General features: G+C 66.2%; 56 protein-coding genes and 3 tRNA genes (1 of these 59 running past the window's edge). 28 read left to right on the forward strand and 31 right to left on the reverse strand.

Annotation, left to right across the window (positions count from 1 at the left end):
• The 5 genes from VBO01S_RS09260 to VBO01S_RS09280 all read left to right on the forward strand — a co-directional run.
• Positions 1-1,450 (forward strand): ATP-dependent acyl-CoA ligase (locus tag VBO01S_RS09260; protein ID WP_062473279.1); only part of this gene is annotated, 1,450 nt, incomplete at its 5' end.
• Positions 1,447-2,196 carry an SDR family NAD(P)-dependent oxidoreductase gene (locus tag VBO01S_RS09265; RefSeq protein ID WP_062473281.1) on the forward strand — a complete coding sequence of 250 codons (750 nt, stop codon included), beginning with the start codon at positions 1,447-1,449 and terminating at the stop codon, positions 2,194-2,196. The genes VBO01S_RS09260 and VBO01S_RS09265, both read left to right, overlap by 4 nt.
• A gap of 53 nt (positions 2,197-2,249) precedes the next feature.
• Positions 2,250-3,026, forward strand: a complete 777-nt coding sequence (locus tag VBO01S_RS09270; RefSeq protein ID WP_062473283.1) for an SDR family NAD(P)-dependent oxidoreductase — start codon at positions 2,250-2,252, stop codon at positions 3,024-3,026.
• Positions 3,023-3,556 (forward strand): MarR family winged helix-turn-helix transcriptional regulator, encoded by a 534-nt coding sequence (locus VBO01S_RS09275; RefSeq protein WP_062473285.1) that lies wholly within the window; start codon positions 3,023-3,025, stop codon positions 3,554-3,556. Before VBO01S_RS09270 ends, VBO01S_RS09275 begins: the two co-directional genes overlap by 4 nt.
• Positions 3,553-4,020 carry an acyl-CoA thioesterase gene (locus tag VBO01S_RS09280; protein ID WP_062473287.1) on the forward strand — a complete coding sequence of 156 codons (468 nt, stop codon included), beginning with the start codon at positions 3,553-3,555 and terminating at the stop codon, positions 4,018-4,020. Before VBO01S_RS09275 ends, VBO01S_RS09280 begins: the two co-directional genes overlap by 4 nt.
• Before the next feature lie 14 nt (positions 4,021-4,034).
• Here the strand turns inward: VBO01S_RS09280 and VBO01S_RS09285 are convergent, their stop codons facing one another.
• Positions 4,035-4,451, reverse strand: a complete 417-nt coding sequence (locus VBO01S_RS09285; RefSeq protein ID WP_062473289.1) for a hypothetical protein — start codon at positions 4,449-4,451, stop codon at positions 4,035-4,037.
• Positions 4,452-4,454: 3 nt separating this feature from the next.
• Positions 4,455-4,787 carry a hypothetical protein gene (locus tag VBO01S_RS32330; RefSeq protein WP_157627324.1) on the reverse strand — a complete coding sequence of 111 codons (333 nt, stop codon included), beginning with the start codon at positions 4,785-4,787 and terminating at the stop codon, positions 4,455-4,457.
• Positions 4,788-5,072: 285 nt separating this feature from the next.
• On the opposite strand from VBO01S_RS32330, the gene VBO01S_RS09290 reads away from it, so the two are divergent.
• The 4 genes from VBO01S_RS09290 to VBO01S_RS09305 all read left to right on the forward strand — a co-directional run bounded on the left by VBO01S_RS09290 (position 5,073) and on the right by VBO01S_RS09305 (position 6,219).
• A tRNA-Pro gene (locus VBO01S_RS09290) sits at positions 5,073-5,149 on the forward strand.
• A gap of 141 nt (positions 5,150-5,290) precedes the next feature.
• Positions 5,291-5,503, forward strand: coding sequence for a hypothetical protein (locus VBO01S_RS09295; RefSeq protein WP_062473292.1), 213 nt, complete (start codon positions 5,291-5,293; stop codon positions 5,501-5,503).
• Between the two features lie 35 nt (positions 5,504-5,538).
• Positions 5,539-5,612, forward strand: a tRNA-His gene (locus VBO01S_RS09300).
• A gap of 43 nt (positions 5,613-5,655) precedes the next feature.
• Complete coding sequence (locus VBO01S_RS09305; RefSeq protein WP_062473294.1) at positions 5,656-6,219, forward strand: HNH endonuclease; 564 nt, start codon at positions 5,656-5,658, stop codon at positions 6,217-6,219.
• Positions 6,220-6,349: 130 nt separating this feature from the next.
• Here VBO01S_RS09305 and VBO01S_RS32335 read toward each other — a convergent pair whose 3' ends face one another.
• Positions 6,350-6,526, reverse strand: coding sequence for a hypothetical protein (locus tag VBO01S_RS32335; protein ID WP_157627325.1), 177 nt, complete (start codon positions 6,524-6,526; stop codon positions 6,350-6,352).
• 109 nt (positions 6,527-6,635) lie between these two features.
• Here VBO01S_RS32335 and VBO01S_RS09310 point away from each other — a divergent pair, with 109 nt between their 5' ends.
• The 3 genes from VBO01S_RS09310 (at position 6,636) to VBO01S_RS09320 (ending at position 9,324) form a co-directional block, all read left to right on the forward strand.
• Positions 6,636-7,049 (forward strand): hypothetical protein, encoded by a 414-nt coding sequence (locus VBO01S_RS09310; RefSeq protein ID WP_062473295.1) that lies wholly within the window; start codon positions 6,636-6,638, stop codon positions 7,047-7,049.
• 259 nt (positions 7,050-7,308) lie between these two features.
• Positions 7,309-7,590, forward strand: a complete 282-nt coding sequence (locus tag VBO01S_RS09315) for a hypothetical protein (protein ID WP_062473297.1) — start codon at positions 7,309-7,311, stop codon at positions 7,588-7,590.
• A gap of 120 nt (positions 7,591-7,710) precedes the next feature.
• Positions 7,711-9,324 (forward strand): DNA cytosine methyltransferase, encoded by a 1,614-nt coding sequence (locus VBO01S_RS09320; RefSeq protein ID WP_062473299.1) that lies wholly within the window; start codon positions 7,711-7,713, stop codon positions 9,322-9,324.
• 254 nt (positions 9,325-9,578) lie between these two features.
• Here VBO01S_RS09320 and VBO01S_RS09325 read toward each other — a convergent pair whose 3' ends face one another.
• The 13 genes from VBO01S_RS09325 to VBO01S_RS32340 all read right to left on the reverse strand — a co-directional run bounded on the left by VBO01S_RS09325 (position 9,579) and on the right by VBO01S_RS32340 (position 26,833).
• Positions 9,579-10,037, reverse strand: a complete 459-nt coding sequence (locus tag VBO01S_RS09325) for a very short patch repair endonuclease (protein WP_062473301.1) — start codon at positions 10,035-10,037, stop codon at positions 9,579-9,581.
• 54 nt (positions 10,038-10,091) lie between these two features.
• Positions 10,092-11,861 carry an AIPR family protein gene (locus VBO01S_RS09330; RefSeq protein WP_062473303.1) on the reverse strand — a complete coding sequence of 590 codons (1,770 nt, stop codon included), beginning with the start codon at positions 11,859-11,861 and terminating at the stop codon, positions 10,092-10,094.
• A 2-nt stretch (positions 11,862-11,863) separates the two neighbouring features.
• A complete protein-coding gene (locus VBO01S_RS09335; RefSeq protein ID WP_062473305.1) occupies positions 11,864-12,874 on the reverse strand; it encodes a PD-(D/E)XK motif protein in 1,011 nt (336 codons plus the stop codon).
• On the reverse strand, positions 12,858-15,782 hold the full coding sequence (locus VBO01S_RS09340) for a Z1 domain-containing protein (protein ID WP_062473307.1): 2,925 nt from the start codon (positions 15,780-15,782) through the stop codon (positions 12,858-12,860). Before VBO01S_RS09340 ends, VBO01S_RS09335 begins: the two co-directional genes overlap by 17 nt.
• Positions 15,779-17,236, reverse strand: a complete 1,458-nt coding sequence (locus tag VBO01S_RS09345) for an ATP-binding protein (protein ID WP_255221085.1) — start codon at positions 17,234-17,236, stop codon at positions 15,779-15,781. Before VBO01S_RS09345 ends, VBO01S_RS09340 begins: the two co-directional genes overlap by 4 nt.
• A gap of 32 nt (positions 17,237-17,268) precedes the next feature.
• Complete coding sequence (locus VBO01S_RS09350; protein ID WP_062473308.1) at positions 17,269-19,653, reverse strand: sigma-70 family RNA polymerase sigma factor; 2,385 nt, start codon at positions 19,651-19,653, stop codon at positions 17,269-17,271.
• 373 nt (positions 19,654-20,026) lie between these two features.
• A tRNA-Thr gene (locus VBO01S_RS09355) sits at positions 20,027-20,102 on the reverse strand.
• Positions 20,103-20,127: 25 nt separating this feature from the next.
• The gene (locus tag VBO01S_RS09360) at positions 20,128-21,141 is read right to left on the reverse strand and encodes a class 1 fructose-bisphosphatase (RefSeq protein WP_056571748.1); all 1,014 of its coding nucleotides are present in this window, start codon (positions 21,139-21,141) and stop codon (positions 20,128-20,130) included.
• Between the two features lie 23 nt (positions 21,142-21,164).
• The gene (gene pepN, locus VBO01S_RS09365; RefSeq protein WP_062473310.1) at positions 21,165-23,864 is read right to left on the reverse strand and encodes an aminopeptidase N; all 2,700 of its coding nucleotides are present in this window, start codon (positions 23,862-23,864) and stop codon (positions 21,165-21,167) included.
• Entirely contained in the window at positions 23,848-24,537 is a 690-nt protein-coding gene (locus tag VBO01S_RS09370; protein ID WP_062473311.1) for an HAD family hydrolase, read from the reverse strand. Before VBO01S_RS09370 ends, pepN begins: the two co-directional genes overlap by 17 nt.
• A gap of 3 nt (positions 24,538-24,540) precedes the next feature.
• Positions 24,541-25,645 (reverse strand): peptide chain release factor 2 gene (prfB, locus tag VBO01S_RS09375; RefSeq protein WP_095950518.1). Its coding sequence is split into 2 segments (ribosomal slippage): positions 24,541-25,563 and positions 25,565-25,645, totalling 1,104 coding nucleotides; the frame shifts between segments, so codons are not numbered across the junction.
• Between the two features lie 126 nt (positions 25,646-25,771).
• Complete coding sequence (locus VBO01S_RS09380) at positions 25,772-26,596, reverse strand: MetQ/NlpA family ABC transporter substrate-binding protein (protein ID WP_062473315.1); 825 nt, start codon at positions 26,594-26,596, stop codon at positions 25,772-25,774.
• 72 nt (positions 26,597-26,668) lie between these two features.
• Positions 26,669-26,833, reverse strand: coding sequence for a hypothetical protein (locus VBO01S_RS32340; protein WP_157627326.1), 165 nt, complete (start codon positions 26,831-26,833; stop codon positions 26,669-26,671).
• Here VBO01S_RS32340 and VBO01S_RS09385 point away from each other — a divergent pair.
• The 4 genes from VBO01S_RS09385 to VBO01S_RS09400 are packed head-to-tail and all read left to right on the forward strand — an operon-like array spanning position 26,832 to position 29,603.
• Complete coding sequence (locus VBO01S_RS09385; protein WP_062473317.1) at positions 26,832-27,701, forward strand: methionine ABC transporter ATP-binding protein; 870 nt, start codon at positions 26,832-26,834, stop codon at positions 27,699-27,701. The two genes, VBO01S_RS32340 and VBO01S_RS09385, sit on opposite strands and share 2 nt — an antisense overlap.
• Positions 27,694-28,356, forward strand: coding sequence for a methionine ABC transporter permease (locus tag VBO01S_RS09390; protein ID WP_062473319.1), 663 nt, complete (start codon positions 27,694-27,696; stop codon positions 28,354-28,356). Before VBO01S_RS09385 ends, VBO01S_RS09390 begins: the two co-directional genes overlap by 8 nt.
• Before the next feature lie 43 nt (positions 28,357-28,399).
• Complete coding sequence (locus VBO01S_RS09395; RefSeq protein ID WP_062473320.1) at positions 28,400-29,224, forward strand: MetQ/NlpA family ABC transporter substrate-binding protein; 825 nt, start codon at positions 28,400-28,402, stop codon at positions 29,222-29,224.
• Positions 29,225-29,252: 28 nt separating this feature from the next.
• Positions 29,253-29,603, forward strand: coding sequence for a hypothetical protein (locus VBO01S_RS09400; RefSeq protein WP_062473322.1), 351 nt, complete (start codon positions 29,253-29,255; stop codon positions 29,601-29,603).
• 43 nt (positions 29,604-29,646) lie between these two features.
• Here the strand turns inward: VBO01S_RS09400 and VBO01S_RS09405 are convergent, their stop codons facing one another.
• Positions 29,647-30,948 carry a D-amino acid dehydrogenase gene (locus VBO01S_RS09405; RefSeq protein WP_062473324.1) on the reverse strand — a complete coding sequence of 434 codons (1,302 nt, stop codon included), beginning with the start codon at positions 30,946-30,948 and terminating at the stop codon, positions 29,647-29,649.
• Positions 30,949-31,076: 128 nt separating this feature from the next.
• Here VBO01S_RS09405 and VBO01S_RS09410 point away from each other — a divergent pair, with 128 nt between their 5' ends.
• The 3 genes from VBO01S_RS09410 to VBO01S_RS09420 are packed head-to-tail and all read left to right on the forward strand — an operon-like array spanning position 31,077 to position 32,453.
• Positions 31,077-31,544: an Lrp/AsnC ligand binding domain-containing protein gene (locus VBO01S_RS09410; RefSeq protein WP_062473326.1), complete on the forward strand. Its 468-nt coding sequence runs from the start codon at positions 31,077-31,079 to the stop codon at positions 31,542-31,544.
• Positions 31,541-32,020, forward strand: a complete 480-nt coding sequence (locus tag VBO01S_RS09415; protein WP_062473327.1) for a GNAT family N-acetyltransferase — start codon at positions 31,541-31,543, stop codon at positions 32,018-32,020. The genes VBO01S_RS09410 and VBO01S_RS09415 overlap by 4 nt, the downstream gene beginning before the upstream one ends.
• A 31-nt stretch (positions 32,021-32,051) precedes the next feature.
• Positions 32,052-32,453 carry an OsmC family protein gene (locus VBO01S_RS09420; protein WP_062473329.1) on the forward strand — a complete coding sequence of 134 codons (402 nt, stop codon included), beginning with the start codon at positions 32,052-32,054 and terminating at the stop codon, positions 32,451-32,453.
• 131 nt (positions 32,454-32,584) lie between these two features.
• Here the strand turns inward: VBO01S_RS09420 and VBO01S_RS09425 are convergent, their stop codons facing one another.
• A complete protein-coding gene (locus VBO01S_RS09425) occupies positions 32,585-32,938 on the reverse strand; it encodes a winged helix-turn-helix transcriptional regulator (RefSeq protein ID WP_062473331.1) in 354 nt (117 codons plus the stop codon).
• A gap of 127 nt (positions 32,939-33,065) precedes the next feature.
• Here VBO01S_RS09425 and VBO01S_RS09430 point away from each other — a divergent pair, with 127 nt between their 5' ends.
• Entirely contained in the window at positions 33,066-33,923 is an 858-nt protein-coding gene (locus VBO01S_RS09430) for an NAD(P)-dependent oxidoreductase (protein ID WP_062473333.1), read from the forward strand.
• 3 nt (positions 33,924-33,926) lie between these two features.
• On the opposite strand, the gene VBO01S_RS09435 is transcribed toward VBO01S_RS09430, so the two are convergent.
• Positions 33,927-35,069: an alpha/beta hydrolase gene (locus tag VBO01S_RS09435; RefSeq protein ID WP_062473335.1), complete on the reverse strand. Its 1,143-nt coding sequence runs from the start codon at positions 35,067-35,069 to the stop codon at positions 33,927-33,929.
• 166 nt (positions 35,070-35,235) lie between these two features.
• Between VBO01S_RS09435 and VBO01S_RS09440 the strand changes: the two genes are divergently transcribed.
• The 3 genes from VBO01S_RS09440 to lpxO all read left to right on the forward strand — a co-directional run bounded on the left by VBO01S_RS09440 (position 35,236) and on the right by lpxO (position 38,335).
• Positions 35,236-35,919 (forward strand): response regulator, encoded by a 684-nt coding sequence (locus VBO01S_RS09440; RefSeq protein ID WP_062473337.1) that lies wholly within the window; start codon positions 35,236-35,238, stop codon positions 35,917-35,919.
• Positions 35,916-37,346, forward strand: a complete 1,431-nt coding sequence (locus VBO01S_RS09445) for a sensor histidine kinase (RefSeq protein ID WP_062473339.1) — start codon at positions 35,916-35,918, stop codon at positions 37,344-37,346. Before VBO01S_RS09440 ends, VBO01S_RS09445 begins: the two co-directional genes overlap by 4 nt.
• A 92-nt stretch (positions 37,347-37,438) precedes the next feature.
• Complete coding sequence (lpxO, locus tag VBO01S_RS09450; RefSeq protein ID WP_062473341.1) at positions 37,439-38,335, forward strand: lipid A hydroxylase LpxO; 897 nt, start codon at positions 37,439-37,441, stop codon at positions 38,333-38,335.
• A 127-nt stretch (positions 38,336-38,462) separates the two neighbouring features.
• Here lpxO and VBO01S_RS09455 read toward each other — a convergent pair whose 3' ends face one another.
• Entirely contained in the window at positions 38,463-39,155 is a 693-nt protein-coding gene (locus VBO01S_RS09455; protein WP_062473343.1) for a phosphatase PAP2 family protein, read from the reverse strand.
• Between the two features lie 121 nt (positions 39,156-39,276).
• On the opposite strand from VBO01S_RS09455, the gene VBO01S_RS09460 reads away from it, so the two are divergent.
• Genes VBO01S_RS09460 through VBO01S_RS09470 form a run of 3 tightly spaced genes read left to right on the forward strand, consistent with a single transcriptional unit; the run spans position 39,277 to position 41,544 of the window.
• Positions 39,277-39,957 (forward strand): response regulator, encoded by a 681-nt coding sequence (locus tag VBO01S_RS09460; RefSeq protein WP_062473345.1) that lies wholly within the window; start codon positions 39,277-39,279, stop codon positions 39,955-39,957.
• The gene (locus VBO01S_RS09465; protein ID WP_062473387.1) at positions 39,954-41,306 is read left to right on the forward strand and encodes a sensor histidine kinase; all 1,353 of its coding nucleotides are present in this window, start codon (positions 39,954-39,956) and stop codon (positions 41,304-41,306) included. Before VBO01S_RS09460 ends, VBO01S_RS09465 begins: the two co-directional genes overlap by 4 nt.
• Before the next feature lie 16 nt (positions 41,307-41,322).
• Positions 41,323-41,544, forward strand: coding sequence for an oxidoreductase-like domain-containing protein (locus VBO01S_RS09470; RefSeq protein WP_062473346.1), 222 nt, complete (start codon positions 41,323-41,325; stop codon positions 41,542-41,544).
• Here the strand turns inward: VBO01S_RS09470 and VBO01S_RS09475 are convergent.
• From VBO01S_RS09475 to VBO01S_RS09525, 11 genes are all read right to left on the reverse strand, one after another.
• Positions 41,541-42,974, reverse strand: a complete 1,434-nt coding sequence (locus VBO01S_RS09475; protein WP_157627328.1) for a hypothetical protein — start codon at positions 42,972-42,974, stop codon at positions 41,541-41,543. The genes VBO01S_RS09470 and VBO01S_RS09475 overlap by 4 nt on opposite strands.
• A 10-nt stretch (positions 42,975-42,984) precedes the next feature.
• Entirely contained in the window at positions 42,985-43,788 is an 804-nt protein-coding gene (locus VBO01S_RS09480) for an aminoglycoside phosphotransferase family protein (RefSeq protein ID WP_082818055.1), read from the reverse strand.
• Between the two features lie 14 nt (positions 43,789-43,802).
• Complete coding sequence (locus tag VBO01S_RS09485) at positions 43,803-44,279, reverse strand: nucleoside deaminase (RefSeq protein WP_062473350.1); 477 nt, start codon at positions 44,277-44,279, stop codon at positions 43,803-43,805.
• Between the two features lie 11 nt (positions 44,280-44,290).
• Positions 44,291-45,061, reverse strand: a complete 771-nt coding sequence (locus VBO01S_RS09490; protein WP_062473352.1) for an ABC transporter permease — start codon at positions 45,059-45,061, stop codon at positions 44,291-44,293.
• Positions 45,062-45,071: 10 nt separating this feature from the next.
• Entirely contained in the window at positions 45,072-45,935 is an 864-nt protein-coding gene (locus VBO01S_RS09495) for an ABC transporter ATP-binding protein (protein WP_062473353.1), read from the reverse strand.
• Positions 45,935-46,969 (reverse strand): ABC transporter substrate-binding protein, encoded by a 1,035-nt coding sequence (locus VBO01S_RS09500; RefSeq protein WP_062473355.1) that lies wholly within the window; start codon positions 46,967-46,969, stop codon positions 45,935-45,937. Before VBO01S_RS09500 ends, VBO01S_RS09495 begins: the two co-directional genes overlap by 1 nt.
• Positions 46,970-47,124: 155 nt before the next feature.
• Complete coding sequence (locus tag VBO01S_RS09505) at positions 47,125-48,123, reverse strand: TRAP transporter substrate-binding protein (RefSeq protein ID WP_062473356.1); 999 nt, start codon at positions 48,121-48,123, stop codon at positions 47,125-47,127.
• 55 nt (positions 48,124-48,178) lie between these two features.
• Complete coding sequence (locus tag VBO01S_RS09510; protein ID WP_062473357.1) at positions 48,179-49,444, reverse strand: TRAP transporter large permease; 1,266 nt, start codon at positions 49,442-49,444, stop codon at positions 48,179-48,181.
• Between the two features lies 1 nt (position 49,445).
• Positions 49,446-50,063 carry a TRAP transporter small permease gene (locus tag VBO01S_RS09515; protein WP_062473359.1) on the reverse strand — a complete coding sequence of 206 codons (618 nt, stop codon included), beginning with the start codon at positions 50,061-50,063 and terminating at the stop codon, positions 49,446-49,448.
• A gap of 38 nt (positions 50,064-50,101) precedes the next feature.
• The gene (locus VBO01S_RS09520; RefSeq protein ID WP_062473360.1) at positions 50,102-51,016 is read right to left on the reverse strand and encodes a dihydrodipicolinate synthase family protein; all 915 of its coding nucleotides are present in this window, start codon (positions 51,014-51,016) and stop codon (positions 50,102-50,104) included.
• Between the two features lie 298 nt (positions 51,017-51,314).
• Positions 51,315-52,094 (reverse strand): IclR family transcriptional regulator, encoded by a 780-nt coding sequence (locus tag VBO01S_RS09525; protein WP_062473361.1) that lies wholly within the window; start codon positions 52,092-52,094, stop codon positions 51,315-51,317.
• A gap of 159 nt (positions 52,095-52,253) precedes the next feature.
• On the opposite strand from VBO01S_RS09525, the gene VBO01S_RS09530 reads away from it, so the two are divergent.
• Together VBO01S_RS09530 and VBO01S_RS09535 are read left to right on the forward strand one after the other, a co-directional pair.
• Positions 52,254-53,915 (forward strand): OPT/YSL family transporter, encoded by a 1,662-nt coding sequence (locus VBO01S_RS09530; RefSeq protein ID WP_082818056.1) that lies wholly within the window; start codon positions 52,254-52,256, stop codon positions 53,913-53,915.
• Between the two features lie 42 nt (positions 53,916-53,957).
• Positions 53,958-54,182: the 5' portion of an S-methyl thiohydantoin desulfurase domain-containing protein gene (locus VBO01S_RS09535; protein WP_062473363.1), read on the forward strand. It continues 825 nt past the right edge of the window; the window shows 225 of its 1,050 coding nt (coding positions 1-225); it begins with the start codon at positions 53,958-53,960; the stop codon falls past the right edge of the window.

A 54,182-nucleotide genomic window follows, 5' to 3' on the forward strand; every position in this document is an offset into this window, starting at 1 on the left:
GGCGGCCACGCGCGCCGGTGCGCTCGCGCAACACGGCGTGGCGCGCGGCGACCGCATCGCCGTGATGTGCGGCAACCGCATCGAGTTCCTCGACACCTTCCTCGGCGCGGGCTGGCTCGGCGCCTCGGTCGTGCCGGTCAACACCGCGTCGATGGGGCCGCAGATCGAATACTTCCTTGCGAACAGCGAGGCGAAGCTGCTGGTGATCGAGGCGGGCTTTCTCGATCGGCTGGCCACGGCCGACCTGGCCCGCACGGCGCTGCGCGAGGTGTGGGTGGTGGGCGAGGCCGAAGCGCCGTGGACGCCGCCCGCCGGCGTGCGCGTGTCGGCCTACCCGCCAGGCGCGCAGGCGCTGCCGCCCGCTGCGGTGCAGCCGGGCGACCCGCTCGCCATCCTCTACACCTCGGGCACCACGGGCCCGGCCAAGGGCGTCATCTGCCCGCAGGCGCAGTACTTCTGGTGGGGCGTGAACAGCGCCGAGGTGCTCGGTGTGGGCCGCGACGACGTGCTGTGCACCACGCTGCCGCTGTTTCACATCAACGCGCTCAACACCTTCGCGCAGGCCGCGCTCACCGGGGCCGAGGTGGTGTTCGAGTCGCGCTTCTCCGCCTCGGGCTTCTGGCCGGCGATGCGCGCCAACGGTGCGACCGTGGTCTACCTGCTCGGCGCGATGGTGCCCATCCTGCTGGCCCAGCCCGAAGGCGAGGGCGAGCGAAATCACCGCGTGCGCACCGGCCTCGGGCCTGGCGTGCCCGCGGCGGCGGGGCAGGCCTTCAAGGCGCGCACGGGCGTGGCGCTGCTCGAAGGCTATGGCTCGACCGAAACCAACTTCGCCATCGCCACCGCGCCCGATTCGCCGCGCGGCGGCGTCATGGGCTGGCTGCGCCCCGGCTTCCAGGCCTGCGTGGCCGACGAAGACGACGTGCCGCTGCCGCCCGGCGAGGCCGGCGAACTGCTGCTGCGCGCCGACGAGCCCTATGCCTTTGCCAGCGGCTACTTCCACATGCCCGAGAAGACCGTCGAGGCCTGGCGCAACCTGTGGTTCCACACGGGCGACCGCGTGGTGCGCGATGCCGACGGCGCGTTCCGCTTTGTCGACCGCATCAAGGACGCGATCCGCCGGCGCGGCGAGAACATCTCGTCCTTCGAGGTCGAGCAGGTGCTGCTGAGCCATCCCGGCGTGGCCTCGTGCGCCGTGTACCCCGTGCGCTCCGAGCTGGCCGAAGACGAGGTGATGGCCGCGCTGGTGGCGCGCGAGGGCGTGGCCATCGACCCGGCCGAGCTGGCGCGTTTCTGCGAAGGCCGCCTGCCGTACTTCGCGGTGCCGCGCTACATCGACCTCCTGCCCGACCTGCCGCGCACCGAGAACGGCAAGGTGCAGAAGTTCAAGCTGCGCGAGCGCGGCGTGGGGCCGCAGACCTGGGACGGTCGGCCCGCCAAAGCCGGATGACGCACGCCACCGCGCTTCCGCTGGCAGGTCGTGTGGCCTTCGTGACCGGCGCGGGGCAGGGGCTGGGCGCGGCCATCGCGCGCGGGCTGGCACAGGCCGGTGCGCGCGTGGCGGTGGCCGACATCGACGAAGCCAACGCACAGGCCGTGGCCGCCGAGGTGAATGGCCTCGCGCTGCCGCTCGACGTGCGCGACGAGCAGGCCTTCGGCGACCGCTTCGCGCAGGCCGTGGCGCATTTCGGCGCGGTCGACATCCTGGTCAACAACGCGGCGCGCACGCCGACCACCTCGCTGTGGGACATCACGCCCGCCGAGTGGGACGACGTGCTCGCCATCAACCTGCGCGGCAGTTTCTTCGGCTGCCGCATCGCCGGGCGCCACATGCGCGAGCGCGGCGTGGGCCGCATCGTCAACCTGGCCTCGCTGGCGGGGCAGCAGGTCAGTAGTGCCACTGGCGTGCACTACGCGGCCAGCAAGGCCGGTCTGCTGGCGCTGACGCGTGCCTTTGCGCAGGAACTGGCGCCGCACGGCGTGACCGTGAACGCGCTGGCGCCCGCTGCCATCGACAGCCCCGCGCTCGCGGCGCTGCCACCCGAGCGGCAGCAGGCGCTGAAGGCCGGCATCCCGCTCGGCCGCTTCGGCCTGGCCGACGAGGTGGCCGCCGCCGTCGTCTACCTGGCCTCGCCGGCCGCCGCCTTCATGACCGGGGCGACGCTGGACCTCAACGGCGGCCGTTTCATGCGGTAGCACCACGCCGGGGCGCAAGCGGCTAAAATGATTCAGAACTAAACCATTCAGGTATGCACACAAATTCGCTCACTGGCCGTCATGCCCTCGTCACCGGCGCCGCTCGCGGCATCGGCGCAGAGATCGCCCGCACCCTTGCCGCTCAGGGGGCTGTGCTGACCCTGCTGGGCCGCGACGCGCAGGCCCTGCAGCGCGTGGCCGAGACCCTGGCGGGCAGCGGCCACGGCGTGGTGGCGGCCGACGTGGCCGACCCGCAGGCCGTGCAGTCGGCCTTTGCACAGGCGCGGGCCGAGCGCGGGGCGGTGACCGTGCTGGTCAACAACGCGGGCGCCGCCGAGAGCGCGCCGTTCCTGAAGACCTCGGTCGAGCTGTGGCAGCGCATGCTGTCGGTCAACCTCACCGGCAGCTTCCTGTGCGCGCAGGCCGCGCTGCCCGACATGTTCGACGCCGGCTGGGGCCGCATCGTCAACATCGCCAGCACGGCGGGGCAGAAGGGCTACGCCTACGTGTCGGCCTACACGGCCGCCAAGCACGGGGTGATCGGCCTCACGCGCGCGCTGGCACTCGAGGTGGCGCGCAAGGGCATCACCGTGAACGCCGTGTGCCCGGGCTACACCGACACCGACATCCTGCGCAACAGCGTCGCCAACGTGGTCGGCAAGACCGGCCGCAGCGAAGCCGATGCGCTGGCCGAGTTCTCCAGCGTGAACCCGCAAAAGCGCATCGTGCAGCCGGCCGAAGTGGCCGACGCCGTGCGCTGGCTGTGCGGCGAGGGCGCCGCGTCGGTCACGGGCCAGTCGATCTCCGTTTCTGGAGGAGAAGTCACATGAGTCGCAACGATGCCTCCCACGCCGTGCTGAGCGACGCCGAAGAACTCGGCCATGAAGCCCGCGCCGGCCATGAAGACCACGCCATGCTCAAGCTGTGGCTGCGCATGCTCGCGAGCACCACGCAGATCGAGGCCGAAATACGGCGTCGTCTGCGCGAGCGCTTCGGCATCTCGCTGGCGCGTTTCGACTACATGGCGCAGCTGTACCGCTACGAAGACGGCCTGAAGATGCGCGTGCTCTCGCGCTACCTGATGGTCACCGGCGGCAACGTCACCGGCCTGACCGACGAGCTCGAGCGCGAAGGCATGGTGGCGCGCGCGCCCAGCCCCGACGACCGCCGCGCCTGGATCGTGAGCCTCACGCCCGAAGGCCGCAACGCCTTCGAGGCCATGGCCACCGAGCACGAGCAGTGGATCCTCGAGATGTTCTCGGGCCTGGACATGAAGACCGTCAAGCAGATGCACAACCAGCTCGGACTGCTGCGCGTGCACGTGATGCGCGGCGACGGCGCGGTCGAGGACCGCGCATGAGCGGCGAGGGCGGTGGTGTGGAGTTCCAGCGCCCGCGCCTGATCCGTTTTTCCGACTGCGACCCGGCGGGCATCGTCTTCTATCCGCAGTACTTCGTGATGCTCAACGGCCTGGTCGAAGACTGGGTGAGCGAGGGGCTCGGCGTGGGCTACCACGCACTGATCGGCGAGCGCCGCGTCGGCCTGCCGACCGTGAAGCTCGACGCCGACTTTCGCGCCGTGAGCCGCATGGGCGACCGCGTGATGCTCGGCCTGTCGGTGGCGCAGTTGGGCTCGCGCTCGATCACGCTGTTGTTGCGCTGCTTCGAGCCCACCTCGGGCGAGGTGCGCATGCAGGTGCGGCAGGTGCTGGTGACGACCTCGCTCGACACCCACCGCGCCATCGCCGTGCCCGACGACATGCGCGCGGCCATCCTGCGCGATGCGCCGGCGTTGGCTGCTGCCGAGGCCGCCGGCAAGGCCTGAAGGCCTGAGCAAGGCTAGGGCGCCGGCGCAGGGCCGTCCGCAGGCTCAAGCGCCTTCTTCTCCTGCGCGTGCTTCTTCAGCCAGCCGCTGAGTTCCCGCTTTCCCTTCGCATTGGCCTGGCGCCACACCTCACGCGCGGCGGCCACGAAGCGTTCTTCCGCCGCATCGGGCGGTGCTTCCGAAGGCGCAGTGTTGTCTTCGTCGAGCCAGCCAGCGGCCACGTCGCAATGCCGCTCGATCTGCCGTGCGAGCTTGTCGCCGATGGGCCGCGCACTCTTGATCTGGCTCCACATGCTCGGAGAGATTTCGAGCTTGCGTGCAAAGGCCTGGTCGAGCCCCTTGGCGGGCAGGCCCGCCGCGACGGCGTCCTCGAGAAAGCGGCGATGCAGCACAAGCGCATTGCGGCGGCGCGCGACGGTGGTATGGGGCACTGTTCAAAAACAACAACAACAAGACAAGAAAAGATTGTCCCGGTTGTTGACGTCGCCGTAAACACTCTTTACAGTTGCCTCCAATTCACGGCACAAGCCGTCCCTTTTTTCCAACCCCTTACAGCCGACAGCGGCAATTTTTGACCAGGAACCATCGTGAACACCGCACTGACCCTCACCAGCCATCGACCCGCCTCGGGCCGACCGCTCGTGCGCGTCGGGTTCTGCCATGGTTTCGACATGCCGTCGCCCCTGTCGTTGTCTTCGCACCTGAACACCGCGTACGCCGCCAAAGCCGCAGCCCGTCTGCGCGTCGGCGGTCAGTTCGAGGCTCATCAGGTGCCCCCGGGTGGAGGTCGCGCGTAGGCGCGCATCTCTCAAGCTCTCTCGCAAAGAGGCCCGGACACCGCAAGGTTCCGGGCCTTTTTGTTTTTGCCGCTTTCCATTTCGGGTGTGCCTTCACCCCACCGCCAGAAATTGCCGCGTCGACGGTCTGGCGGGATGTGCATGAGTTGATCACTCCTGTGCAGCGACGTTCGATGGGGCCGCGCCCAGCGCGCGGCCCGTCGCGTGAGGACACAACCGAAATGGAAAGCGCGGGCAGGCTGTTTAGTTTTTCTTCCGTGTGTGGCGCAGCCTGGTAGCGCATCTGGTTTGGGACCAGAGGGTCGCAGGTTCAACTCCTGCCACACGGACCACACCCGAGCGGGACCGGGCCATGCCAACGCGTGGCCCGCCCGCGGAAACCGGCCGCAAAGATAGGGCGGCGCCGGAACCCGTCACCGGACATTTTTCAAGTCATTGCTTTCTTTTTTCCGTTACCCACCAAGGAGGCCCTCATGCGCAAGCGCAACTCACCGATCCGGATGATCGCCGTGCACCCGGCACCGCTGCCGCGCAGGCACATGGTGTGGTCGCTGGCCCAGCGCTTCGGCGTGGGGCTCGGGCCGCGTTATGTGGCCGATCGCGCGTCGGCATTGCAGGGCGGCAGCGAGGCGTCGCTCGACAGCCTCGACCTCGACCAGCGCGTGCGCGCGTCGGGCGAGTGGTAGCAGCTCAGCACTGCTCGTCTTCTGTTTCTTCAATGGTGCGTGTAGCTCAATGGCAGAGCCGCGGGTTGTGGTCCCGCTGACAACGGTTCGATTCCGTTCGTGCACCCCATCCGTTCACCACAAGCCATCGCCGCGAAGGGAGGCGATTCGTCATGCATTCACACGTCCTGCAACTCGATATTCAGGGCACGCCGCAAGCCTGGATCTCGCTGGAGCAGGCGGTGTTGCACTACGCCACCGGCAACGTGGCCTGGGAAGACGGCGCGCTGCCGCTGGCCACGCTGCGCGGCGGCTTCAACGTGGCGCGCGGTGTGCAGTCGCGCATCGACGTCGCACCCATCATCGCGCTGCGCGGCGCGTCGAAGATCAACCTCTTCGACGTCGTGCCCGGCGTAACCAAGGCCAAGCTGCTGCGCCGCGACCGCCACACCTGCGCCTACTGCGCGCAGGTGTTCGCCGACCGCGACCTGCAGTGCGAACACGTCATGCCCGAGTCGCGCGGCGGCCCGTGGAGCTGGACCAACCTCGTCAGCGCCTGCGCCGTCTGCAACAACCGCAAGGCCGCGCGCACGCCCGAAGAAGCGGGCATGCCGCTGGTCTACCTGCCGTACGTGCCGAGCCGCTTCGAGAACTTCCTGCTCGAAGGCCGCAACATCCGCGCGGACGTGCACGAGTGGCTGGCCAAGCGACTGCCGCGCGGCTCGCGGCTGCAGTAGCGCCGCGCGCACAAAGAGAAAAGCCCGCTGCCCGTTGGATCAACGGACAGCGGGCTTTGCCTTGTGCGGCTCGCGGTGAGCGAGTGAGTGAATCAGTGGAGGCGTGGGCTGCTTGCTTGTTTGCTTGTGTTCAGCGCCCCGCGCCGAAGAAGCTGTAAGCCACTGCTGTGGCTGCTGCGAGCCCGCCGAGCAAGATGAAGAGCACCTTCGTCGTACGGCGAGGGCCGCGCCGTGAACGGACCCAATGTTCCGGCCCGATCAGATCGATCGGAACCGTGGGTTTGCCTATGTCGGATGCCTTTTCCATGCCAAGAAATATAGCGCAGGCGCCAAGGCAAGAAGTTACAACGGCTTTTTGGCCCATTCGCACCGTGGCCGCTTGCCGACACCAGACAGAAACGTGTGAAATATTCCTCATGAACCAACAAATCATTCTCGAGAGCCTGGTCCGCGCCCTGGAGAGCTGGGTCCGCAACGCCTCCGCGGCCGAGCTGTGGCACGTGCACCGCGAGGGCGGCCTGGGCGCATCGATCCGCACCGAAGGCGAGAGCGTCGTGCACGTACGCATCGCCCTCGACGGCCCGCCCGATGCGTTGTCGAGCATTGGCAAGACCGATGGCCGCCTGCCCATGACCGAAGCGTTCAGAGGTGCCAACGGCGAAGCAGGGTGGGGCACCCCGCCACCGCAAGGCAGCGCCGAGCGCGAGCAGTGGTTTCTGTCGAGCGACGTGGCGCAGGAGCAGGCGCGGCAGTACCTGCTGGCCGAGGTGGCGGCGCGGCGGGATGCGTTGGTGCGGCGGGTGGAGGCGTGGGCTGCGGGGGCTGGTTGAGGCCGGTGCGCGATTCGCACGGCGATCGTCTTCGCGTGCGTGACTACAAGTCGACGCGAGTCCTCATTTGTTCACCGTGAGAGGCTTCCGCTGACGCGCTTCTCTCCCTACATTTGAACGACCGCCGCGCCCCACGGCGGGACATCGATGCACACCGCAGCGATGTCGATGTGAGGCACAAAAGGCGACGGCCAGGGTGCGCTAACACCCTGACCGTCTGACCAAGTGACGTGCATGACTTTGGTAAGGAGCACACCAGATGGCTGATCAAATTATCGCCGGGCAAACCATGCCCGATTCCCTCAGGGCAACCTGCCCCGACGCGGCCGACCTTCTAGAGAAGAAGCTGACCCAACTGCGGTCGTTGCTGAGCTGTTGCTATGGGGAGGAGCAGGAGTTGTTCGAGGCGATCGGGGCAAAGCACCGAGGCAACATCATGTGGATCGCTGTGGATCTGGCGACCGAGGCGGAAGAGCTTTCACAGGTACTGCTGAAAGGAATCGCTGCGCTTGACGGGCCCTCGAGGCCTGAGATCGGATAGGAGAAGAATCGCTGGCCACGGAGCCCAGTTGTCGACCGCGGTGCCGGCGGTCCTGCTCTCTAGAATGCAGCCTCCGGCCCGCCGCATGCAGATCAGTGCCGACCTTTTTCAGAAATTCGAATGCCGATTCCCATCATTGATCTTTTTGCGGGCCCAGGAGGCTTGGGAGAGGGTTTTTCTGCTCTCCAGGACCACAAGCAGCAGCCCGTCTTCGAAATTGGCCTCTCCATTGAGAAGGACGCCATTGCGCACCAGACGCTCACGCTGCGCGCAGTGTTTCGGAAGCTTCGGGGGACGAGGGATCTAAGGCACTACTACAGCTACATCCGAGGCGAGATTGACGAAGCGACATTTCGACGGCAGCCCGCTGTTGCTGAGGCTTTCGTTCACGCTAGTCGCGAAGCTCGCTGCCTGGAGTTGGGGAAGTCCGATGAGACTGGCATCGACGACGAAATACGAACGGCCCTCAATGGTCGTGATACGTGGATATTGATTGGGGGGCCGCCCTGCCAGGCGTACTCACTCGCGGGGAGGTCGCGCCGGGCGCATGACAAGAGCTTCCAGAAAGACGAGAAGCATTTTCTGTACAGGGAATATCTTCGAATCATTCAGGTTCATCGGCCGACCATCTTCGTGATGGAAAACGTGAAGGGCCTGCTCTCTTCGCAGCACTCTGGCAGCTCGATGTTCGAGAGAATCATCGAGGACTTGTCGAAGCCCGCTGAAGGTGTGGAATACGAGATTCGGTCCTTCATCAAGAAGGGTGACAGCAAATCGCTGGAACCAACGGACTTCATCATTCAGGCCGAGCACTACGGAATTCCGCAGAGCAGACATCGAGTGATCCTGTTAGGTGTAAGGAAGGATGTAGGGGCCTCGCGGCATGAACTCCTTTCAAAGGTCGAGAAATCCGTGAGCGTGAAGCATGCAATCGATGACTTGCCACGACTGCGAAGCCGTTTGTCGAAAGCCGACTCGTTGGAGGCCTGGAGAAGTGCAGTCCAGATGGCGCCCTCTTTCATGGAGGGATGGAACGTGGAGTACCAGTCGGGCTTGACCGAGCTGATGCGTGTATCCGCTGCCGCGGCTCGGAGTCTGAGCGTCGGTGAAGCCTTTGTTCAGCGGAGCTACAAAAAGCCGAAGAAACCGACTGAGCTCCAGCTCTGGCTGCACGATGAAGAATTGGGTGGGGTTTGCCAGCACGAAGCGCGATCACACATGGCGTCCGATCTGGCCAGGTACCTCTTTGCCGCCAGCTTCGCTCAGTCGCAAGGCTATTCCCCGCGATTGGATTGCTTTCCGCCCAAGCTTCTGCCCAACCACAAGAACGCGGCGAGCAATAGCACAACAGGGGTCATTCCTTTCAAGGATCGATTCCGCGTGCAGTGCGCGGGAGAGCCATCAACGACAGTGGTTGCGCACATCGCAAAGGATGGGCACTACTACATCCACTACGACCCCACTCAGTGTCGAAGTCTCACGGTGAGAGAAGCGGCTCGGCTTCAGACCTTCCCCGACAACTATTTCTTTGCTGGCAATCGAACCGAGCAGTACACGCAGGTCGGCAATGCCGTGCCTCCTTTGCTGGCCAACAAGCTGGCGAAGGTGGTGCGTGGTCTGTTGGCTGAACTGAATCGCGAGCAACGAAGGAAGCGCGCGGCCTTGGAGAAGAACTCCTCAACGCGATCTGGCGAGGATGAGCCAAGCAGGAAGCCTGCTCCTGCGATCGCTTGATTGGACCGACCAGCCACTCAACAGTGAGTTCTGGATCACTGTCTTGCCACGCCACGTACTGACGAACGATTGCACGACCTCATTCTTGCCGCCGATGGCGGCTGGAGCATGAGTCCCCGATAGTCCATCGCGCGGATCATTTCGATGAACGGAACGAGCCCACCCATGTGGTCGCCAAGCAGTCGCCTGAGGATGGTCGCCAAATGGGCTTCGGCCACGTCTCCTAGGGCTTAGGCATTCGAATCGGCCATGGCTTAGCTTCGCGATGGGGCGCCGATCTCTCCGAGCTGGTCGCAGCCCTCGATCCACGAGCTCATGGCGGCTTGCAGGCCTGCGGCAATCTTGGCGTCGCGCGTTGAGCATTCCCAGACGCATAGCACTCGCCAGCCCAGCGCGTGGAGCTTTTCGACTGAGCGGCGGTCGCGTTCGACGTTGGTCTCGAGCTTGGCTTTCCAGAAGTCGGGTCGCGTTGAGGGCATCTTGGCGTATCGGCATCCCTGATGCTGGTGCCAGAAGCAGCCATGGACGAAGATGGCGACCTTGCGGCCGGGCATGACAATGTCGGGAGTGCCAGGCAGGTCGCGTCGATGCAGCCGGAATCGATAGCCCGAGGCGAACAGCAGCCGGCGGACAAGGAGCTCAGGCTGCGAGTTCTTGCCCTTGATGCCGGCCATCATCCGGCTGCGGTCGGCGGGGGAGACGACATCAACCATGGGCTTGTTCTGAGGAGGGAACACGCCGCATGATGGATCAGTGGCCTCGTAGGGCTACTTCACTTCCGGGATGTTGGTCGCTGGGGCGGAATAGCTCGCACCCATTACGGCCTCCTTGCATTCCGGCCGCTTGGCCCATTCGGAAACCATCTTGCCGCCGGCCGAGGAGTGCAGCACATCGTTGACCTCCTTGGCCCACACGGCGATTTGCGCGAGCAGTTCGGGAGAGGCCGCCTGCTTGACCCATATGCGGTCGAGGTCGATGCGGTCGCCGAGCTTCTCGGCTACCAGCGACACCGTGTAGGCGGTGACGTTGGCTTGGAAGGCTTGGAACATCGGCCGCAAGAGCTTTTGGGCGTCGCGGTAAATCTTGGCCTTGGCGATCATGGCCTTGAAGTCGACGACGGTCGGCAGCGGCGCCTCTTGCCCATCGACGGGCGTCAGGCCCGCCATGAACTTGTCGAAGTTCTTTTGCGAGCCGAGGCTGACGATGTCGGGCCTCTTGTCCCAGGCGGTGATGTATTTGGCCAAGTCGGTCTTCGTGACGCGGCGCGCCGTCGGGATGGCCTCCTTCAGGGCCTTGAGCTTGGCTGGTGTGGTCCCCTCGCGGGCAAGCAGCGTGTTGTAGCTGCCCGAAGCGCGCTCGTAAAACCACTGGCCCACGCCATCAGGGCAGTAGACTGAACGCGAGAGCTTCTCGATCTCGACGTGGAAGGGCTTGTTGGCCGACAGGTCCGATTGCCGCACGGCGTTCTGGCTGTTGGCGAAGCGGGAAATATCCGAGACGAGAGCTTCCTCCTTGGCCGAATCCTGGGCGCGCATCACGATGATCTTGGCGGGGACGCGCACGCGGCTCAGGTCCGTGTCGGGATACTTCTTCTTGGCGAAGTAGATCGAGGCGGTGGTCTGCCCACCGTTGACGATTTGCAGGCCTTTGAGCCAGGCAATGCCGGCCGAGCCGTCGCCAGGCTTGCCCAGGCGCATCTCGTCCGCAACGATCACGATGCCGTTGTTGTAGGCCATGAAGCGCTCGGGGGCTGAGCGCAGCGTGTTTTGGATGCCGGCGTTGACGCCCTTGCCTTTGACGCTCAGGAAAGAGCGGACGTTGGCCTCCAGCAGGCGCGCGCCGAACTTCTCGTAGAGCAGCCGAAGCGCCTCGGCCGGGATTGCCGTCAGAGCATAGTCGTAGTCGTCGTTCTCGCCTGGCACGAAGACGCAGGGCAGGGGCGCGCCGGACACCTCGGCGAAGTCGACCACAAGCTCGTCGCGTGGCTTGCCCTCGGACCAATGCCGGTGAAGCCGCTCGATGTCCATGACCTCTAGGCGCACGGCCTTCCCGCCTATATCGCGGGTCTTGAAGCTCTTGGATTTGGCGACGCGGTCGGTGATGACGTAGACGCGAACCTGCTCCAGGTCGTCGTAGATCGCCTGCAGCGTCTCGGCCAGCGAGCGCACGTCGCTTGACGGGTCCAGCTTGGGCGCCATCTTGCCCTCGGCGCACAGCGACAGAAAGCGCAGGCACTGCTCGACGGCGGTCTTGGTCTCGGAGTCCGGGACCGGCGTGGGAACATCGACATTCGCATAGAGGCTAACGAACAAGTCGAGTTGATCGTTTTCCTCCGAGAGCGAATAGCCGCTCAGGCGCAGGTTCGCGTTGCCGACCTTGCCCTCGAAGTGGCACTCGACGGGCTCGAAGGTCATGCCGATGTCCGACATGTGGTCCATCACAATGCCGGAGAAAACCAGCTCTTCATAGAGCGCGCCGTCTCGCATCTGCGAGCGGACGGCGGCCTGCGTCTCGCGCAGGAATTCAGGCAGATTCATTCTTAGATGGCTCCCATTTTCTTAAGTGCGCCCTCGGTGCCGACGTTGTCGCCGGGCACCTTGTCGAGGTCGATTTCATAGATAGCTCTCATGATGCCCGCGGGCACTGTGCCCGAAGTCATTCGAGGGAAGTTGCCAGTGACCTCGACGACGCGCGTTCCCGCCTGCTCAAACTTCCTAGGGTAGCGGTCGGAGTGCGAATCGATATAGCCCGCAGCCAGCAGACGCTCGGCCAACAACCTCTCAGCCTCGCCGTCGCCCTTGATCGCCACACGCATTGCCTCGAGGATCTCTGGCAGGTTCTGTCCGCTTTCGATTTGCCGCAGTCGGGCGCCGGCCACAAACAGCGGCTGGCGCGTCGAGTCGTCGAGTTGCTCAAGCGAGCCGATCTTGGCGGGAAATCCAGCAGCCGACAGCGTGGTCTTGACCTCCAGGGCTCCTGTGCCGAGCTCAAAGTCTTGAATGCCGTCGAGCGGCCCCACCCATGATTCGATGGCGAGCGCCGAAGGGACGCCCGCATCAATGATGGCCCGCAGCAGCGTGAGCTCACCAATCAAGCCGATCTCGGCTTCGGGGCTGAGGACCTGCGTTCCCTTGCGCATGAACTCCTGCCAGGCCCCCACTCGTCCGATAAACACCCGCATGAGCTTTGCTTCATCGGCGCCGATGGCCACAGCGTCATCGAGAGCTCCGACGACGTCGCACGCCATGGCGGCGAAGAGTTCCGCGCTGCCAGCCGACTTTCGGGTCAGGGCGAGCCACAGCTTGCCATTGCCTTCGGGGTCGGCGCGCTCGACTGCGAAGCCTTGGCCCTCGGGGAGTTTGTCGGCTGCAGCCAGTTGCGCGGTGGGAAAGCCGACCAGGACCGCTTCGGCGTTGTCAGGCGAGCGCCGTCCGGCCATCAATTGAAGTGGGCCAGCGGAGGGTAGCGAGATGGCTTGCCATCCTGGCTCGGTGTCGGCGCTGGTGAGTGACGACCAAGCCAAGAGAAATTCGTTACTCGGACGGGCCATATTCCTGCATCCAATAGAGGAGGTTCACTTCGTATTCAACACGGATGCCGTTCTCGGCCGACGGGAAGGCGATGGCGAAGGCCATGATGGGCTTGTCCCAGCCGGGCACGATGAGGTTTTCAGAGAGCCTCTCCTTGCCCTTGTAGTAGGGGGCAAGAGAGTAAAGCAGCAGCAGGCCGCGATCCGCCTCGCCTCCAAGCCTGTCGCGCGCCTCGCGGATGCCCTTGCCGCTGGGGCTGTCAGGCATGTTGTTCCGGCCTCGGGCCGGTTCGGGCTTCCACGCCGCGCGGGTGCGAGCGAGAGCGTCGCGCCAAACGTTGTCGTCGAGGTCGATGCCTTCGTCCTTGGGGTCAGTAAGCACTCCAATGGCGAACATGGACGCATCCCTGGCCGCTGGTGGGTCCGGGTCGTCGGTCTTGCGCGTTTGGAAAGAGGTGACTTTGAAGTCGCCGGGGAAAACATGCGTTTCGCCGATGCCTTCACCTCCGGTTAAAAGCGCCACGTTCCATTGCTCCAACTTGCCGATGTCGAGCATTTTCGTGATGAAGTCCGCGAGGACTGCCGCCTTGGCGCTGGTGGCATTTGGATGGGTCACATAGGAGCTCAGGAATGCGAGCACCTTCGGAGCTTCCACGTCCTGCCACAGGCGAGCGCCAGGCCAAGAGTCGGCGTCACCGTCGCGCGGATATTTTGGCCCCTCCACGAACTTCTTCCCGAGGGAACCGACCAGCGCGTCGGTCGCGTCGAGGTTTGCCTGCTGAATCTTGGCGTCCCTGTGGAAGAGGATGGTTTGGGGCCGAGTGCCACTGTAGGTCAGCGACAGCGTCTGGGCGTTGCGCATCTTCAATGGTGAGGTGACCGTGAGGACCTCGTGCGACATGACCTTGAGTCCATACAGCTCTGGTGTGAGCTTGGCCTTTGCCATGAAGTCGAACTCTTCGCGCAGCTCCTCGGAGGCGTCGGCGATGTGGCCGAACCACTTCACCAAATCCGGCGACGTATAGAGGCGGCAGAGGTCCAAATATCCGGGCCGGTAACCAAACCAGCGGCCCATCTGCATCAGCGTGTCGTACATCTTCGTGGTGCGGACGAAGTAGCTCACGCACAGGCCTTCAAGGGTGAGGCCCCGCGCGAGCTTGTCGCCGCCGACGGCGATGACCTTCAACGCGGCGCCAGGCGTGGCGTAATCCAGAGCGTCCTTGGCCGTGCCATTGATCGAGCGGACGACGATGTCTTCGAGAACGTCCGGCAGCTTCGCAACCACCTCAGCCCAGGAAGGCAGCTCAGGAGGCTGCTCTTCTCCGGGCGAGAGCTCGGTAACTTTGTCGCGCGTCGGGATGAAGTCGTCGTCCCAGAGCTTGCGCATTTGCACGAGCAACTCGTCCGCGTCACTGCCTCGGGTGATCTTCTGGCGCATGCGGCGCACCGTCTCCTCGACTTGCTCGCGCACGTGGTCCTGCACCGCCACATAGCGGGTGACGTGAATCAGCATGGAGCTGTGTTCGAGACCTTGGCCGCGCAGTTCGCGTGCCGCGCAGACAAGCACGAATGAATGGATGGCATTGCGAAGCGACAGCGGAATAGTCTCTTGCCCGTTGTGGACGGGGATGTGCGACTTCTTGTGCTTGGGCGGCATCCATCCAAGATCGGTCTCGGGGTCGTAGTGGTCCAAGATGCTGCGAGACAGCGGGAGAGCTCCCACACGGCCGTCCTTTGTCAACTTGCCGAACATGCGGGCGGGGCCGACGTAGTTCGACGGAGCGGCCAGGTTGATGATGAAGGCCTTCGGAAAGAGGTCAGGGCCTTCCAGGGTCGTGGCGCCCTTGTGATGGATGTAAATGTTGGCGAAAGGCGTCGCCGTGTAGCCGACATAGGCCTTCCGGGAGAAGGAGTGCAGCAATCGACGAATCAGGCTGTTGATGGTCTTGGGCGAATGCTCCTCGTCCGGCGTTCCGTCTTCATTGAAGGGTTGCTCCCCGGTATCCACAGAGGCATTGTCCGCTTCGTCATCGATCATCAGGAGTGGCAGCTTTGTCACAAGCTTCCAATCCGGCGTTTTTGGCAGCAACGGGCTGGGTGTGTCAGCGACCCGCGTCTGGATCCATTTCAGTAGCTCGGTGAGTACAGTCTTTTGCTTCTTCACCACGAAAACCCAGGGCCGCTCCTCGGGCGAGATGCCGTGAAAGTGCTTTGCGATGGCCTTGCTGAAATCGCCGTTTTCCGCCCGCGTCGTCGCCGAGTTGGTTTTGAGGTCTTCTCCGAATGCGGCCACGCCGATGGGCGCGCCAGGATCGCGGTCCGCCGTGGTCTCGTAGCCCAGGAACCCCTCCTCAAGGCGCATCTGGGTCTGCGAGCGCAGGTTGTTGTGCATGCCTGCCAGCACGATGATGATCTTGTAGCCTGCATCGGCGGCCTTGTTGATCAAGCCCGTGTAGTTGCTGGTCTTACCCGACTGCACATGGCCGACGACGAGCCCACGACGATCCCAGGAGTCCGTCCGCAAGGGGTCTTCGAGAAGCCCGAGGATGTCGTCCGTAGCCTCGTCGAGGCCATCGACGACCACGTCCGACAATTTCGATTCCTGGTAGTCGCGGTAGCGGCGCCAGTAATGCCAGTCCTTCTTGCGGGCGGCGTTGAGCCAATCGAAATGCCCGGTGTTGTCCTTGAGGGTGGTGGCCTTGCCCATCCGGTGGCTGAACCGCTGGATCAGCGTGGCGACCACCTTGGCCTCGTCCAAAGGAGCCGGTGGATCGCTGGCGAACATCGCGGCGGCCAACTTCACTTTCTCAGCGATGTACGCCGGTGTGATCTTTGACGAGTCTTTCTCCGCCTTCACCAGACGCTGCGCGGTGGCGATGACATCTTCAAGCAGCTGCACCTGCGCTGCGGCCTCTTCTGCTGCGGTCATTTCTTACTCCCTAGTTTTGCGACGAGCGCTGGGTATTTTTGAAACGGTTCTGTGCGCGAAATCGACTTGCGTGCCTCCTCGAGGCTGAGGCCTTTACGTTCGATAAGGTCATCGAAGAGCACGCGCGCGACCTCGATCACTGCCGCATTGGGTTCGCCCTCGAAGCCCGTCCGTGGTGTTTCCTTGTTTTCGGCCGTGTCCAGCCAAATGCGCTGCACTGGCACGGTCTCTTCGATCACCCGAAGCATCGACTTGATCAATGGCGCAAGCGTCCCCGCGCTTTCTAGGACGGCAGTGACGGATGGGTGCGTTTCTTCAATCCGATATCGCATGCCCGCCTTGACGCGCTCGACACGCCACGCCTGTTCAATGGGGATGTTCCCTTTCGCGGGCACTGGCGTGCCCCGATAGGCAAACACACGTCGAGCGCGCTCGCGAGTGTTCTCGGCCAAGAGGGTGAGCCAAGGCCGGAGCGAGACGGGCGGGCGGGCTGTGGATTTGCGAACGTCGATCTTCCAGTCGGCATCGGCAGTGTTCGGGATGTCTAGGCGAATGCGAGCGAGGCGGTGCGCCTCTTCGCGGTTCCACGCGCGAGAGTTGCCAAGGCCGAGCCAGCCACCTGCGACCAAGAGGCGCTCGTTGCGATAGACGTAAAACCCTTGCTGCGCGGTCCATCCGGCCGGGCCTGCGTTGTCGTCGAACTCAGCAGCGGCCAATTTGTCGCGATGGGGCAGGACATGGGCCTGCACCGTGACGGTTCCGTAATCAGTCGGATGGTTGGTTGGTGGCGATGTCCACGGCTTTGCGGGGTGGCCCATCATGAACGGGTCCCATGGCGCGACTGCCCGACCGTTCAGGAGCAATTTGAGCTTGGCGCGCGGCCCTTGAAGAAGGCGATGGAAGACCATCGCCAAATGAGACTCGACGGTGTCGATGAGGTCGTGGAAGTCGTCGGAGGTGTAGCCGGCGGTCACCACGCGGTCCATCGTCTCCCAGAGCACGACAGTGCCCGCCTTCTTGCCCTTCAAGCCCGCGATGAATGGCTTTGATCCTTGTGCAGGGCCTTCGAACAAGAGCCACCCGCCGTCGGGATTGGCGGCAAGCTCGTCGAGGTCCCAACGCAGGCAGCTTGTGGTCCCTTTCTTGACGGTGGCGACGGTGAGCCTGCGGCATTGGGAGAAAGATGCAGTTTTCAGGCCCATGCCGAAGCGCCCGAGGTCGTGGGCGGCCCGAGCATCCAGTGGGTTCTTGTCGCCTAGGCGCATGGCGCTCTCAAGCTCGGCGTCGTCCATGCCGCGTCCGTCGTCCAGGACAGTGATGCGGCTTGTTTGCCCATGCCAGGCGAAGTTGACGAGGACTTCTTTCGCACCGGCTGAGATGCTGTTGTCGATGATGTCTGCAAGAGCCGCGCCGGTCGAGTAGCCGAGGCCCCGCAGGGACTCGAGCATCGCCATGGCGCGTGGCGGTGCGCTTCTTGTTTTGGGTTTCATCGTTCGGACCCCTTCGGCGGCTTGGATCTCAGCGTCGTCTGCACTTCTGGCAAGGACTGTTCCGTGCTGGTGCTCGTTTCATCGTCTGAGCGCACATCGCGCTTGTTGTCTTCCGGCGCCGAGGCGCCGTTGAGTTCGCGTAAGAGCCCAATCAGCCGTGCGGGATGCTTCAACCTGCGCAGGGCCGCCGATTCAATTTGGCGAATGCGCTCACGTGTCACGTCGAGCCGCGCGCCAATCTCTTCAAGCGTCATCGGCTCTTGGATGCCGATGCCAAAGCGCATACGCACGATGCTCTCTTCCTTGGGTTTGAGGGTGCCTAGAAATTTGGCCACTGAGCCGATCAATTGCATGTCGTCGACGATGTCCATTGGGTCACGGGCCGTGAATTGGTCCTTGGCATCGGCGGCAATGAGATCGTCCAATGCCTCGATCTCCTGAAGCGGCAGCGGCTCCAGTGCTGCACGGTCGAGCGCCAGAACCTTCTTGATCGGCAGCTGTACCCGCGCGGCGATCTCATCGATAGTAGGGGCGTGTCCGTGCCTGAGCTCGAAGGCATGAGTGGCTTGCGCGATGCGCTGGGTCTTCTCGTAGACGTGGACCGGAAGGCGGATGGTTTTGCTCTTGTCGGCGACATAGCGCCCGACTTGCTGGCGTATCCACCAAGTGGCATACGTCGAAAACTTGAAGCCCCTGCGCCAATCGTAGCGATCCACCGCCTTGATGAGACCAATGTTCCCCTCCTGCAGCAGATCGTCCAAGGGTTGACCGCTGAAGAGATACTTTTTCGCGATGGAATGGACGAGCTTCAAGTTCGCGACGGCCATCTGGTCGCGCGCGCCGCGGTAGTCCTTCATCGCTTGCGCGAACGCAAAAGCAGGCTCGTGCTCCCCGGCCAAGTCGGAGTCGGCTAGTTCCAGAAGGAAGCCGCGGGTCAAGCCCAGCGAGGCGAGCGTGTCTCGGCAAGCACTCCATTCGGGGGTGTCTTGCCTAGCGCCGATGGCGAGGCCTGACAAGAGTTCAGCGTTGGTGCAGAACTCCGACAGCTCGTTGACGGATTCCTTGGCGTCAAGGTCAAGTTGGGAGTCGCCTTCGTCGCCAACGGCCTCGGTCGACAGATGGGAGTCGGCGGCGGGCTCGGGGCTTGGACTTGGTTCAGCGTCTTGAAGCTCGAGCTGCGGGCCGGAGGACAGCCAGCGCAGCGGCTTCGTGTTCGACGTAACCTTCTTGGCCGCGTCCAGCACTCTGTTGATGCCAGAAGGCCACAAAGCTAGCGCGTCGAGCGCTTTCGCCACGCCGTGCTCCATGGCTTGGCCCAGGGCGACCTCGGCCTCTGCAGTTAGAAGTGCCTCGCGCTGGAGTTCCCGCTGGTAGATGCGCAGGGGCTCATTGCGACGCCCGGCCAAGTCATCAACGAACGCTATTGCTTCGTTGACTACGTCTTCCTCATCAGGCTCCGTCTCAGGCGTGACAAACACCTCAAAGCTCTCGTGGGAGGCCGAATACTCGAACCGCTCGTCAGTCTCGGCGCCCAAGTCGTTGATAACCATGCACAGGAGCGCGCCAGCTTCCACGTTGGGCTCGCCATCGTCGCCAAGTGTCAAGTCCTCAATCGCTGAGTAAGGGACGCTGCCCTCGCGAACGGCGCGAAGCAAAACTAGGCGCAGCCGCTCACGAGCCTCGGTGTTGTCGGCACGCGGGAGCGGCGTAGCCCGATTGGGCAGGAAAGTCTCAAAGTCTTCCCAGTCGGCGGACGTGTCGATGGGCTGGTGTTCGGAGATGGCGCTTTGGACTTCGAAGGCCGCAACCGAGAGCGCATGATCTCCCTCGGGTGGCGGCTGGTCCTCTTCGGCTTCCCATCCAGTCAAGTCGAACGCATTGCCATCCTCGCCGAAGGTCCACTCGATCATGCGGGAGGTATTAGCCTCAAGTCCTTTGCCAGAGGATCGTTCTGTGGGGTGGGCAGCATCGGCAAGGTGGCGGGCTGGCGGATTGTTGGTGGCCAGCATTTCTTGCCTGTCGACCGCGACATGCGCGGGCTCACAAGAGACGTCCTCGCTATGCGAAGTCATCCGCGGTGTGCATGCGGCCTCAATGGCCGAAGCTGCGCCGAGGGCACCTGCAGCCCGCGCGATGCCGAGAGCGTTCCGTCCCGAAGGATCAAGCAGCTCGGCGTTGGCGCCGGCAGCAAGCAGGAGTTTGCAGATGGCCGATTTATTGCGGGCTGCCGACAGCATGAGGGGGGTTTGGCCCTTGTCGTCGCGCGCGTTTAGGTCGTCGCCGCGGTCGATGTGGACTTGGACTGCGGCCTCGACGCCTGCCACAACGGCTATCCTCAGAAATCTGCTCAGGAGAGGCGCATCTTGGGCAGCCGCTGTCATGCCCATGCTTCTTCCCGGAGTGCCTGAGAGGCGATCTCCGTGCTTAGCTGAAGATTTCCTCTATCCCCCGGTTCAAAGCGACGACTATGGCCGCGCAATGTAGTAATTTCTGCGGCCATTTCGGCTCTGTAGAATTTGAATTGTTACAAATTCTACAGTGATGGCGTGCGGCAAATCTGCTCGTTTTCCAGGGTCTCGCCTTGCATTGCGCTCAATTGCATGTCTGCAGTGCGCTCTGATGCGGCAACAATGGTCAACAAGACCGTATCAACCTGAGCCTAGGTGAGGCCGCGCCAATTGGTGGTTTCAAGAAGGACTCACAGCTAGACCAATGAGAAAAGCCCCTGACTCTTACGAATCAGGGGCTTTTAATTGGTGCCGGAGAGATGAATCGAACACCCGACCTTCTCATTACGAATGAGCTGCTCTACCGACTGAGCTACACCGGCGAAGCCTCAGATTATAGCCAAGAAATCAAGGCTTCTCGGCGTGGTACTGCGTCAAACGCTCGACTTCGTGACGCGAACCCAACATCACGCTCACGCGCTCGTGCAGTTTGGTGGGCTTCAGGTCGAGGATGCGCTGCTTGCCGTTGGTGGCGGCGCCGCCGGCCTGCTCGACGAGCCAGCTCATGGGGTTGGCCTCGTACATCAGGCGCAGCTTGCCGGCCTTTTCGGGCTCGCGCTTGTCCCACGGGTACATGAACACGCCGCCGCGCATCAGGATGCGGTGCACGTCGGCCACCATGCTGGCAATCCAGCGCATGTTGAAGTCCTTGCCGCGCGGGCCTTCCTTGCCGGCCAGGCATTCATCGATGTAGCGCTTCACGGGCTCGTCCCAGTGGCGCATGTTGCTCATGTTGATGGCAAATTCCTTGGTGTCGGCTGGAATCTGGATGTCTTCCTGCGTGAGCACGAAGCTGCCTTGCTCGCGGTCGAGCGTGAACATGGCCACGCCGTTGCCCACGGTGAGCACGAGGGTGGTCTGCGGGCCGTAGATGCAGTAGCCGGCAGCCACTTGCTGGGTGCCGGGCTGCAGAAAGTCGGCTTCCTGCACGCCGGGGGTGTCGTCGGGCTTCTTCAGCACGCTGAAGATGGTGCCGATGCTCACGTTGACGTCGATGTTGCTGCTGCCGTCGAGCGGATCGAACATCAAGAGGTATTCGCCCTGCGGGTAGCGGTTGGGCACCACGTGGATGGTTTCCATCTCTTCGCTGGCCATGGCCGCGAGGTGGCCGCCCCATTCGTTGGCTTCAATGAGCACTTCGTTGGCGATGATGTCCAGCTTCTTCTGGATTTCGCCCTGCACGTTCTCGCTCTCGGCCGTGCCGAGCACGCCACCCAGCGCGCCCTTGTTGACGGCCTGGCTGATGCTCTTGCAGGCGCGGGCGACCACTTCGAGCAACAGGCGCAGCTGGCCGGGAATGAGGCCGTCGGCGCGTTGCTGCTCGACGAGGTAGCGGGTGAAGGAGATTTTTTGTTGAGCCATGGATCTTGTGGGGTTCGGTGGGTTCAGTTTCCGGCAAGGGCGCGGGTGACGACTTCGTGGGTGTCCTTGCTCAGGTCGGGCTTGGCGGCCACGCGGGCGATCGCTTCGCGCGCGGCGCTGCGGTAGGGCTCGGCCAGCTTGCTCCAGCGGTCGAGCGCGCGCGCCAGGCGGGCGGCCACCTGGGGGTTGATGGCGTCGAGCTCGATTACGCGCTCGCTCCAGAACACGTAGCCGGCCGCGTCGGCGCGGTGGAAGGCGCCGGGGTTGCCGCTGCAGTAGCTGAAGATCACGCTGCGCGCGCGGTTGGGGTTCTTCAGCGAGAAGTCGGGGTGCTTCATGAGCTGCTTGACCAGCGGCAGGATGTCGCCGCCGCGGTCACTGGCGCCGGCCTGCAGCGAGAACCACTTGTCGATGACCAGCGCCTCGTCCTTGAACATGGCGTGGAAGCGCGCGAGCGCCTGCGCCGCCAGGGTGTGGCCCGACGACACGAGGGCGTTGAGCGCGTTGAAGCGGTCGGTCATGTTGCCCGCGTCCTTGAAGCGCTGCAGCGTCTTGCCGGGCCACACGGTGTCGCCCGAGGCGCGCGCCGCCAGGCACAAAAAGTTGAGCGCCATGCCGGCCAGCGCACGGCGGCCCGACGAGGTCGGGTCGGGCGTGTAGGCGCCGGTGTCCTTGTTGTCTTCGTAGGCCTGTTCCCAGTCGGCGAAGAGGGCGGTGGCGAGCTGGGCGCGCATGGCTTCGCGCACGAGGTGCACGCGCTGCGGATCGACCACGTCGAGCTGTTCGGCAATGTAGGTTTCCGACGGCAGCGTGAGCACCAGTTCCTTGAAGGCGGCGTCGAGCTGCGGGTGGCGCAGCACGCCGCGCATGGCGTCGAGGTAGGCGTCGTTGAGCACCGGCGTGGTGTCGGTGGCGTGCGCGGCAATGGCTTGCAGCGCGGCGCGCAGGCCCAGGCGCTGGCCGGCTTCCCAGCGGTTGAACGGATCGGGGTCGTTGGCCAGCAGGGTGAGCAGTTGGGCGTCGGTGTACGCAAAGTCGAGGATCACCGGCGCGCTGAAGCCGCGCAAGATCGACGGCACGGGCTCGGCGTCCAGGCCCACGAAGGTGATCTGCTCGCCGGCGCGCGACAGCACGATGGTGCGGGTGCCGCGTGCCACGTCGCTTTCGCCCTCGAGCTGCATGGGCAGTTCGCGGCCGGTGGCGGCGTCGAGCAGGCCGATGTTCAGCGGGATGACGAAGGGTTCTTTGGTCTGCTGGCCCGGCGTGGGCGGGCAGCTTTGCACCACGCTCAGGGTGTAGCTGCGGTTCTGCGCGTCGTACACGCCGTGCGCGGCCAGGCGGGGCGTGCCGGCCTGGCTGTACCAGCGCTTGAACTGGGGCAGCAGGCGGGCCAGTTCGGAGTCGGGGTTGGCGTCGGCAATGGCCTGGGCGAAGTCGTCGCAGGTCACGGCCTGGCCGTCGTGGCGCTCGAAGTACAGGGTGATGCCTTTTTCGAAGCCCTTGCGGCCGACCAGCGTCTGCATCATGCGAACGACCTCGGCACCCTTTTCGTAGATGGTGACGGTGTAGAAATTGCTGATCTCGATGTAGCTGTCGGGCCGCACCGGGTGGGCCATGGGGCCGGCGTCTTCGGGAAATTGGGCGGTGCGCAGAACGCGCACGTCTTCGATGCGCTTCACGGCGCGGGCCGAGGCGTCGGCGCACAGGTCCTGGCTGAACTCCTGGTCGCGGAAGACGGTGAGGCCTTCTTTCAGCGAGAGCTGGAACCAGTCGCGGCAGGTCACGCGGTCGCCGCTCCAGTTGTGGAAGTACTCGTGGCCGACCACGCTTTCGATGTTGCTGTAGTCGGCGTCGGTGGCGGTGGCCTGGTTGGCCAGAACGTACTTCGTGTTGAAGATGTTCAGGCCCTTGTTCTCCATGGCGCCCATGTTGAAGTCGCTGGTGGCCACGATCATGAAGCGGTCCAGGTCCAGGGGCAGGCCGAAGCGGGCTTCGTCCCACAGCACGGAGTTGACCAGCGAGTTCATGGCGTGCTCGGTCTTGTCGAGGTCGCCGGCGCGCACGTACACCTGCAGCAGATGTTCCTTGCCGCTGCGCGCTTTGATGCGCTGCTCGCGCGCCACGAGCTTGCCCGCCACCAGGGCGAACAGGTAGCTGGGTTTCTTGAAGGGGTCGACCCACTTGGCGAAGTGGCGGCCCTCGGGCAGCTCGCCCTGGTCGACAAGGTTGCCGTTCGACAGCAGCACCGGGTAGGCGGCCTTGCTGGCGCGCAGCGTGACGGTGTACATCGCCATCACATCGGGACGGTCGAGGAAGTAGGTGATGCGGCGAAAGCCCTCGGCCTCGCACTGCGTGAAGAAGGTATCTTCGCTCACGAACAGGCCCATCAGCTTGGTGTTCTTGATGGGGCAGCAGGTGGTGAAGAGTTCGAGCTCGAACGCATCGGGCAAACCGTCGATGACGAGCTGGTCGCCTTCCATGCGGAACGAGGCGCCCTGGCCGTTCACGAGCACGCGCGCCAGGTTGAGCTCGTCGCCGTCCAGGCGCAGCGGCTGGGCCGGCACCTCAGGGTTGCGGCGCAGCTGCATGCGGTTGAGCACGCGGGTCTTGGCGGGGTCGAGGTCGAAGGTCAGGTCGACGGTGTCGATCCAGAACGCCGGCGCGGCATAGTCTTCGCGGCGGATGGCAATGGGTTGCCCTTGGGCGTCACGCTGAAGCAGCATCGAGGGTCTCCAGAAAATTCGAATGGGCCAGTTCGTTGTAGTCGCGAACGGCGGCGATCACGTGGGGGCCGGCCAGCTCGGCGGCCGTATGGGTGCTGCACACGGCCACGGCGCGCATGCCGCCGCGGCGGGCGGCTTCGATGCCGAAGGGCGCGTCTTCGAAGACGATGCAGCGCTCGGGCGCCACGCCGATGCGGCGCGCGGCTTCCAGGAAGATCGCGGGCGTGGGCTTGCCCGAAAAGCCTTCGTCGCCGCCGACGATGGCCAGCGGCAGCGGGTCCATCTTCAGGCGCGACATGGCGAACGCGATGTTGTGCCTGTCGCCGGCCGTGCCCACCGCCACCTTCAGGCCGCGTGCCACCGCGGCCTGGGCGAAGGCGGTGAAGCCCGCCACTTCGGTGAAGTTGTCGTGAAAGAGCTCGCGGTAGATCTCTTCCTTCTCGTGCACCATCGCCTGGCACTCGGCATCGGAGAGCTCGCGCTCGAACAGCTCGCGCATGCTCTCGGTGCCGGTGCGGCCCGTGGTGCGCGCGAGGATCTCGCTCACGTCGAGCTGCACGCCGTGGCGCTGCGCGAAGGTCACCCACGAGCGCGCATGCCAGGGCATGGAGTCGATCATGGTGCCGTCCATGTCGAAGATCAGGGCTTCGACCCTGCCGGTGTTCAGGCTCATCGGTCAGACGCCTTGCTTGAGCGAGGCTTCGATGAACACGTCGAGGTCGCCGTCGAGCACCTTCTGCGTGGCCGAGACTTCGACGTTGGTGCGCAGGTCCTTGATGCGGCTGTTGTCCAGCACGTAGCTGCGGATCTGGTGGCCCCAGCCCACGTCGGTCTTGCTGTCCTCGAGCTTTTGCTGCTCTTCCTGGCGCTTGCGCATCTCGTGGTCGTACAGGCGCGAGCGCAGGCGCTTCCACGCCACGTCGCGGTTGCTGTGCTGGCTGCGGCCGTCCTGGCACTGCACGACGATGCCGGTCGGGATGTGCGTCAGGCGCACGGCCGAGTCGGTCTTGTTGATGTGCTGGCCGCCGGCGCCGCTGGCGCGGAAGGTGTCGGTGCGCACGTCCGAAGGGTTGATCTCGATCTCGATCGAGTCGTCGATTTCGGGGTACACGAAGATCGATGCGAAGCTGGTGTGGCGCCCGCCCGACGAGTCGAACGGCGACTTGCGCACCAGGCGGTGCACGCCGGTCTCGGTGCGCAGCAGGCCGAAGGCGTAGTCGCCCTCGACCTTGATGGTCGCGCCCTTGATGCCGGCGGTGTCGCCGGGCGTTTCGTCTTCGATCTGCGTCTTGAAGCCCTTGCGCTCGGCGTACTTCAGGTACTGGCGCAGCAGCATGCTGGCCCAGTCGCAGGCCTCGGTGCCACCGGCGCCGGCCTGGATGTCGACGAAGGCGTTCAGCGGATCGGCCGGGTTGTTGAACATCCGGCGGAACTCGAGCTGCTTGATGTCGGCTTCGAGCGTGGCGGCGTCGTCGGCAATGGCCTGCAGGCCGTCGAGGTCGCCGTCTTCCTTCGACATCTCGAAGAGCTCGGTGTTGTCCGACAGCCCGTTGGTGAGCCGGTCGAGCGTGACGACCACGTCGTCGAGCGACTTCTTTTCCTTGCCCAGTTCCTGGGCCTTCTTCGGGTCGTTCCAGACGTTCGGGTCTTCGAGCGATGCGTTGACTGTCCTCAGTCGTTCAGCTTTGGCATCGTAGTCAAAGATACCTCCGTAAATCGACCGTACGGACGCTCAGGTCCGCGAGCATTGCGCCGATTTGGTTGATCTGTTCTGCGTCCATGGGGTGTCCTGACTGTGTGAGGTTGGTGTTCGGGGGAACCCGTCATTTTCTCACGGTCCGCCAACCCGCCAGGCAGCGCCCCTGTATTGCGCCTTCCCTCTCGGGGGGAAGGCGCGGGCACCGGAATCAGAACGCCGGAATCAGCGACCCCTTGAACTGCGTCTCGATGAAGCTGCGCACCTCCGGCGACTGGTAGGCCGCCACGAGGCGCTTGGCCCAGGGCTTGTCCTTGTCGGCGCGGCGCACGGCGATCAGGTTGGCGTAGGGGCTCTGGGCCGATTCCTTGATGACGGCGTCCTTGCCGAAGGACAGGCCGGCCTTCTCGGCGTAGTCGTTGTTGATGGCCGAAATGGCCAAGTCGTCGAGCGAGCGCGGCAGCTGGGCGGCGTCCAGCGACACGAGCTTGAGCTTCTTGGGGTTGGTCACCACGTCCAGCGGCGTGGCGTTGTTGTTCTTCACGGCCTCGGGCTTGAGGGTGATGAGCTTGGCCTGTTGCAGCAGCAGCAGGGCGCGGTTGCCGTTCGACGGGTCGTTCTGGATGCCGACCGAGGCGCCGTCGGCCAGCTGGTCGATCGACTTGATCTTGCGCGAGTAGAAGCCCAGCGGCGCGGTGATGGTCAGGCCCACGGGCACGAGGTCGAAGCCGCGCGCCTTGATCTGGTTGTCCAGGAAGGGCTGGTGCTGGAAGGCGTTGGCGTCGAGGTCGCCGGCGGCCAGCGCCGCGTTGGGCAGCTGATAGTCGTTGAACACCACGACCTGGACGGTCAGGCCGTCCTTGGCGGCGACCTTCTTGACCACCTCGAACACCTGCTCGGCGCTGCCGACGGAAATGCCGACCTTGACGGTGTTCTTGTTGTCCTGCGCCAAGGCAGTGCTGCCAGCGAAAAGGGCGGTGACGAGGGTGGCGAGGGTGGCGAGCGTGAGGCCGCGGCGGCGGAAAGTGGAATGCATGGTGGCGCGAAATCGAAGAAATGAAGGCGCCGAATGTGGCATTGCCGCCGCGGATCGGGAACGAACCAATCCTCATATCGATATGGCGTCCACTCGCTCCATGTGGTCTTTCTTATCTGATTTTTCATATAAGCACGAGCCGATTTGTTCGTTCCCTTTCGGCTTGTTTCTTTTCATACTCGGCACCTTTTTGCGAACCTGCGCGATCGCGCCCTTGCGGCCCGCGCCTTCTTTCATGACCTTCCCTTCGCCTGATGCGGCACGCGGCAACGCGGCGCCGGTCATCCGTCTTCAATCGGTGCAGAAGTCGTTTGCCTTGCCCAGCGGCGAGGTGTTCGACGCCGTGCAATCGCTCTCGCTCGAGATCCAGCAGGGCGACGTGTTCGGCCTCATCGGCAAGAGCGGCGCCGGCAAGTCGACCTTGCTGCGCCTCATCAACCTGCTGGAGCGGCCCGATGCGGGCCAGGTGTTCGTCGGTGGGCGCGACCTCACGACGCTGTCGCGCCGCGAGCTGCGCGACACGCGCCAGAACATCGGCATGATCTTCCAGCAGTTCAACCTGCTGCAGAACGCCACGGTGTTCGATAACGTGGCCTTCCCGCTGAAGATCCACGGCCGCCATTCCAAGGCCGAGATCAACGAGCGCGTGCGCGAGTGCCTCGACCTCGTCGGCCTGGCCGAAAAGATCGACACCTACCCGGCCCAGCTCTCGGGCGGCCAGAAGCAGCGCGTGGCCATCGCCCGCGCGCTGGCGCCGCGCCCGCAGGTGCTGCTGTGCGACGAGCCCACCTCGGCGCTCGACACCGAAACCACCCGCGCGCTGCTCGAGACGCTGCGCGACATCAACCAGAAGATCGGCGTGACCATCGTGATCGTCACGCACGAGCTCTCGGTGGTCGAGGTGCTGTGCCGCAACGTGGCCATCCTCGAAAAGGGCCGCCTCATCGAGCAGTTCGCCGTCGATGCGCCGAGCGAGGAACGCAAGACCGCGCTGGGCCGCGAGATCGACGAACTGGTGCGCCGCCGCGAACGCGAGGCGCGCGAACCCGTGGCGCCGCGCGTGGCGACCGCACAGCGCAACGCGCAGGAGCTGGCCTATGTTTGAGAACATCACCCCCATCCTTCCCGAGCTGTGGACGGCCACGGGCCAGACCTTCCTGATGCTGGCCATCGGCCTGTCGGCGGCGGTGCTCATCGGCGGGCCGCTGGGCATCCTGCTGTTCCTGCTGGGCCCGGGCCAGTCGCTCGAGAACAAGCCGGCGTTCCACATCCTCAACTGGATCGTGAACACGGTGCGTTCCTTCCCGTTCATCATCCTGCTGGTGGCGCTGGTGCCGTTCACGCGGATCATCGCGGGCACCTCCATCGGCCCGCTGGCGGCCGCGGTGCCGCTGTCGTTCGCGGCCATTCCGTACTTTGCGCGGCTGGTCGACCAGTGCCTGCGCGAGGTGCCGCGCGGCGTGATCGAGGCGGCGCATGCCATGGGCGCCTCGGAGCTGCAGATCGTCTGGCGCGTGCTGATCGTCGAGGCGCGCTCGGGCCTGGTGCTCGCGCTCACCGTGCTGGCCGTGAGCTTCCTGTCGTACTCGGCCATTGCCGGCGTGGTGGGCGGCGGCGGGATCGGCGACCTGGCGATCCGCTACGGCTACTACCGCTTCCAGACCGACGTGATGGTGCTCACCGTGGCGCTGCTCGTGGTGCTGGTGCAGATCCTGCAGTTCGTGGGCAACACCACGGCGCGCCGGCTCGACAAGCGTTGATGTCCCTTTCTTCTTTTTCTTCTCTCATCTTTCAGTTCATTCCATGAAAACCGCACTGCTGCGCCGTTCCGTCCTCGCCGTTTCCCTCGTCGCGCTGTCGCTCGGCGGCCTCTCGCTGTCGGCGCAGGCGCAGGACGCCAAGAAGAACCTCGTGATCGGCGGTACCGCCGGCTCCAACGCCGACCAGCTCAAGGCCGGCATCATTCCGATCCTCGAGAAGAAGGGCTACAAGGTGAAGCTGGTCGAGTTCAACGACTACGTGCAGCCCAACCTCGCGCTGGCCCAGGGCTCGCTCGACGCCAATTTCTTCCAGCATCGGGTCTACCTGCAGAAGTTCTCGGCCGACCAGAAGCTCGACCTCGCCGAGCTGGTGCAAGGCCCGATCGCGCCCATGGGCGTGTACTCGACCAAGCGCAAGACGCTGGCCGACGTGAAGGAAGGCGACCGCGTGACGCTGCCGAACGATCCGAGCAACCTGGCGCGCGCGCTGGTGCTGCTGGAGCAGAACAAGCTGGTCACGATCAAGGCCGGCATCGATCCGCTGCGCGCGTCCGAGAAGGACGTGGCCGAGAACCCGAAGAAGCTCAAGTTCATTCCGCTCGAGGCCGCGCAGCTGCCGCGTTCGCTGGGTGACACTGAGTACGCCATCGTCAACGGCAACTTCGCGATCTCGTCGGGCCTGAAGCTCACCGAGGCCGTGGTGCTCGAGAAGACGCCCGACTACTACCTGAATGTGGTCGCCGTGAAGAGCGCCGACAAGAACGCCGCCTGGGCCAAGGACATCGCCGAGGCCTACCGCTCGAAGGAATTCAAGACGGTGGTCGACAGCAAGTTCCAGGGCTACGCCAAGCCCAGCTTCCTGCAGTAATCCATCAGGCTTCAGCGAAGGACGCCCCATGCCCGTGCTCGCCGTATTCGATGGCCAGGCCAATTGGCGCGACACGCACGTGTGCGACGGCTGGATCAGCGACCACCTCGCGCGCCACGGCGTGCGCTGGGGGCGCGGCGAGGCCGAAGGCCAGCGCGTGCTCGACAGCGCGGGGCTGTTCTATCTGCCGACGGCGGACGGGTATCTGGGGCTGTTGGTCGAAGGCGGGGAGTGGGTCGCCATGCCCGCCGAAGCGCCGCATTTCTTCGATGCGGGCGAGGCTGCTTCGCTCGACGGGCTGCCCGCCGCGTTGCCGCGCTTCGAGGCCTTTGTCGAAGAGGTGCTCGCGATGACGGGCAACGACGCCAGCGACGAGTAAGTCAGCGACGGGCCTGCGCGGCCCGTCGCATCCCCGGCGTCGGTCAGGCCGGCGCCGTCGTTGGGCTCGGGCGCGCCGAACGCGACGGCCCTTGCGTGTAGCGGTCCATCGCCAATCCATCTGTGCGGATCTCCGGCCGCTGGCCCGTGACCAGGTCCGAGATCAGCTTGCCCGAGCCGCAGGCCATGGTCCAGCCCAGCGTGCCGTGGCCCGTGTTCAGGAACAGGTTGGGGTAGCGCGTGGCACCGACGATGGGCGTGCTGTCGGGCGTCATGGGGCGCAGGCCGGTCCAGAAGCTGGCGTTGGGCAGGTCGCCGCCCGGGAACAGGTCGCTCACGACCTTCTCGAGCGTGGCGCGACGCGCCGGGTTCAGGCGCAGGTCGAAGCCGCCGAGCTCGGCCATGCCGCCCACGCGGATGCGGTTGTCGAAGCGCGTGACGGCCACCTTGTAGGTTTCGTCGAGCACGGTCGATTGCGGCGCGAGCGATTCGTCGAGCAGCGGCACCGTGAGCGAGTAGCCCTTGACCGGGTACACCGGAATGTCCAGCCCCAGCGAAGCGATGGCGGCGCGCGAGTAGCTGCCGAAGGCCATCACATAGCGGTCGGCCGTGAGGATCTTGCCGGCACGCGTGCGCACGCCGGTGATGCGGCCGCCGTCGGTCTCCAGGCCGTCGATGGTCTGGCCGAAGCGGAAGTCCACGCCCAGGCCGTGCGCGATCTCGGCCAGGCCGCGCGTGAACAGGTGGCAGTCGCCGGTTTCGTCGTTGGGCAGGCGCAGGCCGCCCGTGAGGCGGTCGCGCGCGCCGGCCAGGCCGGGTTCGACGCGCGCCAGGGCGTCGCGGTCGAGCAGTTCATAGGGCACGCCGCATTCCTCGAGCACGGCGATGTCGCGCTGCACCGCGTCGAGTTGCGCCTGCGTGCGGAAGAGTTGCAGCGTGCCGCCGGTGCGGTGCTCGTACTGCAGGCCGGTGTCGGCGCGCAGTTGCTGCAGGCAGCCGCGGCTGTATTCGGCCACGCGCATCATGCGTTCCTTGTTGACAGCGTAGCGCTCGGGCGAGCAGTTGCGCAGCATGGCGGCCATCCAGCGCAGCTGGAACAGCGTGCCGTCGGGGCGGATCGACAGCGGCGCGTGCTTCTGGAACATCCACTTGATCGCCTTCAGCGGAATACCGGGCGCGGCCCACGGCGTCGAGTAGCCGGGCGACACCTGGCCGGCGTTGCCGAAGCTCGTTTCCTCGGCCGGGCCGGCCTGCCGGTCGAGCAAGGTGACTTCGGCGCCGGAGCGCGCGAGGTAGTACGCCGTGGTGGTGCCGATCACGCCGCCGCCGAGAACGATGACTTTCATGGTGTATCCGCTGATCTGAATGGAATGATGTGAATCTAAAGTGCACAATGCAGTGGATTCCATTGTTTTTAGGTCTTTGGCCGTGAAAATCGCTGCCGAAAACCGTCCAAGGCCCCGCGCGGAGTGAAATGCCCGAACTCGACCGAATCGACCGCAAGATCCTCGACCTGCTGCAGCGCCAGGGTCGCATTTCCATGACCGAGCTGGCCGAGCGCATCGGCCTGTCGGCCTCGCCTTGCGCCGAGCGCGTCAAGCGCATGGAGCGCGACGGCGTCATCACCGGTTACCACGCGCACGTGTCGCCCGAGGCGCTGGGCAAGACGCTGCTGGTGTTCGTGGAGATCAAGCTCTCGGCCAAGTCGGGCGACGTGTTCGACAAGGTGAAGCAGGAGCTGCTGCACATGCCCGAGGTGCTCGAATGCCACCTGGTGTCGGGCAGCTTCGACTACCTCGTGAAGGCGCGCCTGAGCGGCATGAGCGAGTACCGGCACCTGCTGGGCGACATCCTGAAGAAGCTGCCGGTGGCGGCCGAGTCGCACAGCTACGTGGTGATGGAAGAGATCAAGGAAACGCTGATGCTGGCGGTGGACCGGTGAGCGCCGCCGCTATCGTCATCCGGCCCTGGCGCCTGGCCGACTTCGACGCGGTGAAGGCCATCCTCGACGACACCTTCGCGAGCACCTGGCTGCCGCAGCTCACGCCCGAGGCCGCGAAGGCCTATGCCGACAGCGGCGAGCCCGTGGGCTACATCGACGAGAGCGGCCCGGCCTTCTTCGTGGCGGAACTCGAGGGCGAAGTGGTCGGCATGGTGCACTGGGAGCACGACTTCGTTCAGGCCCTGCACGTGCCCGCCGCGCACCAGCGCAAGGGCATCGCCCGCGCGCTCATGGCCTTTGCCGAAGCCGGCATGCGCGCCGACGGCGTGGCGCAGGCGCGGCTGGAGACCGACACCTTCAACACGCAGAGCCAGGGCCTGTATCGCGCGCTCGGCTACCGCGAGGCCGGCCGCTACCCCGACCTCGAATGGCACAGCGGATTCACGACCATCCTGTATGTGAAAGACTTGGCCTGAGCTTTCTTTTCACCCCTTCAAGGACATCGGCATGACCCTCTCGATCCGCCGCGACGGCACCACCGGCACGCGCCACATCCTCAAGATCCGCAACCACGAGATCCCCGTCGATGCCTCGCCCGCGGGCGGCGGCAGCGACGGCGGTGCCGAGCCGCACGACCTGTACGACGCGTCGCTGGCGGCCTGCAAGGCGCTCACGGTGCTGCTCTATGCGCGCCGCAAGGGCATTCCGGTGGAAGACATCGAGGTCGTGGTCGACCGCGACGACAGCGAGGAACGCAAGGGCATCTACCGCCTGAAGTCGGGCCTGCGCCTGACGGGCGAGCTGACCGAGGCGCAGCGCGACGAGCTGCTGCGCGTGGCGGGCAAGTGCCCCGTGCACAAGCTCATGACCGAAGTGAAAACAGAAATCGAAACCGGCTGGGCCGACTGAAGGCGCAATAAACCTACTGCGCGTCCCGATCTCGCATCTGCGGTCCTCACCGTACGGGAGTACGGTTCCGGTCCTCGACGCGACCTCGGGGCGCTCGCTACGGTTTCTTCGCGCCTTCAGAGGCGCCGGTCTTACTTCGCCGCTTCGGCCTGCTTGCGCGCCGCCGCCACGCGCTTGGCATAGCGGTCGCCCCAATCGGCCAGCGGCCCCAGCGCCGCATTGAGCGTCGCGCCGAGCGAGGTCTCGGAATACTCCACGCGCGGCGGCACTTCGTGGAACACCTCGCGGTGCACGAGGCCGTCGGTTTCCATCTCGCGCAGCTGCTGGATCAGCATCTTCTCGCTGACCTCGGGCAGCAGCCGTTTCAGCTCGCCGAAGCGGTAGGGCTGCAGGTGCAGCTCCCACAGGATGACGGCTTTCCACTTGCCGCCGATGACCTCGAACGCGGGGCCGATGCCGCAGTTGTAGGGCTTCTTCGCTGCCATCTCTTGCTCCTTGCGATTCCAATACTTCCCATTTGGTAAGTACCTTACTTTATCGTAGGTACTTGACCATGTGGAAGTGTAATTTCTACCATGCAGGCGTCATCAACCACCACTGCATCGGATTGCCATGAGCAACACCAACAAGGAAGTTTCGGTTCTGGGCCTGGGCGCCATGGGCGTCGTCATCGCGCGGCTCTTTCTCGACCAGGGCTACAAGGTCACGCTGTGGAACCGAACGGCCGACAAGGCCGACGCGCTGGTCGCCCGCGGCGCCGTGCTGGCGCGCAGCGCGGCCGAGGCCTTGCGCGCGAGCCGCATGGCCGTGATGTGCGTGTACGACTACCGCGCCGCCGACGCGATCTTCGCGATGGACGGCCGCCTGCTCGCGCAGCTCACCACCGGCAGCCCGAAGGACGCGCGCGAGGCCGAGGCCTGGGCGCACCGCCACGGCGCCGCCTACCTCGAAGGCGCGATCCAGGCCGCGCCGGACCAGATGGGCCGGCCCGACACGCCGCTGCTGGTGTCGGGTGCGCAGGCCGTGTTCGCCGAGGCCGAGCCCTTGCTGAAGGTGCTGGCCGGTGGCATCGTCTACCTCGGCGAGAAGGCCAGCGCGGCCGCGGCCATGGACCTGGCCACGCTGTCCAGCATCTACGGCACGATGCTCGGCTTCCTGCACGGCGCGCGCATCGCTGAGCACGAAGGTTTCGACGTGGCCGAGTACGGCCGCATCGTGGCCGGCATCATGCCGACCTTCGCGGGCTTTCTCCAGCACGAGGGCGCGGTCATCCAGTCGGGCGACTTCGCGATCACGCAGAGCCCGATGCGCATCTCGGTCGAGGCCACGCAGCGCATCCTGCAGACCGCGCAGGAGGCGGGCATCAACACCGAGTTCCCGGCCTTTGCCGCGGGCCTGTTCCAGCGCGCCGATGCGGCGGGGCTCGGCGGCGAGGAACTGGCGGCGCTGATCAAGCTGCTGCGCAAGTAAGGATCAGGCCCAGCGCATCGACTGGATGGCGCGCACCACCTCGGCCTCGCGCTCCATGAAGAAGTCGGTGTGGTTGCAGTGGTCCAGCGTGAGCCGGTGCGAGGTCTGCAGCGCGGCCGCGAGGCGGTCGGCGTCGGCGCGGCGCACGCGGCGGAAGATGCGCAGGAAGTCGGCGGCGTCCCGGCCGGTCTGCGCATCGAGCGGCCGTTCGAGCCAGGGGAACAGGTCGCGCTGGTCGAACGGCAGCGCGCTCACCACCAGCGCCGGCGCGCGCACCGGCCGGTAGTCGGGCGAGAAGCGGTGGGCCGCGGTGTCCATCGCGGTTTCCACGGCGTCGGGCGTGTTGGGGCGCACGCTGCCGTCGGCCAACTCGTCGAGCGCGTCGCGCAGGTTGGCCTCGAGCGCGGGCCACCAGTTCTTGGACTTGCGTCGCAGGTACGCAATGGCCGCCTTCATCGAGCGGCCGTCGTCGGGCGTGGGCGCGGGCTCGTCGAGCCGGCGGTTCAGCGGCGGGTCTTCGCCGCCGGTGTCGGCGTCCTTCGTGTAGTCGAAGGTGGTATCGAGGTACACCAGGCCGCGCACCCGCTCGGGAAAGCGGCCCGCGAAGCGCGTGAGTTCGTTGCCGGCGATCGAGTGGCCGCCGAGCACCACGCGCGTGAGGCCGAGCGCATCGCACAGCGCGGCCAGGTCGTCGACCAGCGTGTCGACTTCGTAGTGCTGCGTGGCGCTCTTCACCGGCAGCGGCTTGTCCGACAGGCCGTAGCCGCGCCGGCTCACCGCCAGCACGCGCGAGGCGGCGCCGGCCGCGAGCAGCGCGGGCGCCAGGCTGTCGAAGCAGCGCGCGTTGCCGCCCAGGCCGGCGAGCAGCACGAGCACGGGACCGCCGTCGTCGCTGCGCTGCCAGTCGCGCACCTGCAGCGAGACGTCGGGCGTGGTCGACACTTTCACACGGCGGTCGGTGGCCGCCACGGGAAGGTCGTTGCCGATGGGGGCGGGGCCGGCGTTGCTGCCACCACCACCGCCGCCGCCGCAAGCGGCCAGCCCGGCCGCGCTGCCCAGGAGCACGGCGCGCAGCAGGTCGCGGCGCTGGAAATGAAGCGGGTTCGCCCAGTGCGGGCGAACCGTGGAAAGACAGGGGCGAGGCACGTCGATGCTCCAGGCAGGAAGAAGAAAGTAAGAGCCTTGCAGTGTGGGCACGCCGCCTGAAGAAGCCCTGCAGCCTTCATGAAGGCTTCCTGAAGCAGGGCGACGGGGTGTGGCAGATACTTCGGCCACTTCCCGGAACCGGGCTTGTTCGCTTGGAATCCTTCCCATGAATCTTTTGCTTGTTGAGGACGATCTTGATCTTGGCAACGGCGTGCGCATTGCGCTCGCCAACCAGGGCCTGGACGTGGTGTGGGTCCGCCGGCTCGACGACGCCTTGCGCACCCTCGACAACGGCGCCTTCGACATGGTGCTGCTCGACCTGGGCCTGCCCGACGGCGACGGGCTCGACCTGCTGCTGCGCCTGCGCCGCACCCGCCAGATATTGCCGGTGCTGGTGCTGAGCGCGCGCGACGCGCTCAACGACCGCCTGCGCAGCCTGGACGACGGCGCCGACGACTACCTCGTGAAGCCCTTCGCGCTGGCCGAGCTGCTGTCGCGCGTGCGGGCCCTGGCGCGGCGCAGCTACGGCTTCAACGACGAGACCATCCGCATGCGCGGGCTGGCGCTGCACGAACCCACGCGCGGCGTGATCGTCGACGGCGAGCCGGTCGAGCTGTCGCGCTGCGAGTTCGACCTGCTGGCACTGTTGCTCAAGCGCACCGGCCGCGTGGTCACGCGCCGCGTGATGGAAGAGCAGGTGCTGCCCGGCGGCCAGGCCAACGGCAGCAACTCGCTCGAGGTGCACATCTCCAACCTGCGCAAGAAGATCGGGCAGGGCTACATCCGCACGGTGCGCGGCATCGGCTATGTGATTGACACCCAGTCGCTGGTGCGGAGCCCGTCGAAATGATGCGCCAGCTGGCGCGCGGCTGGAAGAACTGGAACCAGCCGTCCCTGATGCGCCGCCTGCTGGTGGCGCAGATGGCCGTGGTCGCGCTGCTGTGGACCTCGGCCGTGGGGCTGCTGCTGTACGACTCGTACAAGGACCCGGGGCTGCTCCGGTTCACCAGCATCTTCAAGGCGGCGATCTCCATTGCGCAGAAGCTGGAGGACCAACCCGAGCGGCAACGAGAGGCGCTCGAGGCCTTCGACGCCGCGCTCATCGAGGCGCTCAGCGACGGCGACGAAACCAACGAAGCCCTGGCGGTCATGCAGGTGTGGCAGCGCGGCAAGCTGATCTACAACTCGCGCGCCGGTGTGCCCGTGCTGCTGAACTCGGTGCCCGACCGCAACGAGACCGTGGTCGCGGGCGGCCGCGAGTGGCGCGCGCGCACGATGGCCTCGCCCATCGCCGACACCCGCGTGGTGCTGGCTGAGCCCAGCGTGTGGCGGCTGGCCGTCACCGTGCTGTCGCGCGGCTACTACCTGCTGCCGCTGGTGATCAGCCTGCCGTTCCTGGTCTTTCCCGCGTGGCTGTCGGTGCGGCTGGCGCTGCGTCCGTGGCGGCAGGTGAGCCGCGAGACCGCCGAGCGCGGGCCCGACGACCTGACGCCGCTGTCGTACACGCCGCCGCACAAGGAGCTCAAGCCGATGGTGCAGAGCATCAACAGCCTGCTGCTGCGGGTGCGCGACAGCACCACGCGCGAGCGCAGCCTGATCGCCGACGCGGCGCACGAGCTGCGCACGCCGCTGGCGGCCATGCGCGTGAACGTCGAGGCGCTGAAGGAGCAGAGCAGCGACGAGGGCCAGCGCGAACTCATGGCCAACCTGCTGCGCAGCAACGACCGCGCGGCCCGGCTGGTGGGGCAGCTGCTGCAGCTCATGCGCAGCGACGCGGTGGCCACCAACGCGCTGCCCGTGATGCTGTCGCTCGACGGGTTGGTGCAGGACCGGCTGGCCATGATCGAGGGCCTGGCGCGTGCGCGCGGCGTGGAGCTCGAGCTGGTGTGCGACGACGCCGTGCCGGTGCTCGGCGAGCGCGAGAGCCTGGTCTCGATGATCGACAACCTGATCGACAACGCGATCAAGTACAGCCCCTGCGGCGCCACCGTGACGGTGCACGTGGCGCGCGAGGGCGCGCGGGCGCTGCTGACCGTGGCCGACACGGGCCCGGGCATTCCGCCCGCGCTGCGCGAGCGCGTGTTCGACCGCTTCTTCCGCAACCCCGACCAGACGCAAAGCGGCAGCGGGCTGGGCCTGGCGATCGTCAAGTCGGTGGTCGACCGGCACGGCGGCGACGCGGTGCTGGGCGAGGCCGCGGGTGGCGGCCTGCTGGCCACGGTGCGGCTGCCGCTGGCGCAGGCCGACGTGCCGCAGCCTTTGCTCGTCGGCGCCTGAGCCGGGGGAAAAGGCCCCGGCCGGGCCTGTTTCGGGGCAAGGATTTACACTAGCCGGCTCCCCCGGCGCTCGTCTACAGGACACTTTCACCAATGAAGTGGGTCATTCTTGCCATCTTCGTGCTCAGCGCACTCTACGTTCACTTCCGCGGCCAGGTCCGGCACAAGTTCTTCAGACAGCTCTCTGATCACTCGACCTTCCTGGCGCCGCTGAACGTCTTCATGTACCTTTTCTCGAAGGTGCCCGGTACGCCGTACCTGTCGCCCGCGCAGTTCCCCGAGATGCGCATCCTCGAGGAAAACTGGGAAGTCATTCGCGAGGAAGCGCTGGCCATGCGCAACGGCGGCAGCATCAAGGCCTCGAGCCAGTTCAACGACGTGGGCTTCAACTCCTTCTTCAAGAGCGGCTGGAAGCGCTTCTACCTGAAGTGGTACGACGAGGCGCACCCCTCGGCCGCCGTGCTGTGCCCGCGCACCACCGAGCTGCTCAAAGGCATCGGCACCATCAAGGCCGCGATGTTCGCCGAGCTGCCCCCGGGCAGCCGCCTCGTGCGCCACCGCGACCCGTTCGCCGGTTCGCTGCGTTATCACCTGGGCCTGTGGACGCCGGGCGTCGAAGGCTGCTACATCGACGTGGATGGCCAGCGCTACCACTGGCGCGACGGCGAGGCCGTGGTGTTCGACGAGACCTACATCCACTACGCCGAGAACACCACCGACCACGACCGCGTGATCCTGTTCTGCGACATCGAGCGTCCGCTGAAGTACCGCTGGGCCAGTGCCGTGAATCGCTGGTTCGCCAAGAACCTGCTGGCCGCCGCCGCTTCGCCCAACGACGCGGGCGACAAGACGGGCGGCTTGAACCGCGCCTTCAAGTACATCTACCAGATCCGCGTGGTCGGCAAGCGCCTGAAGGCCTGGGACAAGCGCGCGTACTACCTCGTGAAGTGGACGATCTTTGGCGGCCTGGCGCTCTGGATCTTCTGGTGAACTAGGCTCGCCCCCAGGCTACGCGCACTTCGTGTCGCTGCGCCAACCCCCTACCGGGGGCACCACCAGCGGCCCGGCAAAGCCGGTTCCGCGGTGGTTCTTGAAGAATTCAGCCTGACAGCTCTGCTCAGGCCTCGGCCAGTATCAAACGGGCACGCGGCGCGCGGCGCCAGCACACCAGGCCCGCCAGCAGCACACCGCCGAGCACGTCGAGCAGCACGTGCTGGCGCGTGGCCAGCGTCGAGTAGACGATCCCCACGGCCCACAGCACGTTCACCCATTGCGTCCATGCGGGCGCCTGCACGCTGCGCAGCTGGCGGCCGAGCCACACGGCCGCGAACACGGCGAAGGCCACATGCAGCGACGGGAAGGCATTGCCGCCCGCATCGGCGCTCTTGAGGAACTGCAGCGCCGGGTACTGCGACCAGTCGATCGCGAAGCTCGGCACCACCGTCGGAAAGCACCAGAACACCGCCAGGCCGATGGCCGCCATGAGTGCGGCCCCGCGTGCGCAGGCCCACAGCTCGGCCTTGTTTTTCGTGAAGGCCGGTGCGAGCGAGATGTAGAACCACAGCGAGCTGTACAGCAGCATCGCGTCGTCGCTCACGTCCACCCAGTGGTCGATGGCGGTGAGCGGCATCACGGTCGGCGCCGAGGGCGGGTGGTGCATCACCCAGAAGTACAGGACGAAGAAGCCCGAGATGCCGAGCGTGGTGCCGATCATCTTCACGACCCACAACGTGGCGAAGCGCTGCCCCAGCGCCAGGTGCCAGGGCGTGACGGGGAGGGCGGCGGGGTTCGGGCGGGAGGGCAGCGTCACCGGTGCGCTTTCAGGAGAGGGAAGCGCCACAGCGTAGGCGCATGCATTGCGTGAACATTGCGTTACCTCATGTGGGGCTCTCTAGAATCACCCGCCTGTCCGGTCTCTCCCCATCCCCCCCATGAGAATCCTGCTTGTCGAAGACGAAGCCGACCTGGCGCAGGCGCTCGCGTCGGCGCTGCGCCAGAACCAGGCGGTGGTCGATGTGGCGAGCTCGCTGCGCGCGGCCGAGGAGGCCGCGCTCGGTGCGCCCTACGACGTGGTCGTGCTCGACCGCGGCCTGCCCGACGGCGACGGCCTCTCGCTCGTCGCGTTCCTCGCGCAGAACCACATCGCCTGCGCCGTGCTCGTGCTCACCGCCATGACCGACGTGGCCGAGCGCGTGCTGAGCCTGGACGGCGGCGCCGACGACTACCTGGCCAAGCCTTTCTCGATGGACGAGCTGCTGGCCCGCGTGCGCGCACTGGCACGCCGCCCCGCGGTGCGCGCCAACTTCATCATGACGCTCGGGCAGCTGCGCTTCGACCACCACACGCGCCAGGCGCACGTGGGCGAGGCCTGCCTCACGCTGCCGCGGCGCGAGCTGCTGGTGCTCGAGACGCTGCTCGAACACCGCGGCCGCACCGTGCTGCGCGAGGCCCTGCAAGACCGCGTGTACGGCCACAAGGACGACATCCAGTCGAACGCGCTCGACACGCACGTCTCGCGCCTGCGCTCCAAGCTCGACAAGGCCGGCGCGCAGGTCGAGATCCATGCGATCCGCGGGGTGGGCTACCTGATGTGCGCGCCGCAGTCGGCATGAGCCTCAGCTTGCTTTCGCTGCGCTGGCGGCTGATCTGGAGCCTGATCCTGTTGCAGGTGGTGGTCGGCCTGCTGGTGATGGGCGGCTTCCTCGGGCTGGCGTGGGCGTTGGGCCGCGTGGTCGACGAGACCGGCCACGAGACGGTGGCGGCCATCCAGCGCGCCTTGATGCGCGGCGCCGATGGCCAGCTGGTGGTCGAGCCCACGAGCGCGCTGCGGCGGCTGCAGAAGGCCGACCCGCAGTTCTGGTTCATCGTGCGCGACCCGCGCGGCGTGCAACTGCGCCACGGCGAGGTGCCGCCCGCCTACCTGCGGCTGCTCGATGCACTCGACGACACCGAGCGCGTGGCCATCGACCCCGAGAGCGACGGCACCCGCCCCAAGGCCCGCTTCGAGCGCATCGAATCGCGCGCCGGCCCGGTGGCCGTGATGGCGCAGACCGGCGGCCCGCTCACGGTGGAGAACACGCTCAAGGGCACCGGCATCGCCTTCCTGTTCCTGGTGGCACCGATGGCGCTCGTCACCTGCCTGGGCGTGATCCTGGCGACGCCGTTCGTCGTGAAGCGCGGCCTGAAGGGCGTGGTGGCCACGGCGGAGCATGCCGAGGGCATCGACGTGCACGAGCGCACCACGCGCCTGCCGCTGGCCAACGTGGCCAGCGAGATCCGTCCGCTGGTCAACGCGGTCAACCGCGCCTTCGACCGGCTCAACGAAGGCTACGACCGGCAGGAGCGCTTCCTGGCCGATGCCGCGCACGAGCTGCGCACGCCGATCACCACGCTGCAGATCCACCTCGAAGGCCTGCCCAACGACCCGCTGAAGATGAAGCTCATGCAGGCCTCGGCGCGGCTGGCCACGCTGGCCGAGCAGCTGCTCGACCTGCAGCGCCTGGACCACGGCCTGTCGCTGGACCAGCAGGTGGAGCTGAAGTCGCTGTGCGAGCGCGTGGCGGCCGACATCGCGCCGCTCGCGATCCGCAGCCGCTGCACGCTGTCGGTCGATGCGCCGCAGCCGCTCACCGTGCGCGGCGATGCGCCCTCGCTGGAACGCGCGCTCACCAACCTGATCCAGAACGCCATCGAGCACGGCGGGCCAGGCTGCGACATCCAGGTGCGGCTGTGCGAGCCCTCGTGCATCGAGGTGCGCGACTCGGGCCCCGGCATCCCCGAGGCCGACCGCGAGCGCGTGGTGGCGCCGTTCCACCGGCTCGTGCCGCGCGGGCGCGGCGCCGGGCTGGGCCTGCACCTCGTGGCCGAGGTGGCGCGGCTGCATCGGGGCCAACTGAGCATCGGCTCGAGCGAATCGGGCGGCGCGAAGATGCGGCTCGAACTGATGAACCTCGAGGCCTGAAGAAGACCCGCCCGCCATGAACGCCATCGACCGGCTGCCCGAACCCACGAACCTTGCCGGCGCGCAAGCGCTGATCGCACGTGTGCAGGCGATGCTCGATGCCGAAGGCGTGGCGATGCGTGCGCCGCCGCCGGAGCCGACCACCTGCTGCGGGCGCGGCTGCAATGGGTGCGTGTGGGAAGGGTGGCTGGCGGCGGTGGCCTATTGGCGGGATGAGGCGTCGCTGCTGCTGGGTTAGTAGAAGCGCGGCTGCAGCACCTTCATCGTTTCCGCACCTGGCAGCTGGTCGACGAACAGATGGTCTGCAACCAGGTAGCGCCCGACCACGCTGCGCAAGTCGAGCGACTCGTACACCGTCACGGTCTCGTGGCGTTCGGTGTAGATCAGCTGATAGCCTGGGCCTTCCTTCAGCAGGTAGTAGGAGCCATCGCTGCTGATGCGCTCGGTCCTGATCTTGCCCTCGTACCAGCGAGTGGCCATCGCGTGGTCCACCAGCGTGTCGGCGTCGATGGTGAACACCGCTTGGCACTCTTCGGGCGTGAAGTCGTCGCGAAGTGCCGTGCCGTCTTCGCCGTTGTAGGCCTTGTGGATCAGGTCCGACGCTGTGTTGAGCAGCAGGGCCTCCAGTTGCGTGCGGCGGTCCGGGGGCTGAACTATCTGATAGGGGACGATCAACGGAGGCGTGGCGAGGCTGGCGATGTGGAAGGGTTCGACACCCATCTCCCGGCTGGCGGATAGCTCCAGGTACCAGCGTTCTTGTGCCTCGCGTGGTGTCCGGCGTGTTGCTGTTGCGCTGCCGGCATAGTGCACGCGGCGTTCGTCCGTACCGGAAGGCGTCGATGGTGTGCAATCGGCGTCACCCCAGCCCCAGAACTGATCTTGCAGCGACCAATCGCCATCCTCCGGGTCGTTCAGTGTCTGGACGACCAGGCGCGCGAAGATTTGGGGCGGTGCTTGCGCGGGTTGGCCGTCCACAGATGCGGGCACCATGGCATCGACCCTGAACGCCATCGGCTCGCCGAGGCGAAAGCTCTCGTCGCGACTGACGTGGATTGCTTCGAGCGCCCCGCGTCTCGGCGGTGGTACGGCGCGCCGCACGAGGGTATAGACGGCCACCAGCGTCAGCACGCCGAAGATCGGAAACACCGGCAGCCCCACCAACAGCCACAGCAGGTTCCAACCTCCATTCAACGACCAGCGCAGTGCGTTGAAACCGAAGGCGGCAAAGAAGGCCAGCACCGCCAGCGCGACCAGCGAACCCAGCCAGTCGGTGATGCTGGTTCGTGAAGGGGCATCTGAAGGCGGTGGCGCCGGAGACGTCCACGCCATGTCATGCCGCTGCACGATGCGCGGCAGGCCGATCACGCGCGGATCGGGCAGCGGTGTCCAGAAGCTGTCGTCCTGCGCGGCCAGCGCGATCGTGCGGATGCCATCGCGGTGTTCAAGCTGCAGCGCGGCCTGCGTGACGCCGTCCTGCGTCGCGTCTTCAAAGCTCAGAGGACGCGCATCGGGCACGCGGTGGTAGCTACGCTTCTCGACATCGACGATCAGCGCATCCGCACCCGCCGATGCCGCATGAAAGCGCTCGTCAGAAGACGCAAGGCCTTCCGATATCGGCAGCGCCAGAACCCGCGCAAGGACATCGAGGTAGGAGTGAGGGCGAGGCATGCGTCCGAATCTAGCCGGCGATCCCGAGCGCCGCGGCCGCCAGCTTCGCCACTTCCAGCGTGCTTCCGGGCGCCTCGCCATCTTCCAGCATCCACACCGACGACAGCCCCGCCCACGCCAGTACCCACTGCAGCAGCCGGCGCCGCTCGATGCCCGTGGCCTCCGCGATGACCTCGACGCGGCGCGCAAAGCGCCCCGGCACCAGCGCGCTCTCACCATCGGGGTTGCACAGGATGTTCGCGTGGTCGAAGCCGCGCTCGCCGTGCAGGCCCTTGGGGTCGATGGCGAGCCAACCGGCTGGGCCGAAGTCGAGCACGTTGCCGTGGTGGATGTCGCCATGCAGCACGACCACCTCGCGCGGCGCGGCCAGCAGCTCGCGTGCGGTGCGTGCGCTGTGCGCGAAGACGCCGCCGTGCGTGGCCGCGCCGGCCCACAGCGATTCGAACCAGCGCGAGAGCGGCACCAGCGTCGGGGGCGGCGGCGTGTCGCGCGGGGCATGCAGGCGCGCGGCGGCGGCGCACAGGATGCGCGTGGCCTCGTCGTCGTGGCCTTCGTGAACCATCTGCGGCAGCGAGGCAGTGCCTTGCGCGCGCACCATCAGCAAGGCTTCGCCGTCATGGGCCAGCGCGGGCGCGGCGCCGTCGCCGTTCCACCAGGCCATCAGCAGGCTGCCTGCCTGTTCCTCGGCTTCGTGCGACACCTTGAGCATGGCCGCAATGCCCTGCTGGCGCACGGGCAGCAGCGTGCCGCTCAGCGAGGCGAAGGCCTCGCCGTCGGGCGTGAGCTGCCAGCGTTGCAGGTAAGGCGCGAACACGCCGTGCGGGACCACTAGCGCGATTCCCAGAACCCCCGGTGCGTGGCGATCATCTCGTCGGCCACCTCGGGCACCGGGCCGATCACCTCGACGGGTTTCTGTCCGCGCGCGAAGACCTCGCGGCAGGGCAGGCTCAGCGTTGGGTTCTCGGGGTGGTCGCCGGTGAGGGCGAGCAGCGCGGATTCTTCCGCGCCGTACACGATGCGCCCGATGTTCGCCCAGTAGCTCGTGCCCGCGCACATGGCGCAGGGCTCGAAGGTGGTCACCAGCGTGCACTGCCACAGGTACTCGGGCGGCCAGTTCTGCGCCGCGTGGCGCGCGAGCGTGGCCTCCGCGTGGTGCACCGTGTCGATGTTGCCCTGCTCGGCGAGGACGGTCTCGCCGTCGGGCGCGACGAGCACGGCGCCGAAGGGGTGGCGGCCCATGGCCATGGCGCGTCGCGCCACGGCGTCGGCGCGACGCAGCGCGCGGGTGATCTGTTCGGGGGTCATGCCCCCATTATTTATTGGTTCTGCGAGCCGCGGTGTGCCCAGCCAGTGGTGTGCTTCTCGATGAGGCTGAAGAGTTCGTACATGATCATCGCCATCGCGCCCACCACCATCAGGCCCGCGAAGGCCAGGCCCATCTGCATGGCCGAGCCGGCCGAGATCAGCAGGTAGCCGATGCCCTCGTTGGCGGCCGTCATCTCGCTCACCGTGGTGCCGACGAAGGCCAGCGTGATCGCCACCTTCAGCGAGCCGAAGAAGTAGGGCATGGAGCGCGGCAGGCCGATCTTGACGAGCACGTCCCAGCGCTTGGCGCCCAGCACGCGCAGCACGTCTTCCAGCTCGGGCTCGAGCGTGGCCAGGCCGGTCGCGATGTTCACCATGATCGGGAAGAAGCTGATCAGAAACGCCGTGAGAATCGCCGGCCCGATGCCGATGCCGAACCACACGACCAGGATCGGCACGAAGGCCGCCTTGGGCAGTGCGTTGAAGGCCGTCATGAGCGGGTAGATCGCCGCATACGCCAGGCGCGAGCTGCCGATCACGAAGCCCATGAGCACGCCCACCACGATCGCCAAGCCGAAGCCCGCCATCGTGACCCAGTAGGTGCGCCACGCGTGGCCCGCGATGATGGCCTTGAACTCCCAGAACTGCTCCCAGATGCGCAGCGGACTCGGAAAGATGAAGTCCGACACGCCGAAGCCCGCGCAGATCACCTGCCACAGCAGGAGCACCGCCACGAGCAGCAGCCACGGCGACCAGCGCTCGAGTTGTTTGCTGTTTTTCATCGCCGTCTCCTCAGTGCGCTGCCGCCGCCGCAGCAGCAGTGGAGGTGGTGGCGTTGCCGCGGATCGCGCCGATGTGGCCGCGCAGTTCGAGCACGATGTCGGTGAACTCCTTGGTGTAGGTCAGCTCCAGCTCGCGCGGGCGCGGCAGGTCGATCTCGCGCTTCACCACGAAGCGCCCCGGGCTCTTGCTCATCACGTACACCGTGTCGGCCAGGAACACCGACTCGCGCAGGTCGTGCGTGACCAGGATCACGTTGAACTGCTGCTCGGTCCACAGGTCGCGCAGGATGCACCACAGCTCTTCGCGCGTGAACGCGTCGAGCGCGCCGAAGGGCTCGTCCAGCAGCAGCATCTTGGGCTCGTGAATGAGCGCGCGGCAGATGCTCGCGCGCTGCTGCATGCCGCCCGAGAGCTGCCACGGGAACTTGTCCTCGTAGCCGCCCAGGCCCACCTTCTGCAGCAGGCGGCGGGCGCGCTCTTCGTATGCCTTGCGCTTGGCCTTGAAGTTCGAGCGGTAGGGCTCGACGATTTCCAGCGGCAGCAGCACGTTGTCGACCGTGGTGCGCCACGGCAGCAGCGAGGGCGCCTGGAAGGCCATGCCCGAGATCTTCAGCGGCCCGGTCACGGGCTGGCCGTCGATGCGGATCTTGCCCATCGAGGGCATCTTCAGCCCCGTGGTGAGCTTCATGAAGGTCGACTTGCCGCAGCCCGAGGGGCCGACGATGGCGATGAACTCGCCGCGCGTCACCTTCAGGTCGATGGCCTCGACCGCGAAGTGGTTGGCGCGCAGCAGCTCTTCGTTGTAGGCGAGCCAGACGTCCTGGAAATCGACGAAGGGGGCGGCTGCGTCGGGTGTCGTTGCGCCGGCCGCCATCACTTGCGCAGGATTCCGCTGAGCTCGGCCGCGGGCGGGAGCATGGCCGCGGTCCACACGGCGTCGGGGCTCACGCGCGTCTTGGTGTTGAAGGCGTCCGACACCTGCGAGGCCATGAGCGACATGCGGCCCGCGTTGACGGCGCCGAAGCCGTCGGTGCGCGCGTCGGCGCTGTTGATGACGGTGTCGATGGCCAGCTGCAGGCGGCGCGTCTCGAGTTTGCTGTCGATGATGCCGTCGCGCGCCTTCACCGACTCGATGCCCAGGGCCGGGTTGGCGATGACTTCCTTGGCGCCCTTGGCGAAGGCCGAGAGGAACTTCTTCACCGCCGCCGGGTTGTCCTTGAGCAGCTTGGGCGAGGCGATGATGACGTTGCCGTACAGCTTCACGCCGTAGTCGGGGTAGGGCAGGATCACCACGTCGGCCGCCTTGGCGCCGCGCGCCTCCAGGTTGAGCAGCGAGGTGAAGGTGAAGCCCGTGATGGCGTCGATGTCGCCGCGCACCAGCATGGTCTCGCGCAGCGTCGGGTCCATGGCGGTCCAGTTCACGGCGCCGATGTTGTTGGCCTTCGCGAAGATCGGGAACGCGCGGCGGCCGGCGTCGAACACCGGCGCGCCGAGCTTCTTGCCGGCGAGATCGGCCGGCTTGGTGATGCCGCTCTTCTTGAGCGCCATGACCGAGGCCGGCGTGTTGTTGTAGACCATCATCACGGCCACCGGCTTGTTCGGGCTGTCGGGGTTGTTGGCGTGGAACTCCATCAGCGCCGCGAGGTCGGCAAAGCCCATGTCGTAGGCGCCCGAGGCCACGCGCGTCACGGTGCCGCCCGAGCCGTTGCCGGCGTCGATGGTCACGTCCAGGCCGGCGGCCTTGAAGTAGCCCTTGGCCGCGGGGTGCAGGAACAGCGCGGCCGGTCCTTCGAAACGCCAGTCGAGCTGGAACTTGATCGGCGTCGGGCTCTGGGCCATGGCCGAAGACAGGCCGAAGCTGAGGGCCGAGGCGGCGAGGAAGGACTGGATCAGTTGACGCTTGTTCATGCGGGTTCCGTGAATGTGAATGCTTCGGCATTCAAGCAAAAACGGTGCCCGCACGCGATTGGTGCGAACCCTTCCGGTGAATCACCAAGGTGCGCGGCCCGCCCAGGGCGTGTGCGGCATGCACCGCGCCTGGGAATCGGGGTCTCGGGCCGTCGTCAGAGGGCGGCGCCGATCTTGCGCAGCTCGGCGATCTGCGGCGCCTTGGGCAGCCAGACCTTGTCGAATTCGGCGATGACCGGCGCGGGGTTGTAGTTGGTGGCGCTCTTGATCGCGATGCCGCTGGCCTTGAACTTGTCGATGAGGCCCAGCTCGGTGGTCACGATGTCCTTGATCTGCGCATCGAGCTGCTGCTTCACGAGGTCGGTGATGAGCGCCTTGTCTTTGGCGTCGAGCGTCTGCCAGATGCGGCCCGACACCAGCGGGGCGAAGGGCATGAACAGCGCGTTCATCGGCAGCAGCGTTTTCGAGACGCGGTCGAAGCGCTGGTTCCACGAGAACTCGATGTCGGCTTCGAGCCCGTCGACCTGGCCGTTGGACATGGCGTCGAACACGCCCGGCGTGGGAATGGGCGTGGGCGCGGCGCCCAGCAGCTGGTAGAAGTCGCGGTACACCGGCGTGGGGTTGATGCGCAGCTTCATGCCCTTCAGGTCGGTGGGCGAGGCGATGTCCTTGGTGGCGAACACCACGCGCATGCCGGTGATGCCCCAGCCCAGGCCGATGGTGCCGGTCTCGCGCGGCAGCACGTCGAGCAGCTTGAGCGCCGCGGGCGTGCGCACGAGCGAGGCGACGTTGGTGGTCGAGCGCACGAGGTAGGGCGCGTTGATGGCGGCCACGCTCGCCACGCGCGAGCCGAGCTCGGCCGCCTGGATCCAGCCCATGTCGAGCGCGCCCGACTGCAGCTGCTGCATCATGGCCGACTCGTTGCCGAGCTGGCCCGAGTGGAACACCGTGGCGCTCAGGCGGCCGTCGGTGGCCTTCTTCAGCGCCTCGCCGAAGCTCACCGCGGCGCGGTTCCACGAGTGGCCCGCGGGCGTGATGAGGCCCAGGCGGAATTCCTTGGCGGCGGCGGCACGCGACAGGGTGCCGAAGAGGGCGGTCGACGCGGCGGCGGTGCCGGCGGCGGCCTGGACGAACTGGCGGCGGGAGAGGGCCATGCGAAGCTCCTGTGGGGTGAGGTGAAGGGAAGTGAGAGAGAGATCGGTTCAGCGCTTACTTGATGAGCGCCAGCGAAAGACTCGGGAACAGCGACAGCAGCACCAGCGCCACGCAGCAGATCAGGAAGAAGGGCAGCGTGACGATGAACATCTTTCCGGGCTTGGCACCCGTCACCGCCGAGGCCACGAAGAAGCTCAGCCCCACCGGCGGCGTCATCAGCCCGAGCACGAGGTTGATGACCACCACCACGCCGAAGTGGCGCGGGTCGATGCCGTAGATCTCCGTCGCGATGGGCAAGAGGATCGGCACGGTCATGATGAGACCGGGAATGCCGTCGATCACGGTGCCGATCACCAGCAGGATCACGTTCACCAGCAGCAGGAAGGCGATCGGGTCCTTCGCCACGGTCTGTATCCATGCGGCCGTGGCCTGCGGCACCTTGCCGTAGATCAGCAGCCACGAGAACACCGCGGCGGCGGCCACCAGGAACAGCACCACCGCCGAGTAGATCGCCGACTTGAGCAGGATCTGCGGAATCATCGCGAAGCGGAATTCCTTGGTCACGTAGCGCCCCACCAGCACCGCGGCCACCGCGCCCACCGCCGCCGATTCGGTGGGGTTGGCCAGGCCGCCGAGGATCGAGCCGACGATCACGATGGGAATGAGCAGCGTCGGGCAGGCCGTGAGGATCGTGTGCAGCCGCTGGCGGGCGGTGCGCTTCTCGGTGCGCGGGTAGTTGTAGATCACGCCCATGCCGGCGATGACGATGAAGAACAGCACCGTGAGGATCACGCCGGGGATGATCCCCGCGATGAGCATGTCGCCCACCGCCACCTGCGCGAGCACGCTGTACACCACGAACATCACCGAGGGCGGAATGATCGGGCCGAGCATGCCGCCGTACACCGTGATGCCGGCCGCGAAGGTCTTGTCGTAGCCCTGCTTCTCCATCTCGGGCACCATGATCTGGCTCATGATCGCTACCTGCGCGGTGGCCGAGCCGATGATCGACGACACCAGCATGTTCGCCAGGATGTTCACGTAGGCCAGCCCGCCCTTCACCGAACCGATGAAGGCCAGCGCGAGGTCGACGAGGCGGCGCGTGATGCCGCCGCCGTTCATGATCTCGCCGATGAGGATGAACAGCGGAATCGCGATGAGGCTGTAGCTGTCGACGCCGCCGAACATCTGCACCGGGAACGACTGGAACAGCACCGTGTCGCCCGAGTTGAGGATGTAGACGATGCCCGACAGGCACAGGCAGGCACCGATCGGCACGCCGACCAGCATGATCAGCAGGAAGAAGGCAGAGGTCAGCATTTCAGTTCACGGCGTCCGCGTTGGCGACATGGAACTCGTCGTGCGTGCGCTTGGGCTGCAGGCCGAGGTCTTCGAAGAGGTTGGCCAGCGCATGCACGCTGAGGGTGAGCGCGAAGATCGGCAGGATGAGCTGCACCACCCACGTCGGCCAGTCGAGCGTCTGCGTGCGCTCGGTGTAGAGAAAGTTGAAGCTCTCGGCCGCGAACTCCTTCGCGTCGAAGCCGTGGCGCACGATGCCGGCCGGGTCCATCCACAGCCAGCACATCGCGAGCAGGGCCAGCCCGAGCAGCAGCACGCCGCCCGAGGCACTGGCCTTGGCGATGCGCGCGGCCCGGGTACCGAGCTTGTCGGTGAGCAGGGTCACCGCAAAGTCCAGCCGCAGCCGCGTCATCGCCGACGCCCCGATGAAGGTGAGCCAGACCACGCAGTACACCGAGGCCTCGTCCACCCAGTACAGCGGAAAGCCGCCGTAGCGCGTGACCACGTTCAGCAGCACCAGCACGATGAGCAGCCCCATGAGGCTGCTGAGCAGGTGGCGCTCGCAGCGCAGGACGAGGTCCGACGCGTCGAGCACGCGGCGGGACAGGCCGCCGCTTCCTTTCAAGGCGTTTTCTTGCATGGTGTTCTGGGCCTTGCGGTGCGTCGTGCGTGCGGCGATTACATGACCGACTGGTACTGCGCGGGCCGCGTGGCCAGCGCCTTGGCGACGACCTTCTCGATGAAGGCGCGCTCCTCGCCGATGAGCGGCAGGCGCGGGCGGCGCATGTGCTCGGTGCCCACGCCGACCAGCAGGTCGATGAGCTTGAGGTTCTGCACCAGCTTGGTCGACACGTCCAGGTGCAGCATCGGCGTCATCCACTGGTAGAGCTTCAGGGCCTCTGCGAATTTGCCGGCCTTCATCAGGTCGTACAGCGCCACCGTCTCGCGCGGGAAGGCGCAGCCCACACCGGCCAGCAGGCCGTCGCAGCCCAGCGCCAGGCCTTCGTAGGCCAGGTCGTCCACGCCCAGGAACAGCTGGTAGCGGTCGCCCACCGTGTTGCGCAGGTCGGTGATGCGGCGGATGTCGTCGGTGCTTTCCTTGATGGCGGCGATCCATTCGCAATCGGCCAGCTCGACCATGTGCTGGGGCTTGAGGTCCACGCGGTAGGCCACCGGGTTGTTGTAGACCATGATGGGTTTCTGGGCTGCGTTGGCGATGGTGCGCACGTTGAGCATGGCTTCACGCGCGTCGGCCACGTAGATCACCGAGGGCATGACCATGTAGCCGGCCACGCCCAGCTTGTTGGCACCGTCCACGTAGCGCAGGGCTTCGCGGGTGCTGGTCTCCGACACGTTGGCCAGCACGGGGATGCGGCCGTCGGCGGCTTCCAGGGCGATCTTCGCGACCTGCAGCTTTTCTTCCAGCGTCAGCGTGCTGGCTTCGCCCAGCGAGCCGCAGGTGACGAGGCCGTGGATGCCGTTGCGGATCTGGAAGTCGATGTGGCGGGCGGTGCCCTCGGCGTCGATGCTTTCGTCGGCGTGGAACTTGGTGGTGATGGCGGGGAAGATGCCTTGCCAGCGGGGATTGCTCATGGGTGCGTACCTCGAAAAAAAGAAGAAAAGGGCGCTGCGGACAGCGGTCGAAACCAGGGCTTGAAGGCTTGGTTTTTAAATATATTAGTAAGATATGAGAAATATCTGCTCAGGGTATTAGCAGATTGCATGCCAGCCGAAATGGTGGTTGGAGGCTTCGGAAAGGGGCGGTCGGACGCCCGGAAGCACCGCCTTGGCGCACCCTGCGCACCGAGGCGCCTCACGATGCGGCAGGCGAAAAAAAGCCCCGCAGCGGTGAACGCGGCGGGGCGTGCGGCTTGCGCCGGAGCAGGCGCGGCTACGTCAGCGCGGCCGTCGCCCCGAAGCCCAGCCAGTACGGATCGCCCACGCGCTTGCCCACGCTGCTGGCGGCGTCGCGCACCGTGGCGCCGAAGCGTTCCACCAGCGCTTCCGACAGCTGCTCCGCGGGCAGCGCGATGCCGAAGGCATAGGTCTGGCGCGTGGCGGGGTCGAGCACCGCCGACGAGATGCCCGCCACGTTCGTCACGTACTCGCCGCGCGACAGGGCCCAGCCGGTATCGCGGATCACGGCCAGGCGCGCGAGCAGGTCCTTGCGCGTCTTCGGGGCGTGGCCGCGGCCCTGGTCGAGCTTGGTGCCGATCAGGGCGCCCACTTCGTCGTCGTCCAGGCGGGCCAGCAGCGCGCGGCCCATGGCGCTGGAGTAGGCGGGGGCGCGGCTGCCCGGCGGCGTGTAGATCTGCAGCGCGCCGGCACCGGTGCGCATCTGGATCACGAGCGTGTCGGCCCCATCGAGCACGTTGATGTAGCCCGTGCAGCCCGTCTCGCGCACCAGCGCGTCGAGCGCCTCCTCGACCAGCGAGGCCGTGTTGCGCGAGGCGCGGAAGTGGTACGAGGCTTCCATGATCACGCCGCCCGGGCGGTAGGCGCGCGTGGCCGCGTCGCGGTCCAGGAAGCCGTAGCCGGCCATCATGCTCAGCGTGCGGGAGGCCGAGCTCTTGGGCAGGCCCAGCTCGGTCACGACGTCCGTCACCGTGATGTCGCGGCGCAGCCGCGCGATCAGCTTCAGGACGTCCATGGCGTTGGCAAGGGTGCTCATCGTGTTCGGTGGGTTGGGGTGGGAATCATAGGTTCGGTGTCGGTGCGTCTTTCGGCCGACCCGGGTGAACGCCCGCTTGACAGCCGAAAGTACGGTTTTATCATTCAGTTCAAGTTTATTGGACATGGTTCCAAAATATGGAACTAACAAGGAATGACCATGCACCATGAAGTGACCGCCGTCGCGCCGCTGGAAGACAAGGGCGCCGGGCACACCGCGTTGCCGCCGGCCGCGCTGCATCCCAAGGCGCTCGCGCCCGCCAACCTGATCCTCACGGTGGTGCTGAGCGTGTTCGGCGCCATCGTCGGCATCCAGATGCTGGCCAGCCTGGGCATCACGCCGAGCACCTCGCTGATCGGCGCGCTCGCGGCCATGACCTTGGCGCGCGTGCCGCTGGCCATGTTCCGGGGCTTTCGCTCGGTGCATGCGCAGAACCTCGCGCAGACGAGCATCTCGTCGGCCACCTTCGGCGCGGCCAACAGCCTGTTCCTGCCGATCGGCATTCCCTTCCTGTTCGGCCTGCCGCAGATGGTGGTGCCGATGCTTGTCGGCGTGAGCCTGGCGATGCTGCTCGACGCCTGGCTGCTGTACCGCATGTTCGACACGCCCGCCTTCCCGGCGAAGAACCCGTGGCCGCTGGGCATCGCCGCGGCCGAGGCCATCAAGGCGGGCGACGGCGGCGGCAAGCAGGCCTGGCTGCTGCTGGGCGGGCTGGCCACCGGCGTGGCGGGCGCGGTGTTCAAGCTGCCGATGTCGGCCTTCGGCGTGGCGCTGATCGGCGGACTCGGCGCCATGACCGCCTTCGGCATCGGGCTGCTGGTGCGCGGCTACTCGGCGCCGCTGTTCGGCTTCGACATCGGCACGCGCTATGTGCCGCACGGGATGATGATCGGCGCCGGCCTCGTCGCGCTGGTGCAGGTGGCGCGCGTGGTGCTGAAGAAGCACGGGCGCGCGGCCGACACCGACAGCACCGCCGCGACGAAGGAAGCGCTGGCCGAGGCGCGCGGCGCCAGCGTGCTCGGCCGCTCGCTCAAGCTGGGCGGCGCGGGCTACCTCGCGATCATGGTGTTGCTGTGCGCGGGCACCGGCATCTACACCGGCATGTCGCCGGGCATGCTGGCCTTGTTCATCGTGTACGGCACCTTCGCGGCCTTCGTGCACGAACTCATCGTGGGCATCGCGGCCATGCACTCGGGCTGGTTCCCGGCCTTCGCGGTGGCGCTGATCTCGCTGCTGCTGGGCATCCTGATCGGCTTTCCGCCCGAGGCGCTGGTGGTGCTGGCCGGCTTCTCGGCCGCCACCGGCCCGGCCTTTGCCGACATGGGCTACGACCTCAAGGCCGGCCACCTGCTGCGCGGCGAGGCCTCGGGCTCGGCCTTCGAACTCGAAGGCCGGCGCGAACAGATGATCGCCGGCATGGTCGGCTTCGGCGTGGCGATCGTGGTGGTGGCCTGCGCCTACCCGCTGTTCTTCGCCAACCACCAGACCGCACCGATCAACGCCGCCTACGTGGCCGCGATCAAGGCGGGCATCTCGGGCGAGACCGCGCGCAACCTCGCGCTGTGGGCCGTGCCCGGCGCGCTGCTGCAGCTGGCGGGCGGGCCGCGCCAGCAGCTGGGCGTGCTGTTCGCCACCGGCCTGCTCATCGCCAGCCCGATGGCCGGCTGGATGGTCGCGGCCGGCATCGCCTGCCGGCTCGCGGTGCACGGTGTGCTCGGCGCCGCCGCGCGCGAGCGGCTCGAGGTGTTCGCCGGCGGCGTCATCGCGGGCGACGCGCTCTACAGCTTCTTCTCGGGCGCGGTGAAGAGCCTGCGCAAGTAGTTCTCCTTCTTTCCTTTCATCACACACACAGGAATCGAATCCATGAAACGCAATCTGACCAGCGACGACGTCCGCGCGGCCATCTGGGGCGGCGCCATCCTCGGCGGCGGGGGCGGCGGGCTCATCGCGGCCGGCGAGCGCGCCGCACGGTTGGCGCTGCAGGTCGGCACGCCGCAGCTGTGGAGCGTCGACGAGTTCGACGACGCCGCGCTCACCGCCACCATGGCCCTGGTCGGCGCGCCGGCCGCGCCCGATCCGCACGTGCAG

The sequence above is a fragment of the Variovorax boronicumulans NBRC 103145 genome (assembly GCF_001591345.1).
Classification (GTDB): Bacteria; Pseudomonadota; Gammaproteobacteria; order Burkholderiales; family Burkholderiaceae_C; genus Variovorax; species Variovorax boronicumulans.

Bases quoted from the DNA above. Each gene is read 5' to 3' on its own strand.
- VBO01S_RS09520 (WP_062473360.1), bottom strand. From the start codon at position 51,016: ATGAGCAATCCCCGCTGGCAAGGCATCTTCCCCGCCATCACCACCAAG.
- VBO01S_RS09370 (WP_062473311.1), bottom strand. From the start codon at position 24,537: ATGAGCCTGAACACCGGCAGGGTCGAAGCCCTGATCTTCGACATGGAC.
- VBO01S_RS09340 (WP_062473307.1), bottom strand. From the start codon at position 15,782: ATGACCGCAGCAGAAGAGGCCGCAGCGCAGGTGCAGCTGCTTGAAGAT.
- VBO01S_RS09485 (WP_062473350.1), bottom strand. From the start codon at position 44,279: ATGACCCCCGAACAGATCACCCGCGCGCTGCGTCGCGCCGACGCCGTG.
- VBO01S_RS09295 (WP_062473292.1), top strand. From the start codon at position 5,291: ATGCGCAAGCGCAACTCACCGATCCGGATGATCGCCGTGCACCCGGCA.
- VBO01S_RS09420 (WP_062473329.1), top strand. From the start codon at position 32,052: ATGACCCTCTCGATCCGCCGCGACGGCACCACCGGCACGCGCCACATC.
- VBO01S_RS09395 (WP_062473320.1), top strand. From the start codon at position 28,400: ATGAAAACCGCACTGCTGCGCCGTTCCGTCCTCGCCGTTTCCCTCGTC.
- VBO01S_RS09405 (WP_062473324.1), bottom strand. From the start codon at position 30,948: ATGAAAGTCATCGTTCTCGGCGGCGGCGTGATCGGCACCACCACGGCG.
- VBO01S_RS09330 (WP_062473303.1), bottom strand. From the start codon at position 11,861: ATGAATCTGCCTGAATTCCTGCGCGAGACGCAGGCCGCCGTCCGCTCG.
- VBO01S_RS09265 (WP_062473281.1), top strand. From the start codon at position 1,447: ATGACGCACGCCACCGCGCTTCCGCTGGCAGGTCGTGTGGCCTTCGTG.
- VBO01S_RS09410 (WP_062473326.1), top strand. From the start codon at position 31,077: ATGCCCGAACTCGACCGAATCGACCGCAAGATCCTCGACCTGCTGCAG.
- VBO01S_RS09350 (WP_062473308.1), bottom strand. From the start codon at position 19,653: ATGACAGCGGCTGCCCAAGATGCGCCTCTCCTGAGCAGATTTCTGAGG.
- VBO01S_RS09380 (WP_062473315.1), bottom strand. From the start codon at position 26,596: ATGCATTCCACTTTCCGCCGCCGCGGCCTCACGCTCGCCACCCTCGCC.
- VBO01S_RS09320 (WP_062473299.1), top strand. From the start codon at position 7,711: ATGCCGATTCCCATCATTGATCTTTTTGCGGGCCCAGGAGGCTTGGGA.
- VBO01S_RS09310 (WP_062473295.1), top strand. From the start codon at position 6,636: ATGAACCAACAAATCATTCTCGAGAGCCTGGTCCGCGCCCTGGAGAGC.
- VBO01S_RS32335 (WP_157627325.1), bottom strand. From the start codon at position 6,526: ATGGAAAAGGCATCCGACATAGGCAAACCCACGGTTCCGATCGATCTG.
- VBO01S_RS09515 (WP_062473359.1), bottom strand. From the start codon at position 50,063: ATGCAAGAAAACGCCTTGAAAGGAAGCGGCGGCCTGTCCCGCCGCGTG.
- VBO01S_RS09280 (WP_062473287.1), top strand. From the start codon at position 3,553: ATGAGCGGCGAGGGCGGTGGTGTGGAGTTCCAGCGCCCGCGCCTGATC.
- VBO01S_RS09400 (WP_062473322.1), top strand. From the start codon at position 29,253: ATGCCCGTGCTCGCCGTATTCGATGGCCAGGCCAATTGGCGCGACACG.
- VBO01S_RS32330 (WP_157627324.1), bottom strand. From the start codon at position 4,787: ATGAGCCTCGAACTGACCGCCGACGCGCAGACGGGCTGCGGCTTTGGC.
- VBO01S_RS09385 (WP_062473317.1), top strand. From the start codon at position 26,832: ATGACCTTCCCTTCGCCTGATGCGGCACGCGGCAACGCGGCGCCGGTC.
- VBO01S_RS09525 (WP_062473361.1), bottom strand. From the start codon at position 52,094: ATGAGCACCCTTGCCAACGCCATGGACGTCCTGAAGCTGATCGCGCGG.
- VBO01S_RS09460 (WP_062473345.1), top strand. From the start codon at position 39,277: ATGAGAATCCTGCTTGTCGAAGACGAAGCCGACCTGGCGCAGGCGCTC.
- VBO01S_RS09495 (WP_062473353.1), bottom strand. From the start codon at position 45,935: ATGGCGGCCGGCGCAACGACACCCGACGCAGCCGCCCCCTTCGTCGAT.
- VBO01S_RS09465 (WP_062473387.1), top strand. From the start codon at position 39,954: ATGAGCCTCAGCTTGCTTTCGCTGCGCTGGCGGCTGATCTGGAGCCTG.
- VBO01S_RS09475 (WP_157627328.1), bottom strand. From the start codon at position 42,974: ATGCCTCGCCCTCACTCCTACCTCGATGTCCTTGCGCGGGTTCTGGCG.
- VBO01S_RS09430 (WP_062473333.1), top strand. From the start codon at position 33,066: ATGAGCAACACCAACAAGGAAGTTTCGGTTCTGGGCCTGGGCGCCATG.
- VBO01S_RS09505 (WP_062473356.1), bottom strand. From the start codon at position 48,123: ATGGCCCTCTCCCGCCGCCAGTTCGTCCAGGCCGCCGCCGGCACCGCC.
- VBO01S_RS09325 (WP_062473301.1), bottom strand. From the start codon at position 10,037: ATGGTTGATGTCGTCTCCCCCGCCGACCGCAGCCGGATGATGGCCGGC.
- VBO01S_RS09390 (WP_062473319.1), top strand. From the start codon at position 27,694: ATGTTTGAGAACATCACCCCCATCCTTCCCGAGCTGTGGACGGCCACG.
- VBO01S_RS09510 (WP_062473357.1), bottom strand. From the start codon at position 49,444: ATGCTGACCTCTGCCTTCTTCCTGCTGATCATGCTGGTCGGCGTGCCG.
- VBO01S_RS09445 (WP_062473339.1), top strand. From the start codon at position 35,916: ATGATGCGCCAGCTGGCGCGCGGCTGGAAGAACTGGAACCAGCCGTCC.
- VBO01S_RS09500 (WP_062473355.1), bottom strand. From the start codon at position 46,969: ATGAACAAGCGTCAACTGATCCAGTCCTTCCTCGCCGCCTCGGCCCTC.
- VBO01S_RS09275 (WP_062473285.1), top strand. From the start codon at position 3,023: ATGAGTCGCAACGATGCCTCCCACGCCGTGCTGAGCGACGCCGAAGAA.
- VBO01S_RS09335 (WP_062473305.1), bottom strand. From the start codon at position 12,874: ATGGCCCGTCCGAGTAACGAATTTCTCTTGGCTTGGTCGTCACTCACC.
- VBO01S_RS09315 (WP_062473297.1), top strand. From the start codon at position 7,309: ATGGCTGATCAAATTATCGCCGGGCAAACCATGCCCGATTCCCTCAGG.
- VBO01S_RS09530 (WP_082818056.1), top strand. From the start codon at position 52,254: ATGCACCATGAAGTGACCGCCGTCGCGCCGCTGGAAGACAAGGGCGCC.
- VBO01S_RS09425 (WP_062473331.1), bottom strand. From the start codon at position 32,938: ATGGCAGCGAAGAAGCCCTACAACTGCGGCATCGGCCCCGCGTTCGAG.
- VBO01S_RS09490 (WP_062473352.1), bottom strand. From the start codon at position 45,061: ATGAAAAACAGCAAACAACTCGAGCGCTGGTCGCCGTGGCTGCTGCTC.
- lpxO (WP_062473341.1), top strand. From the start codon at position 37,439: ATGAAGTGGGTCATTCTTGCCATCTTCGTGCTCAGCGCACTCTACGTT.
- pepN (WP_062473310.1), bottom strand. From the start codon at position 23,864: ATGCTGCTTCAGCGTGACGCCCAAGGGCAACCCATTGCCATCCGCCGC.
- VBO01S_RS09360 (WP_056571748.1), bottom strand. From the start codon at position 21,141: ATGGCTCAACAAAAAATCTCCTTCACCCGCTACCTCGTCGAGCAGCAA.
- VBO01S_RS32340 (WP_157627326.1), bottom strand. From the start codon at position 26,833: ATGAAAGAAGGCGCGGGCCGCAAGGGCGCGATCGCGCAGGTTCGCAAA.
- VBO01S_RS09270 (WP_062473283.1), top strand. From the start codon at position 2,250: ATGCACACAAATTCGCTCACTGGCCGTCATGCCCTCGTCACCGGCGCC.
- VBO01S_RS09305 (WP_062473294.1), top strand. From the start codon at position 5,656: ATGCATTCACACGTCCTGCAACTCGATATTCAGGGCACGCCGCAAGCC.
- VBO01S_RS09470 (WP_062473346.1), top strand. From the start codon at position 41,323: ATGAACGCCATCGACCGGCTGCCCGAACCCACGAACCTTGCCGGCGCG.
- VBO01S_RS09345 (WP_255221085.1), bottom strand. From the start codon at position 17,236: ATGGCGATGCTCGAGTCCCTGCGGGGCCTCGGCTACTCGACCGGCGCG.
- VBO01S_RS09440 (WP_062473337.1), top strand. From the start codon at position 35,236: ATGAATCTTTTGCTTGTTGAGGACGATCTTGATCTTGGCAACGGCGTG.